The 57,323-nt window shown below is 68.1% G+C and carries 52 protein-coding genes (1 of these 52 cut by a window edge); 31 read left to right on the top strand and 21 right to left on the bottom strand.

Going from position 1 to position 57,323, the window contains the following annotated elements; all coding sequences use genetic code 11:
* Window positions 1–212 precede the first annotated feature (212 nt).
* The 7 genes from ACL9RL_RS01025 to ACL9RL_RS00995 all read left to right on the top strand — a co-directional run bounded on the left by ACL9RL_RS01025 (window position 213) and on the right by ACL9RL_RS00995 (window position 11,705).
* Window positions 213–1,871 carry an ABC transporter substrate-binding protein gene (locus tag ACL9RL_RS01025; protein WP_422778351.1) on the top strand — a complete coding sequence of 553 codons (1,659 nt, stop codon included), beginning with the start codon at window positions 213–215 and terminating at the stop codon, window positions 1,869–1,871.
* A 188-nt stretch (window positions 1,872–2,059) separates the two neighbouring features.
* Window positions 2,060–2,935: an ABC transporter ATP-binding protein gene (locus ACL9RL_RS01020; RefSeq protein WP_422778350.1), complete on the top strand. Its 876-nt coding sequence runs from the start codon at window positions 2,060–2,062 to the stop codon at window positions 2,933–2,935.
* Window positions 2,932–3,741, top strand: coding sequence for an ABC transporter ATP-binding protein (locus ACL9RL_RS01015; protein WP_422778349.1), 810 nt, complete (start codon window positions 2,932–2,934; stop codon window positions 3,739–3,741). Before ACL9RL_RS01020 ends, ACL9RL_RS01015 begins: the two co-directional genes overlap by 4 nt.
* Before the next feature lie 3 nt (window positions 3,742–3,744).
* Window positions 3,745–4,728: an ABC transporter permease gene (locus tag ACL9RL_RS01010; RefSeq protein WP_422778348.1), complete on the top strand. Its 984-nt coding sequence runs from the start codon at window positions 3,745–3,747 to the stop codon at window positions 4,726–4,728.
* A 4-nt stretch (window positions 4,729–4,732) separates the two neighbouring features.
* Window positions 4,733–5,725, top strand: coding sequence for an ABC transporter permease (locus ACL9RL_RS01005; protein ID WP_422778347.1), 993 nt, complete (start codon window positions 4,733–4,735; stop codon window positions 5,723–5,725).
* Between the two features lie 169 nt (window positions 5,726–5,894).
* Window positions 5,895–9,227, top strand: coding sequence for a discoidin domain-containing protein (locus tag ACL9RL_RS01000; RefSeq protein WP_422778346.1), 3,333 nt, complete (start codon window positions 5,895–5,897; stop codon window positions 9,225–9,227).
* Window positions 9,228–9,422: 195 nt separating this feature from the next.
* On the top strand, window positions 9,423–11,705 hold the full coding sequence (locus tag ACL9RL_RS00995; RefSeq protein WP_422778345.1) for a glycoside hydrolase family 3 N-terminal domain-containing protein: 2,283 nt from the start codon (window positions 9,423–9,425) through the stop codon (window positions 11,703–11,705).
* Between the two features lie 180 nt (window positions 11,706–11,885).
* On the opposite strand, the gene ACL9RL_RS00990 is transcribed toward ACL9RL_RS00995, so the two are convergent.
* The gene (locus ACL9RL_RS00990; protein WP_422778344.1) at window positions 11,886–12,122 is read right to left on the bottom strand and encodes a hexameric tyrosine-coordinated heme protein; all 237 of its coding nucleotides are present in this window, start codon (window positions 12,120–12,122) and stop codon (window positions 11,886–11,888) included.
* 87 nt (window positions 12,123–12,209) lie between these two features.
* Here ACL9RL_RS00990 and ACL9RL_RS00985 point away from each other — a divergent pair, with 87 nt between their 5' ends.
* Complete coding sequence (locus tag ACL9RL_RS00985) at window positions 12,210–12,704, top strand: MarR family winged helix-turn-helix transcriptional regulator (RefSeq protein WP_422778343.1); 495 nt, start codon at window positions 12,210–12,212, stop codon at window positions 12,702–12,704.
* Between the two features lie 273 nt (window positions 12,705–12,977).
* Here the strand turns inward: ACL9RL_RS00985 and ACL9RL_RS00980 are convergent, their stop codons facing one another.
* The 3 genes from ACL9RL_RS00980 to ACL9RL_RS00970 form a co-directional block, all read right to left on the bottom strand.
* Window positions 12,978–13,658: a tetratricopeptide repeat protein gene (locus ACL9RL_RS00980; protein ID WP_422778342.1), complete on the bottom strand. Its 681-nt coding sequence runs from the start codon at window positions 13,656–13,658 to the stop codon at window positions 12,978–12,980.
* Window positions 13,659–13,888: 230 nt separating this feature from the next.
* Window positions 13,889–15,052 carry an epoxide hydrolase family protein gene (locus tag ACL9RL_RS00975; protein ID WP_422778341.1) on the bottom strand — a complete coding sequence of 388 codons (1,164 nt, stop codon included), beginning with the start codon at window positions 15,050–15,052 and terminating at the stop codon, window positions 13,889–13,891.
* A gap of 11 nt (window positions 15,053–15,063) precedes the next feature.
* Window positions 15,064–15,825, bottom strand: coding sequence for a TetR/AcrR family transcriptional regulator (locus tag ACL9RL_RS00970; RefSeq protein ID WP_422778340.1), 762 nt, complete (start codon window positions 15,823–15,825; stop codon window positions 15,064–15,066).
* 167 nt (window positions 15,826–15,992) lie between these two features.
* Between ACL9RL_RS00970 and ACL9RL_RS00965 the strand changes: the two genes are divergently transcribed.
* Entirely contained in the window at window positions 15,993–16,865 is an 873-nt protein-coding gene (locus tag ACL9RL_RS00965; protein ID WP_422778339.1) for a lysostaphin resistance A-like protein, read from the top strand.
* Entirely contained in the window at window positions 16,862–17,701 is an 840-nt protein-coding gene (locus ACL9RL_RS00960; protein ID WP_422778338.1) for a lysostaphin resistance A-like protein, read from the top strand. Before ACL9RL_RS00965 ends, ACL9RL_RS00960 begins: the two co-directional genes overlap by 4 nt.
* On the opposite strand, the gene ACL9RL_RS00955 is transcribed toward ACL9RL_RS00960, so the two are convergent.
* Both ACL9RL_RS00955 and ACL9RL_RS00950 read right to left on the bottom strand, forming a co-directional pair.
* On the bottom strand, window positions 17,668–18,432 hold the full coding sequence (locus ACL9RL_RS00955; RefSeq protein WP_422778337.1) for a DUF1214 domain-containing protein: 765 nt from the start codon (window positions 18,430–18,432) through the stop codon (window positions 17,668–17,670). The two genes, ACL9RL_RS00960 and ACL9RL_RS00955, sit on opposite strands and share 34 nt — an antisense overlap.
* Window positions 18,429–19,184 carry a DUF1254 domain-containing protein gene (locus tag ACL9RL_RS00950; RefSeq protein WP_422778336.1) on the bottom strand — a complete coding sequence of 252 codons (756 nt, stop codon included), beginning with the start codon at window positions 19,182–19,184 and terminating at the stop codon, window positions 18,429–18,431. The genes ACL9RL_RS00955 and ACL9RL_RS00950 overlap by 4 nt, the downstream gene beginning before the upstream one ends.
* A 219-nt stretch (window positions 19,185–19,403) precedes the next feature.
* On the opposite strand from ACL9RL_RS00950, the gene ACL9RL_RS00945 reads away from it, so the two are divergent.
* On the top strand, window positions 19,404–19,685 hold the full coding sequence (locus ACL9RL_RS00945; RefSeq protein ID WP_422778335.1) for a hypothetical protein: 282 nt from the start codon (window positions 19,404–19,406) through the stop codon (window positions 19,683–19,685).
* A gap of 256 nt (window positions 19,686–19,941) precedes the next feature.
* A complete protein-coding gene (locus ACL9RL_RS00940) occupies window positions 19,942–20,949 on the top strand; it encodes a hypothetical protein (protein ID WP_422778334.1) in 1,008 nt (335 codons plus the stop codon).
* Between the two features lie 98 nt (window positions 20,950–21,047).
* On the opposite strand, the gene ACL9RL_RS00935 is transcribed toward ACL9RL_RS00940, so the two are convergent.
* Window positions 21,048–21,686, bottom strand: coding sequence for an HdeD family acid-resistance protein (locus ACL9RL_RS00935; RefSeq protein ID WP_422778333.1), 639 nt, complete (start codon window positions 21,684–21,686; stop codon window positions 21,048–21,050).
* A 365-nt stretch (window positions 21,687–22,051) separates the two neighbouring features.
* Here ACL9RL_RS00935 and ACL9RL_RS00930 point away from each other — a divergent pair, with 365 nt between their 5' ends.
* From ACL9RL_RS00930 to ACL9RL_RS00920, 3 genes are all read left to right on the top strand, one after another.
* Window positions 22,052–23,641, top strand: a complete 1,590-nt coding sequence (locus tag ACL9RL_RS00930; protein WP_422778332.1) for a LuxR C-terminal-related transcriptional regulator — start codon at window positions 22,052–22,054, stop codon at window positions 23,639–23,641.
* Window positions 23,642–23,792: 151 nt separating this feature from the next.
* Window positions 23,793–25,628: a SulP family inorganic anion transporter gene (locus ACL9RL_RS00925; protein WP_422778331.1), complete on the top strand. Its 1,836-nt coding sequence runs from the start codon at window positions 23,793–23,795 to the stop codon at window positions 25,626–25,628.
* The gene (locus ACL9RL_RS00920; protein ID WP_422778330.1) at window positions 25,625–26,434 is read left to right on the top strand and encodes a tyrosine-protein phosphatase; all 810 of its coding nucleotides are present in this window, start codon (window positions 25,625–25,627) and stop codon (window positions 26,432–26,434) included. The genes ACL9RL_RS00925 and ACL9RL_RS00920 overlap by 4 nt, the downstream gene beginning before the upstream one ends.
* 224 nt (window positions 26,435–26,658) lie before the next feature.
* Here the strand turns inward: ACL9RL_RS00920 and ACL9RL_RS00915 are convergent, their stop codons facing one another.
* Both ACL9RL_RS00915 and ACL9RL_RS00910 read right to left on the bottom strand, forming a co-directional pair.
* On the bottom strand, window positions 26,659–27,957 hold the full coding sequence (locus ACL9RL_RS00915; protein WP_422778329.1) for an ABC transporter permease: 1,299 nt from the start codon (window positions 27,955–27,957) through the stop codon (window positions 26,659–26,661).
* On the bottom strand, window positions 27,954–28,649 hold the full coding sequence (locus ACL9RL_RS00910) for an ABC transporter ATP-binding protein (protein ID WP_422778328.1): 696 nt from the start codon (window positions 28,647–28,649) through the stop codon (window positions 27,954–27,956). Before ACL9RL_RS00910 ends, ACL9RL_RS00915 begins: the two co-directional genes overlap by 4 nt.
* 211 nt (window positions 28,650–28,860) lie before the next feature.
* Here ACL9RL_RS00910 and ACL9RL_RS00905 point away from each other — a divergent pair, with 211 nt between their 5' ends.
* Together ACL9RL_RS00905 and ACL9RL_RS00900 are read left to right on the top strand one after the other, a co-directional pair.
* A complete protein-coding gene (locus tag ACL9RL_RS00905; protein ID WP_422778327.1) occupies window positions 28,861–30,165 on the top strand; it encodes a sensor histidine kinase in 1,305 nt (434 codons plus the stop codon).
* Window positions 30,162–30,839, top strand: coding sequence for a response regulator (locus ACL9RL_RS00900; protein ID WP_422778326.1), 678 nt, complete (start codon window positions 30,162–30,164; stop codon window positions 30,837–30,839). Before ACL9RL_RS00905 ends, ACL9RL_RS00900 begins: the two co-directional genes overlap by 4 nt.
* A gap of 97 nt (window positions 30,840–30,936) precedes the next feature.
* Here ACL9RL_RS00900 and ACL9RL_RS00895 read toward each other — a convergent pair whose 3' ends face one another.
* Window positions 30,937–31,524 carry a TetR/AcrR family transcriptional regulator gene (locus tag ACL9RL_RS00895; protein WP_422778325.1) on the bottom strand — a complete coding sequence of 196 codons (588 nt, stop codon included), beginning with the start codon at window positions 31,522–31,524 and terminating at the stop codon, window positions 30,937–30,939.
* Between the two features lie 114 nt (window positions 31,525–31,638).
* Between ACL9RL_RS00895 and ACL9RL_RS00890 the strand changes: the two genes are divergently transcribed.
* A complete protein-coding gene (locus tag ACL9RL_RS00890; RefSeq protein WP_422778324.1) occupies window positions 31,639–32,382 on the top strand; it encodes an SDR family NAD(P)-dependent oxidoreductase in 744 nt (247 codons plus the stop codon).
* A 93-nt stretch (window positions 32,383–32,475) separates the two neighbouring features.
* A complete protein-coding gene (locus tag ACL9RL_RS00885) occupies window positions 32,476–33,165 on the top strand; it encodes a Pr6Pr family membrane protein (RefSeq protein ID WP_422778323.1) in 690 nt (229 codons plus the stop codon).
* Window positions 33,166–33,174: 9 nt separating this feature from the next.
* Here the strand turns inward: ACL9RL_RS00885 and ACL9RL_RS00880 are convergent, their stop codons facing one another.
* Entirely contained in the window at window positions 33,175–34,011 is an 837-nt protein-coding gene (locus ACL9RL_RS00880; protein ID WP_422778322.1) for a MerR family transcriptional regulator, read from the bottom strand.
* Window positions 34,012–34,138: 127 nt separating this feature from the next.
* On the opposite strand from ACL9RL_RS00880, the gene ACL9RL_RS00875 reads away from it, so the two are divergent.
* Together ACL9RL_RS00875 and ACL9RL_RS00870 are read left to right on the top strand one after the other, a co-directional pair.
* On the top strand, window positions 34,139–34,555 hold the full coding sequence (locus ACL9RL_RS00875; RefSeq protein ID WP_422778321.1) for a YybH family protein: 417 nt from the start codon (window positions 34,139–34,141) through the stop codon (window positions 34,553–34,555).
* A gap of 31 nt (window positions 34,556–34,586) precedes the next feature.
* Window positions 34,587–35,540: an alpha/beta hydrolase gene (locus ACL9RL_RS00870; RefSeq protein WP_422778320.1), complete on the top strand. Its 954-nt coding sequence runs from the start codon at window positions 34,587–34,589 to the stop codon at window positions 35,538–35,540.
* Window positions 35,541–35,567: 27 nt separating this feature from the next.
* On the opposite strand, the gene ACL9RL_RS00865 is transcribed toward ACL9RL_RS00870, so the two are convergent.
* Window positions 35,568–36,221, bottom strand: coding sequence for a sugar O-acetyltransferase (locus tag ACL9RL_RS00865; RefSeq protein ID WP_422778319.1), 654 nt, complete (start codon window positions 36,219–36,221; stop codon window positions 35,568–35,570).
* Between the two features lie 119 nt (window positions 36,222–36,340).
* Here ACL9RL_RS00865 and ACL9RL_RS00860 point away from each other — a divergent pair, with 119 nt between their 5' ends.
* Entirely contained in the window at window positions 36,341–36,637 is a 297-nt protein-coding gene (locus ACL9RL_RS00860; protein ID WP_422778318.1) for a pyrimidine/purine nucleoside phosphorylase, read from the top strand.
* 459 nt (window positions 36,638–37,096) lie between these two features.
* Here ACL9RL_RS00860 and ACL9RL_RS00855 read toward each other — a convergent pair whose 3' ends face one another.
* From ACL9RL_RS00855 to ACL9RL_RS00845, 3 genes are all read right to left on the bottom strand, one after another.
* Window positions 37,097–37,960: a helix-turn-helix domain-containing protein gene (locus tag ACL9RL_RS00855; protein WP_422778317.1), complete on the bottom strand. Its 864-nt coding sequence runs from the start codon at window positions 37,958–37,960 to the stop codon at window positions 37,097–37,099.
* A 27-nt stretch (window positions 37,961–37,987) separates the two neighbouring features.
* Window positions 37,988–38,824 (bottom strand): SDR family oxidoreductase, encoded by an 837-nt coding sequence (locus ACL9RL_RS00850; protein WP_422778316.1) that lies wholly within the window; start codon window positions 38,822–38,824, stop codon window positions 37,988–37,990.
* A 280-nt stretch (window positions 38,825–39,104) separates the two neighbouring features.
* Window positions 39,105–39,896, bottom strand: coding sequence for an SDR family NAD(P)-dependent oxidoreductase (locus ACL9RL_RS00845; protein WP_422778315.1), 792 nt, complete (start codon window positions 39,894–39,896; stop codon window positions 39,105–39,107).
* A 168-nt stretch (window positions 39,897–40,064) separates the two neighbouring features.
* On the opposite strand from ACL9RL_RS00845, the gene ACL9RL_RS00840 reads away from it, so the two are divergent.
* The gene (locus ACL9RL_RS00840; RefSeq protein WP_422778314.1) at window positions 40,065–42,047 is read left to right on the top strand and encodes an AfsR/SARP family transcriptional regulator; all 1,983 of its coding nucleotides are present in this window, start codon (window positions 40,065–40,067) and stop codon (window positions 42,045–42,047) included.
* On the opposite strand, the gene ACL9RL_RS00835 is transcribed toward ACL9RL_RS00840, so the two are convergent.
* A complete protein-coding gene (locus ACL9RL_RS00835; RefSeq protein ID WP_422778313.1) occupies window positions 42,044–42,382 on the bottom strand; it encodes a hypothetical protein in 339 nt (112 codons plus the stop codon). The two genes, ACL9RL_RS00840 and ACL9RL_RS00835, sit on opposite strands and share 4 nt — an antisense overlap.
* 289 nt (window positions 42,383–42,671) lie before the next feature.
* Here ACL9RL_RS00835 and ACL9RL_RS00830 point away from each other — a divergent pair, with 289 nt between their 5' ends.
* From ACL9RL_RS00830 to ACL9RL_RS00805, 6 genes are all read left to right on the top strand, one after another.
* Complete coding sequence (locus ACL9RL_RS00830; protein ID WP_422778312.1) at window positions 42,672–43,319, top strand: dihydrofolate reductase family protein; 648 nt, start codon at window positions 42,672–42,674, stop codon at window positions 43,317–43,319.
* Window positions 43,320–43,423: 104 nt separating this feature from the next.
* Window positions 43,424–44,362, top strand: coding sequence for a DUF4190 domain-containing protein (locus ACL9RL_RS00825; RefSeq protein WP_422778311.1), 939 nt, complete (start codon window positions 43,424–43,426; stop codon window positions 44,360–44,362).
* 360 nt (window positions 44,363–44,722) lie between these two features.
* Window positions 44,723–45,505 carry a beta-phosphoglucomutase family hydrolase gene (locus tag ACL9RL_RS00820; RefSeq protein ID WP_422778310.1) on the top strand — a complete coding sequence of 261 codons (783 nt, stop codon included), beginning with the start codon at window positions 44,723–44,725 and terminating at the stop codon, window positions 45,503–45,505.
* Window positions 45,506–45,616: 111 nt separating this feature from the next.
* Window positions 45,617–48,136: a glycoside hydrolase family 65 protein gene (locus tag ACL9RL_RS00815; RefSeq protein ID WP_422778309.1), complete on the top strand. Its 2,520-nt coding sequence runs from the start codon at window positions 45,617–45,619 to the stop codon at window positions 48,134–48,136.
* 86 nt (window positions 48,137–48,222) lie between these two features.
* Complete coding sequence (locus ACL9RL_RS00810; RefSeq protein WP_422778308.1) at window positions 48,223–48,498, top strand: hypothetical protein; 276 nt, start codon at window positions 48,223–48,225, stop codon at window positions 48,496–48,498.
* The gene (locus ACL9RL_RS00805) at window positions 48,495–48,842 is read left to right on the top strand and encodes a hypothetical protein (protein ID WP_422778307.1); all 348 of its coding nucleotides are present in this window, start codon (window positions 48,495–48,497) and stop codon (window positions 48,840–48,842) included. Before ACL9RL_RS00810 ends, ACL9RL_RS00805 begins: the two co-directional genes overlap by 4 nt.
* Window positions 48,843–48,916: 74 nt before the next feature.
* Here the strand turns inward: ACL9RL_RS00805 and ACL9RL_RS00800 are convergent, their stop codons facing one another.
* Together ACL9RL_RS00800 and ACL9RL_RS00795 are read right to left on the bottom strand one after the other, a co-directional pair.
* A complete protein-coding gene (locus ACL9RL_RS00800) occupies window positions 48,917–49,813 on the bottom strand; it encodes a DUF1684 domain-containing protein (protein ID WP_422778306.1) in 897 nt (298 codons plus the stop codon).
* A 185-nt stretch (window positions 49,814–49,998) separates the two neighbouring features.
* Window positions 49,999–50,586, bottom strand: coding sequence for a TetR/AcrR family transcriptional regulator (locus tag ACL9RL_RS00795; protein WP_422778305.1), 588 nt, complete (start codon window positions 50,584–50,586; stop codon window positions 49,999–50,001).
* Between the two features lie 101 nt (window positions 50,587–50,687).
* Here ACL9RL_RS00795 and ACL9RL_RS00790 point away from each other — a divergent pair, with 101 nt between their 5' ends.
* Window positions 50,688–51,737 carry an aldo/keto reductase gene (locus ACL9RL_RS00790; RefSeq protein WP_422778304.1) on the top strand — a complete coding sequence of 350 codons (1,050 nt, stop codon included), beginning with the start codon at window positions 50,688–50,690 and terminating at the stop codon, window positions 51,735–51,737.
* A 167-nt stretch (window positions 51,738–51,904) separates the two neighbouring features.
* Window positions 51,905–53,266, top strand: a complete 1,362-nt coding sequence (locus ACL9RL_RS00785) for a DUF222 domain-containing protein (protein ID WP_422778303.1) — start codon at window positions 51,905–51,907, stop codon at window positions 53,264–53,266.
* A 252-nt stretch (window positions 53,267–53,518) separates the two neighbouring features.
* On the opposite strand, the gene ACL9RL_RS00780 is transcribed toward ACL9RL_RS00785, so the two are convergent.
* From ACL9RL_RS00780 to ACL9RL_RS00770, 3 genes are all read right to left on the bottom strand, one after another.
* Window positions 53,519–56,410, bottom strand: a complete 2,892-nt coding sequence (locus ACL9RL_RS00780) for an MMPL family transporter (RefSeq protein WP_422778302.1) — start codon at window positions 56,408–56,410, stop codon at window positions 53,519–53,521.
* A 99-nt stretch (window positions 56,411–56,509) separates the two neighbouring features.
* On the bottom strand, window positions 56,510–57,157 hold the full coding sequence (locus tag ACL9RL_RS00775) for a TetR/AcrR family transcriptional regulator (RefSeq protein ID WP_422778301.1): 648 nt from the start codon (window positions 57,155–57,157) through the stop codon (window positions 56,510–56,512).
* An 89-nt stretch (window positions 57,158–57,246) separates the two neighbouring features.
* A protein-coding gene (locus ACL9RL_RS00770) for a FadR/GntR family transcriptional regulator (RefSeq protein WP_422778300.1) crosses the window boundary here: on the bottom strand, window positions 57,247–57,323 show its 3' portion. Its footprint extends 784 nt past the window's final position; only the last 77 of its 861 coding nucleotides appear in the window; its start codon lies beyond the right edge, outside the window; its stop codon occupies window positions 57,247–57,249.

Here is a 57,323-nt window from a genome sequence, read left to right as displayed (position 1 = left end):
AGGTCCTTGAGCACGAGGCTACAGCAGCCGAACGCTCTGCAATGGGGCTCTCGGATCACTCGCCGCGCCGTGGTTCACCTGGGCGGATCACCGCGGTCCCTCCTCCCGGAGACCCGCACCAGCAGTGTGTTCTGCGTCACGGCAGCGTCGTGGCGTCATCATCCAAACGCGCCACGATCCCGATCGTGACGCCACCCATCAAAGGAGATGTGATGAGGCTCAAATCCTCGTTGGTAGCCATCGGACTCGCGTCCGCGCTCTTGCTCACCGGCTGCTCGGCCGGCGGCAACTCAGGCGACTCGTCCAAGGACGGCGCCGCCCTCACCATCGCGAAGCCGGACGGCGCGATCGCAACCGAGTCGAACAACCCGTGGGTCGGCGACTCGTCCGGTCTGAAGCTCGGCTACATCAACGCGATCCTCGAGCCCCTCGCCATCGTCAACCTCATCGACCCGTCCGGAGAGGCCAAGCCGTGGCTCGCCTCGAAGATCACCTGGGCCGATGACTACAAGTCGGTCGAACTCGAAGCCCGCGACGGCGTCAAGTGGAACGACGGCAAGGACTTCACCGCCGGCGACATCGAGTTCACCTTCAAGCTCTTCGTCTCGCACCCCGAGCTGGACACCGCTGCACTCGGCATCACCGACGTGAAGCGCGACGACAAGACCGTCACGATCAGCTTCAAGAACTCGATGTACGTCAAGCAGGACAAGGTCCTCCACAAGCAGATCGTGCCGGAGCACATCTGGAAGGACGTCAAGGACCCCGCGACGGACACGAACCTCAAGCCCGTCGGCACCGGCCCGTACACGCTCACCTCGTTCAGCACGCAGAGCGTCGAGCTCTCGGCCCGCGACGACTACTGGGGCGGCAAGCCGGCCGTGCCGACGCTCTACTACGTCTCCTACAACGACAACACCGCGCTCACCACGGCTCTCGCCAACGGCGACGCCGACTGGGCCCAGGCCTTCATCCCGAACGTGAAGTCCGCGTTCCTCGACAAGGACCCCGAGCACAACGTCTACTGGGCCGCCGCCGGCCTCGGCATCGACGCGATGTTCGTCAACACGACCTCGAAGCCGTTCAACGACCCCGCGTTCCGCGAGGCAGTGAACCTCGTGGTCGACCGCAACAAGCACCAGCAGATCGCCCGTGAAGGCGGCGTGCCGGAGCTGAAGTCGGTCACCGGCCTCCCGACCCCGGTCGGCGACTCGTACATCGCGTCCGAGTTCAAGGGCAAGGACTACAAGGTCGACGTGGACGCTGCCAAGGCGGTCCTCACGAAGGCCGGCTACACCTGGAGCGGCGACTCGCTCGTCGACCCGTCCGGCGAGAAGGTCACCTTCAAGCTGGCCGTCCCGCAGGGTTGGAACGACTACGTCACGGGCATCAGCCTGATCTCCGACTCCGTCAAGGCGATCGGCGTCGATGCGGCTGTCGACACCCCGGACTCCGACACCTGGTGGGCCGACAAGGGCAACGGCAACTTCCAGGCGATCCTGCACTGGACCGACACCGGCGCGACGCCGTACGACCTGTACAGCGACATCATGGACGGTCGTTGGCTGAAGCCGATCGGTGAGACCGCCGACTTCAACTTCGGACGCTTCGACAGCCCGGAGGCGACCGCTGCTCTTGAGGAGTACGCGAACGCGACCGACGACGACACCCGCACGAAGGCCCTCGACGCCGTTCAGAAGATCTTCGTCGACCAGGTCCCGGCCATCGGCATCGGCACGCGTCCGTTCATCGGTTCGTACAACACGCGCAACTACGTCGGCTGGCCCGGCGAGAAGGACCCGTACGTGCCTGCCGACCCGACGCAGCCGACGGCTGTCGAGATCCTCACGAAGCTGAAGCCCGCGAAGTAACCAGCGCGCTCGGTCGTGTCACGGCAGCTCCACACGAGCTGCACCGGATCCACCAGCAACACCAGCAACATCAGCACCACAGCAGCACCACCCGCCGGGTGGGCCGGCAGTCGCGTTCCGCGGCTCCCGGCTCACCCGGCGCCTCTGCCCTCCAGCATCTCGTCCCCCACAGAATTCAGGTACACGCAGTGACCAACGACGCCCTGCTGACAGTCTCGGACTTCAGCGTCGTGTACGACGTCGATCGGCCAGTCGAAGCCGTCCGCAACGTTTCCCTCACCCTCCAGCGCGGCGAGATCCTCGGTCTCGCCGGCGAATCCGGATGTGGCAAGACCACGCTCGCCTACGGGTTGCAGCGTCTCCTCAAGCCCCCGGCCATCATCACGAGCGGCTCGTCGATCTTCCACGACGCTGACGGCGAGGACATCGACATCAACGCCCTCGACGAGGAGGCCATGCGCGCCTTCCGCTGGGACAAGGTGTCGATGGTCTTCCAGGGCGCGATGAACGCCCTCAACCCCGTCATCAACATCGGCAAGCAGCTGGGCGACGTGTTCACGACGCACCGCCCTGAGCTCTCCCGCGCGGAGCGCACGAAGGAATCCGGCGATCTGCTGGAGATCGTCGGCGTCGGCCGCGACCGACTCAAGTCGTACCCGCACGAACTCTCCGGCGGCATGCGCCAGCGGGTCATGATCGCGATGGCGCTCGCCCTCAAGCCGCAGCTCATGATCATGGACGAGCCGACCACGGCCCTCGACGTCCTCGTGCAGCGCGACATCCTGCAGCAGATCTCCGAGCTGCGGAAGACGTTCGGCTTCTCCGTCGTCTTCATCACCCACGACCTCCCGCTGCTGCTCGAGATCTCCGACCGCATCGCCGTGATGCGCGAGGGTCGGATCGTCGAACTCGACACGGCGGAGAACATCTACACGAACGCCACACACGACTACACGAAGCGTTTGCTGTCCTCGTTCCCCAGCCTCACCGGAGAGCGCGGCGAATTCGTGCGCGGCTCCCAGGGCGATGCAGCCCCGACCACGGCAGGAGCCGACCACTCGTGACTTCGCTCGAATTCAAACACGTCACCAAGAAGTACCGCGTCCGCGGGGCGGGTGAACTGCTCGCACTCAACGACGTGAGCTTCAAGGTCACCTCGGGGCAGACCATCGCCCTCGTCGGCCAGAGCGGCAGTGGCAAGTCCACGATCGCGAAGATCCTGACGCAGTTGGAGCGGGCGACGTCCGGGGAGATCCTCCTCGACGGCAAGCCGATCCCCCGCCGCGGCCGGGCACTGCGCCGCTACCGCCAGCAGGTGCGCATGGTCTTCCAGGACCCGTTCGCCTCCCTCAACCCGTACCACACCATCCGGTACCACATCGAGCGTCCGCTGCGTCTCGACAACGTCGTACCGGCAGCAGAGGTCGAGGACGAGGTCCGTCGACTGCTGGAGCGTGTGCGCCTCGACCCGGACGAGGCCCTCGACCGCCGCCCGCACGAGCTGTCCGGCGGGCAGCGTCAGCGCGTCGCCATCGCCCGTGCGCTCGCTTCACGGCCCTCGCTCCTCATCGCCGACGAACCCGTTTCGATGCTCGACGTCTCCATCCGTCTCGGTGTGCTCAACCTGCTCGCCGACCTGCAGCGCGAATCCAACCTCGGCGTCCTCTACATCACGCACGACCTCGCGACCGCCCGCCACTTCAGCGACGAGATCATGGTGCTCCACCACGGTGTCGTCGTCGAGCGCGGCCCGGCCGACGACGTCATCCTCAACCCGCAGCACGAGTACACCCGTGCTCTGCGCGACGCCTCCCCCGACCCGGACAAGCACTTCTCGGTGCCCGGATCCACGACCAACGGAAGGAGCTGACCCGTGAGGTTCTTTGCTCGCCGCGCCGTGTTCTACGCGTTCACAGCGTGGGCCGCCATCACCATCAACTTCTTCCTGCCCCGCCTGCTGAAGGGCGACCCGGTCAGCGCCTACCTCCTGAAGAACCAGGGCAAGATCAGCCCGGAGGCCATCGATTCGCTGCGCACCCTGTTCGGGCTCGACTCGAACAAGACGCTCCTGCAGCAGTACATCGACTACTGGGGCCTGCTGTTCTCCGGCGACCTCGGCCGCTCCTTCTCCCGCGGCCTCGCCCCGGTGACCGAGGTCATCGCCTCCGCCCTCCCCTGGACCGTCGGCCTCGTCGGCATCGCGACCATCCTGTCGTTCGTGATCGGCACCTCGCTCGGCGCGTACATCGGCTGGCGCCGGGGCAGCAAGGCCGACTTCATCGTCCCGATCTCGACGTTCTTCTCCACCGTCCCGTACTTCTGGATGGGACTCATCGCCATCGCGATCTTCTCCACGACGCTCGGCTGGTTCCCCGCCTCCCACGCCTACGGGAAGGGGTCGCAGCCGAACTTCAGCCTGGACTTCATCGGCCAGGTGATCGCCCACGGGACACTGCCGGCGCTCACGATCGTGATCGCATCGCTCGGAGGCTGGATCCTCGGCATGCGCAACATGATGGTCACGGTCCTCGACGAGGACTACGTGACGGTCGCCCAGGCGAAGGGACTCACCTCTCGCCGGGTGCTCTGGAACTATGCGGCGAGGAACGCGATGCTGCCGCAGCTCTCCAGCTTCGCGCTCTCGCTCGGCTTCATCGTCGGCGGAACGCTCGTGATGGAGCTCGTCTTCTCCTACCCGGGTGTCGGCAAGCTGCTCCTGGACGCAACCAACGCCAAGGATTACCCGCTCATGCAGGGCATCTTCCTGGTCATCACCCTGACCGTTCTCGTCGCGAACATCCTCGCCGATGTCGCATACGCCGTGCTCGACCCCCGCGCCCGGCAGATGGAGTCCTGATTCCATGTCTGTGCCAAACACCACCGCACTCAACTCGACGATCGCGTCGACCAAGCCCCGCGGGGGCACGGTCCTCTCGAAGATCGGGCAGTCGTTCGCGATGTTCCGCAGCGGCAAGTCGATCACCGGGCTGTCGATCCTCGGCTTCTTCGTCCTCGTCGCCGTCTTCGGCGACTTCCTCGCCCCGTACGGTCCGCTCGACAAGGACTTCACGGCGCTGCGGCAGCCGCCGTCGCTCACGCACCTGCTCGGGACGACGCACATGGGTGAGGACGTGCTCAGCCAGCTGATCTACGGCACACGCGGTGTGCTCCTGGTCGGCATGCTCTCCGGTGTCATCGCGACCGTGATCGCCGTGCTCGTCGGTGTGACCGCCGGCTATGTGACGGGCTGGAAGAGCGAGTCGCTGTCCGCCATCACGAACGTGTTCCTCGTCATCCCGGGCCTCCCGCTGATGATCATCGTGGCGTCGCAGTACGAGAACCCGAGCCTGTTCCTCATCTCGGCCGTCCTCGCGATCACCGGTTGGGCGTGGGGCGCGCGCGTGCTCCGTGCGCAGACCATGTCGTTGCGCAACCGCGACTTCGTGCAGGCGGCCCGCGCCAACGGCGAACCGATCTACCGGGTCATCACCGTGGAGATGCTGCCCAACCTGCTCGCGATCATCGCATCGAGCTTCGTGGGCACCGTCACGGCGGCCGTCCTCGGCCTGACGACGCTCGCGTTCATCGGCGTCATCCCCATCACCAACCTCAACTGGGGCACCATCCTGTTCTGGGCGCAGCAGAACGGCGCGTTCCCGGACTTCTGGTGGTGGTACGTGCCGGCCGGCCTCTGCATCGCGCTGCTCGGCGTCGCGCTGTCGCTCATCAACTTCGGCATCGACGAGTACGTCAACCCCCGCCTGCGCTCCGCCGGTGAGCGGGCCCGCGCCATGCGCAAGAAGGGCATCAAGATGTCCAGCAGCGTGACCGCGGTGCGTCCGCCGAAGCCCTGACCCGAATTCCACCAGCTTCACCGCTCGCAACACAGCACGGCCTCCATACGACGACCTCGTATGGAGGCCGTGTGCACATCGGGAGCATTCACCCCGCGCTCCCGCGTTCCCTTCCGCAATCCGCCGTGCCCGCTCGTCGGATTCTTTTTCGACCCTTGGAGTTGTCGCAATGAAGAGACCGTTCCTCAGGATCGGTGCAGCGTCCGCGCTCGCACTCGCCCTGGTGATTCCCACGTCGTTACCCGCCCTGGCCGATCCGGCCGCAGATGCCGTCCTCATCGCCCCGACCGCCGTCCAGGTCGCATCGGGCGAGAACACCAAACAGTTCCTGACCGATGGCGACACGACCGGTGCGCTGTGGGCGAGCCCCACTGGTGCCGCGAACGAGCAGCAGTGGATCCAGTACGACCTGGGCGACGCCTACACACTGGATTCCCTCGACGTCTACTGGGAGGGCGCATCGTCCACCCGCTACCTCGTGGTCGGCTGGGACGCCGCCGACGCGCAGTGGACGCAGCTGAAGACCGTCACGAACACGCAGAACGGCAACCGCAAGGACACCGTTACCGGCCTCGCGAAGGGCGACCGGTCGTTCCGGTACGTCGGCCTCGCCATCGAGAAGCTCATGAACTCCGACTGGGGCGCCAAGATCTACGAGCTCCAGGTGTTCGGCCACGATCCGATCGCAGCAGATGAGGCGGCGCCGACGAAGACGCCGCTGGAATACGCGGGGAAGCCGGCCGTCCCTGCCGGCGCCGTGAACCTGTCCCGGCTGCCCTCCGCCACCGTGACGGCGAGCTCGGCATCGTTGCCGGCCGCCAACGCGATCGACGGCGATCCGGCGACCCGCTGGCAGGCGCAGAACTCCGACACGAACGAGTCGATCACGATCGACCTCGGCGGCACCGCGAGCGTCCAGGCGATCACGCTCGACCCGGAGTCCGCGTACGCGAGCAAGTTCACCGTGCAGACCTCGGTCAACGGCTGGAACGACTGGACCACCTTCGCAACCGTCACCGAGGCGCTCAGCGAGCACACCATCGTGATGCCGGAGAACGGCCCGGCCACTGCACGCTACGTGCGCCTGCAGGTCGACGCCCGCGGCGGCATCGCGCTCTACGGCACCTCGTACTACGAATTCGCGCTGTGGGGCGATGGGGCGAGCTTCGTCCCGGCCGCTCCGGCGAAGGGCGAGGGCCAGGACGTCGGCACGCTCCTCTCCTACGGCAAGCCCGTCATCGTGGAGGACAACAATTGGGAGACCACCGGCCAGGCGGACAACAAGCCGTCCAACATCACCGATGACGACCTCAACACCCGCTGGGCGACGAACCCGTCGCTCACGTGGCAGAACCGCGGCAGCTGGAACGGGCACTCGTGGGTCGTCATCGACCTCGGCGCGGAGGTGGACGCCATCAACCAGGTGTCGATGCGCTGGAACCCGGCGCACGCGAGCGGGTACGGCCTGTACGTCGCAGGCGGCGACACGATGCCGAACCCCGCGCAACTGACCGAGTGGACTGAGGCCTATAAGACGGCCTCAGGCAAGGGCAAGCGCGACACCGTGAATCTGCCGGACTCGTCGGTCACAGACGGCGCACGCTGGCTCCTGTTCGACCTGACCGCCGAGGGCCCTGCCGGGGACGGCAACCGCTACGGCTACTCCCTGTGGGAGGTGCGCGTCTTCGGCGACGCCGGCGCGGACTTCCCGATCAACACCCGCCCGGCCGACCCTAACAAGGACGCGTCGGACCCCGACTTCGACAACCTCGTCACCGTCTGGGAGGACACCTTCGACGGCCCGGCCGGTCAGCTCCCGAGCTCCGACAACTGGACCATCGACCCGGCGCCCGCCGGCCAGAACAACGCAGAGCTCCAGGCGTACACGTCGAGCACCGACAACATCGCGCTCGACGGCAACGGCAACCTGGTGATCCAGGCCATCAAGAACGCCGACGGCACGTACACCTCCGGGCGCATCAACTCGTCCAGGAAGGCGCACGCGCAGTTCGGCCGCATCGAGGCCCGCGCCCAGGTCCCGGCCGGGCAGGGCCTGTGGCCGGCGTTCTGGATGATGGGTGAGAACTTCCTCGACGGCACGACCTGGCCGACCAACGGCGAGATCGACATCATGGAGGTGCTCGGCCACGAACCGGACACGCTGCACAACACGATCCACGGCCCCGGCTACTCGGGGATGAACGGCGTCGGCGGATCGTTCAAGCCGAAGGACGCCGATGGCAACCCCATCGATCTGTCGGCCGGATTCCACACGTACGGCGTGGACTGGGACAGCACGGGCCTGCGCTTCTGGCTCGACGACCCCGGCTACGTCACCCGCACGATCAAGACCGCCGACATCGAGGACCAGCTCGGCTTCTCGTGGGTCTACGACCAGCCGTTCTTTATGATCCTGAACCTCGCGGTCGGCGGCGACTGGCCGGGCAGCCCGAACGCGAACACGCAGTTCCCGGCCCGCATGGTGGTCGACACGATCCGCGTCTCGCAGAGCGCAGGGTCCGGTCAGCTGCGCACGAACGGCTTCTCGGCCGACCCGCGCGACACGACCACGACGATTGCCGTCACCGACTCGTTCAGCTACGGAGCAGCGGAGCAGGCCGCCATCACGGTCTCAACACCGACCGGTGCGAAGCCGACCGGGTACGTGAACGTCACGCTGAACGGCGAGACGACGGAGGTCCGGCTGAAGGACGGCAAGGCGCTCTTCCCGCTGCCCGTGCTGACGCCTGGGGCGTACACGCTCGGGGCGTCGTTCCACGATGCGAGCTTCGCGCTCAAGGACAGCTCTGGGTCCGCATCGTTCACGGTCGTCAAGGCAACGCCGGAGGTCGACATCGACCTCGGGCCGGCCACGATCGCCGGGATCGAACCGGTCGTCGCGGTGGTCCGGTTGCGTCTCGGCGGGATCGCCTTCCCGACGGGCGATGTGACGGTCGCGTTCGCGGACGGTGCTGGAGCCGGTGGAGCGCGGGCGAGCGCCGCGGGTGCTGACGCCGATGCCGATGCCGCTTCCGCTGCGGCGGTCGGCGGCGCCTCCACCGTGACGCTCACGGCTGACGACTACGGCGTCGCCGTGCTCCGGCTGCCTCCGCGGGCGACGACCGGCGACACGACTGCCACCATCACCTACGCGGGTGACGACAACGTCGAGGGCTTCACCACGACCGCGGTCCACTCCACCAGGGCCGCCGGCGAGCCGGGGACTCCCGGCAACCCTGGGACCAACGGTCCGGGCACGGGTTCAGGCCCTGGCTCAGGCAACGGTTCCGGCGGCGGCAACGGCGCAGGCTCAGGCTCAGACCCGGCGACGTCGGGGTCAGGCTCGTCCGGTTCCTCGACGGCCGGCGGCACGGCTTCCGGTCCGCTGTCCTCGACGGGGGCGATGGTGGGCCCAGGCCTGTTCGCCGCCGCCGTCCTGCTCGTCGGCGGGCTCGCGCTCGCCCTCGCGACGCGTCGACGCCGAGGCTCGATGCAGCCGTAATCCGGGCCGAGATCCGACCCGAAATCCGATTCGGCGTTCGGTGACGAACACGGGTGTTCACACCGGTTTTCGTCACCGAACGCCCCGATTCCAGGAATCACTGACAAGTCAGTAACGTAGAGGTGTTGTTCACGCCACCGATGCCGAACCTGGCCGGTGCATTTCGACACTTCAGCACCAACAAGGAGAACCACCGTGAGCAGTGCTCTGCCCTACCTCGACCCAACGCTGACCGTCCCGGAGCGCGTCTCCGACCTGCTCGGACGGATGAGCGCCGAGGAGAAAGTCGGGCAGATGCTGCAGCTCGACGCCCGTGACGACCTCGACGACCACGTGCTCGGCAAGCACGTCGGCTCCATCCTCCACTCCTCACCGGAGCGGGTCATCCGGGCGCACGAACTCACCGCGCAGACGCGCCTCGGCATCCCGCTGCTCGTCGGCGAGGACTGCATCCACGGGCACTCCTTCTGGGAGGGCGCCACGATCTTCCCGACCCAGCTCGGCATGGCCGCGTCCTGGGACGCCGAACTGGTCGAGCAGGTCGCCCGCGTGACGGCCGTCGAGGTCGCGGCCACCGGCATCCACTGGACCTTCTCCCCCGTCCTCTGCATCGCGCGCGACCTCCGCTGGGGACGCGTCGACGAGACGTTCGGCGAGGACCCGTTCCTCATCGGCGAACTCGCGTCGGCGATGGTCCGCGGCTACCAGGGCGACGGCCTCGACGACCCCACCGCGATCCTCGCGACGGCCAAGCACTTCGCCGGCTACTCCGAGACGCAGGGCGGACGCGATGCGAGCGAGGCCGACATCTCGCGCCGCAAGCTCCGCTCCTGGTTCCTGCCGCCCTTCGAACGCGTCGCCCGAGAGGGCTGCCGGACGTTTATGCTCGGCTACCAGTCGACCGACGGCATCCCGATCACGGTCAACGACTGGCTCCTCAACGACGTCCTCCGCGGCGAATGGGGCTACACGGGCACGCTCATCACCGACTGGGACAACGTCGGCCGTATGGTCTGGGAGCAGAAGGTGCAGCCCGACTACGCCCACGCGGCGGCGGCAGCGGTCAAGGCCGGCAACGACATGGTCATGACGACGCCCAAGTTCTACGAGGGCGCGCTCGAAGCCATCGAGACCGGCCTGCTCGTCGAGTCGGACCTCGATGCGGCGGTCGCCCGCATCCTGACCGTCAAGTTCGAGCTCGGGCTGTTCGAGGACCCGCGCCACCCGCAGATCGACCGCATCGACCTCGCGGTCGGCACCGACGAGCACACGGCCGTGAACCTCGCCGTCGCACGCAAGTCGATCGTGCTCCTGCAGAACGACGGCGTGCTGCCGCTCGCCGGCGGACTCGTCGCCGACGAGAGCGGTCGGGCGACGCCGGCCGCCGCACCGCGGAAGATCGCGGTGGTCGGGCCGCTCGCCGACGACGCGCAGACGCAGCTCGGTGACTGGGCGGGGTCCTCCGGCCAGGCCGGATGGCTCGACGGCCAGCCGCGCGACATGATCGTCACGGTGCTCGACGGCCTCACGGCGCACTCGCCCGAGGACTGGACGATCGAGTACACGCAGGGTGCGGACATCCTCACGGTCGTGCCGGACCCGGAGGGCGCGTTCTTCCCAGACGGCCAGCCGCGCTCCCCCATCGTGGTCGCGGCAGAGCCGGACGAGGCGCTCATCGCCGCCGCCGTCGCCAACGCGGAGTCCGCGGACTACGTCGTCGCCGTCGTCGGGGACCGCATCGAGCTGGTCGGTGAAGCACGCTCCACCGCGACCCTCGAACTCATCGGCAGCCAGATCGCCCTGCTCGACGCCCTCGCAGCGACGGGCAAGCCGCTCATCGTCGTGCTGCTCGCGTCGAAGCCGCTCGTCCTGCCGCCGTCGACGCACGACGCCGCCGCGATCCTGTGGGTGGCGAGCCCCGGGATGCAGGGTGGCCGTGCCATCGCCGAAGTCGCCCTTGGGCTCGTGGAGCCCTCAGGCCGACTGCCGATCTCGTTCGCCGTGCACGTCGGCCAGCAGCCCACCTACTACAACCAGATCCGCGGTCAGCACGGCAACCGCTACGCCGACCTCACGCAGCGCACGGCGTTCGCGTTCGGCGAGGGCCTGTCGTACACGACCGTCGAGTACTCCGATGCGCGTGCGCTCACGCCGTCCGTGACCGCGGCCGACCTCGTCGAAGCCGAGATCACCGTGACCAACACGGGATCACGACCGGCACTCGAGACCGTGCAGGTGTACATCAGCGACAGCATCACCTCGGTGAGCTGGGCGGACAAGGAGCTCAAGGCGTACCAGCAGGTGTCGTTGGAGCCCGGCGAGTCCAAGGTCGTGCGTCTGAGTGTGCCCGCTGCCGACTGCAGCATCGTCGATGGCGGTGGCAACCGCATCGTGGAGGCCGGTGCGTTCGAGATGCTCGTCGGGCCGTCCTCACGTGAGGAGGCGCTCGAGCGCATCCCGTTCGAGATCACCGCGTAGCGCGCCGCGCGCGCCCCGCGCCCCGCGCCCTACGCCCCGCGCCGCGCGCTCGCGGCGCTGCACCGCAGAAGGAGAACCGCGAGAGAGAAGGCTCCCGCTCACCAGAGCGTCCTTCCCTCGCGCGGTTCTCCTTCTCTCGTGCGGCGCACGCGCGGGGCTCGTGCGGCGCCAGTCCGGTGCTCAGGCGTCGTGACGCCAGTAGCCGTTGGCGCTCGCGACGGTCTGGAAGTGGACCGCGATGACGTGTGACGTCGCGATGAGGCTGTCGGCGTTCTCCGCGTAGCTCGGGCGCAGCGCCTCGCGCACCTCCGCCGACGGCTGAGTGAACTTCACCCCCAGCCGCGAGAGCTTGATCGCGAGCTGGAAGCCGTCCTCGGGCGTCTCGGTGAGCAGGGTGGGGAGCCAGGTTTCAGACATGCGCTTCGTTCCAATCGTAGTTTGATTGTGCACAACTAAGTTGCGTGCAATTGAATTGTACACACGGCAACGGGCTAGCATGATGCGATGACGTCGAAATCGAGTGATGCGCCGGCCTCCCAACACGCCCTCCTCGACGACCAGCTCTGCTTCCAGCTCTACGCTGCGTCGAAAGCCGTCTCCGGCGCCTACCGCGTCCTGCTCCAGGAACTCGGGTTGACGTATCCGCAGTACCTCACGATGCTCGCCATCTGGGAGCGGGAGGGGCGGACCGTCGCCGACCTGAGCGACGCGCTCGATCTGGACTCCGGCACCCTCTCCCCGCTCCTGCAGCGCCTCGAACGCGCCGGCCTCATCGTGAAGGCGCGGTCGACCCACGATGAACGGGTCGTGCAGATCTACACGACCGACGAGGGCAGGGCGATGGAGACCCGAGCAACACCCGTGCGGATCGCGGTCGAGACGTCGACGGGCCTCTCCGACGAGGCGTTCGCCGCGCTCCGCGAACAGCTCCACGACCTCCGGCGCACGGTCACCGGCCGAGCAGACGCGGTTCCGGCCGTGGACACGCAGGAGGACTGAGCCGCACACCTGCCGACGCGGAGTGTGCTGGACTGTCTGGATGGAACGCGCGGACGACTGGCTCCTCGACCGGGCACGCCCGGACGACGGGGCCGCGACGCCGGCAGGAACCGGGTGCGGCTGTACACGAACGAGGCGATGGCGGAGAACCTGGCCTTCTATCCTCGGCGCGGCTATCGGGAGACGCATCGTCGCACCGAAGACGGGTTTCGGCGGGTCTTCTTCGAGAAGCACCTCGAGTCCTGACGCTCGCCCGGCGGACGCGGGCGCTCCTCAGCCGAGCGGCCAGCCGCTGACGCCCAGAAGCAGCGCGACGGCGCCGACGACCACGGCCACGGCTGCCAAAACCCACCCCCAACGCTTCGATCCGCCGAGCAACAACGACGTCGCATTCACCGCAGCCGCAAGCGCGAGCAACCCGAGGCTCACCAGGAGGAGCACCCGCGCCAAGGCGGTCGTCTCCCCGGCGGACAGGGCCACGACGGACACCGCCGCCATCGCGATCAGGGAACCGAAGAACCAGCACCCCCAGAGCAACAAGACGGCGTCCGACCATCGCTCGGCGCCGGTCTGCTCCACCCGGAAGCCACCGGATCTGGCCGATATCCTGGCACCGAGCTGCTCGCGATGCGCGGCGACCGGCCCGTTGAACAGCTCGGTCACCGCCGATGGTAATGGTGCATCCTCAAGGGCGAGGAACGCGGCCGCGGTGCGCGGTGAGACCCAGGATGCGGCGAGGAGCCGGGCGAGACGGTCACGTTCGAGGGCGGTCGTCCAGCCGTCGATGCCGATCCCCCACCGCCCCGCCTGATCGGGGTTCCCGAGTTCACGGTAACGCTCAGCCAGCGCGCGACGGGCGAGGTCGTCCGACGGATCCCTGCGCACGGCCTCCTTCAAGACGCGGAGCGCGTCGGACCGCCGCCCGGCGTCCCAAGCCCGCTCGGACTCGGCCATCGTGGCCCCGCCACTCTCCCGAACTCCGTGACTCCCCCGACTTCCGCCGCTCTCCCGATCCACGCCACGATCCTCCACAACGCCCCGATCTCTCCGGTCGGCGGCGATGACGCCTGCGACCGACCGGAGACGATCTCCAGCGCGCGGAACCTGCCAGGATAGCGGCGACGCGACGATGTGGCCAGACCCCGTTGACGCCGCTTATCGGCGTGCGGCATCCGGCCGCACGTTCAGCTGCGCGACAACTCCACCGCCCGCCGCAGGTCGGCCGCATACGCTTCGGGCCGCTCCCAGGCGGCGAAGTGGCCGCCGTCGCTGTGCTCGATGAACTCGCGCACGTCGACGAAGAGCTCGGCGAAGCTCCTGGGAGCCGGGATGATGTCGTTCGCGAACGCCGAGACGACCGTCGGCGCGTCGATGTGCGCCGGGAGCACCGCCGGTTCGACGTAGGTGGAGAAGGAGGTGCCGATCGTGCCGCTGAACCAGTACGCAGACACCCAGGTCAGCAGCTCATCGGGCGAGAACGCGGGAACGTCGCGGCCAGCACCAGCGCCATCCGACCACGCCAGCAGCTTCTCCCCGACCCACGCCAGCAGCCCAGCCGGAGAATCCCCGAGCGATGCGATGAGCGTGCTCGGCCGGGTGGCCTGCTCCGCGATGAACCCGGCCTCGCCCTGCCGCCACTGCCCGACCCCGCGGAGGTACGCGGCGACATCGGCCGGAACGGTCGCGATGTCGACGGTCGCCGCGTGCGCCGGAGCGACGTTGGTGAGGTGCAACGCCGCGACACGGTCGGGGTGCTTCGCCGCCAGCACCTCGGCGACCATACCTCCGACATCACCGCCGGACACGACGTAGCGCTCGTAGCCGAGCTCGGCGAGCGCCGCCGCGACGACGTCGGCGATCCGCTCGACGGACATGGCCTCGCCGCCCGGGGCAGAGCCGGACGCAGAGCCGGACGCAGAGCCGGTCGCGGAGACGGGCACCGAGAACGGGAACCCGGGCAGCGCCGGGACGACGACGTGGACGTCACCGAGCAGCGGGAGCACCCGCTCGAAACGCAGGACGGAGTCCGGCCAGCCGTGCAGCAGCACGACCGCCGTCGCGGACGGATCGGCGCTCGGCTGGTGGATCGACCTGAGCGTGTCTCCTTCCGCGCCGGTCAGCACCCAGGGCAGTTCGCGGATGCGGGACTCGTGTGCGCGCCAGTCGTAGTCGTCGCCCCAGTGTTCGAGCAGGGCGTCGAGGGTGCGGCCGGGAATGCCCCGTGCGGGATCGTCCGCCCAGGGGTTGTTGATCCATCGCGTCCGTTGCACACGTTCGATGAGGTCGGCGACGGCCGCCTCGGTGATGGGAGCCGGCACCGGGGTGGGCAGCGCGGGTGGGGTGGTCATGTCGTTTCCGTTCAGGTGGGGTTGGAGGGGGTGATGGAGTTGGAGGGGGCGATGGAGGTGGAGGGAGCGGTCGGGTCGGACGGGTGCAGGAAGGTGGCGATGTAGTCGATCGCGCCGCCGAGCGATGCCCGAAGGGGCGCGATGCTCCGCTGGGCCTGCGTGAGCAGCATCCCGCCCTGGAAGGCGGCGAGGAGCACGTACGCGAGTCGCTCGGGTTCGGCGTCCGCCCGGAGTTCGCCCCGGTCGCGCATGGCGGCGAGCCCGTCGCGGAAGACGTCCGCCCAGCGGGAGAAGCCGGTCGAGATGTCGTCGCGCACGTCCAGATCGGACTTCAGCACGTCGCTCGCGAGGGAGCCGAAGCGGCACCCGGTCAGGCAGACCTCCTCGCGTTCGAGGTAGAAGTCGGCCCACTGGCGAAGGCGCGAGATGCTGTCGAGCAGGGCGAGTCCGTCGCCAGGCGCGCCCGGCACCCCGGGAGCGCCCCGCGCCCCGGCAGCAACCGTCCCGCCCTCGCCAGGCGACACCGGCGCCCGCCCGATGACGACCACCTGGTCGGCACGATGCGCGATGACGGCGCGCACGAGGCTCTCCTTGTCCGGGAAGTAGTGCCCCAGCTGGGAGCCACTGATGGCGGCCGCTGCGCGCACCTCCTCGTTCGTCGCACCCTGGAAGCCTTCGGCGTGCATGAGTTCTGCGGCAGCTTCGACGATCCGTTCGCGCGTCGCGCGCCCTTTCGCCGTGAGCCCGGCCACCCGGTCCGTCGTCTCGTTCATACGACGACCGTAGCTTAAGAATGGGCTACATAGCCCATTCTTAACAGCAAACTGTCATCTGCGCAGTCACCGTGACGCAGATCCCCTGCCAAACCGACGATTGTCGCTATTCTCGGGGTTGTCGGCGACCGCATGCCGAAGCTGACCTTCCGACGAACTGGAGCCTCATGACCGGCCAGCCCGCCCCCACACCGCCCACGCCGCCCGCACCCCGCGCGGCCCACGCATCGCTCTCCCCGTGGAAGCGGTTCTGGGAACGAGGCGGCTGGTGGAAGGCCGTCGTCCTCGCAGCCGTCTACTACGTCGTGTATCAGCTCGGCGGCCTCCTCTTCCTGCCCTTCACGGGTGGACTGGAAGCCGGCACCGCCCCCTACATCGTGATCACCACCGCGCTCCCCATCGCGCTCGGCGGAGTCCTGCTGGTGATCTTCGCACTGTCGATCGGATGGCTGGGCGAGCTGTTCGCCCTCCAACCCATCCGCGGCCGCGCCTGGATGTGGATCGCCGTCGCCGTCGTCCTGCTCTTCAACATCCTGCGATTCGCAACGATCGACTACGGAACGGCCGGATTCGATCGCGTGGCCGCGTGGCTCCTCGCCGGCCTGTTCATCGGATTCGCCGAGGAAGTCCTCACCCGTGGCTTCGTCGTGAACCTCATGCGAAAGGCCGGACACCCGGAGATCGCCGTCGCGACGGTATCTGCGGCGGTCTTCGCCGCGCTGCACTCCGGCAACCTCCTGACCGGTCAGTCGCTCTTCGCCACGCTCATCCAGCTCGTGTACACCTTCGCATTCGGCATCTGCATGTATCTCGCGCTGCGGGTCACCGGCAACCTGATCTGGCCGATCCTGCTCCACGCGAGCACCGACCCGAGCATCTTCCTGCAGACGACGTACCCCGCGGCGGGCGCGCTCACGGGCATCGCAGGGCTCGGCAACCTGCCCGTCATCGCCGTGGGCCTCGTGCTGCTCATCTTCATCCGCGGACGCGTCGCCGGATCGGGAGCTGAGGCATCCGGCACCATCCGAGTCGCTGCATGAGCCGTACCGTCACGACCCCGATCCGTGTGCCGCAACGCTTCTGGGTCGGCCTCGCAGCGGCCGCCGTGTACGTCGCGGGAGCCGCTGGGGTCGCGAACCTCCTCACCGGGGCCTTCCCGCAATCCGACCCGCTGGCCGACCTCGCGCTCGGACACTTCCCGGTCCTCATCCCGCTCATCGTCGCCGGTGTCCTCTTCGTGCGCTGGGCGGGATGGCGCGATCAGGTCTGGCGCGCTCCCGCCGCATTCGAGACCACGCCCCGCCGATGGTGGCTGCTCGCGATCCCCGTGCTCCTGCTCGCCCAATCCGTCACGGTCCTCGTCACGATGCCCGCCGATCGGTGGCAGCTCGGCGTGATCCTGCTCGTCGGAGCGGTGACGGCGCTCGTCGGCTTCGGCGAGGAGCTATTCTTCCGCGGCATCCTGCGCGCCTCCATCCGCGCCCACCACGGCGAGACGGTGACCCTCATCGCCACCTCGCTGCTGTTCGGCGCCGGACACAGCATCGGCAGCCTCATGAACGGTGTCCCGCCGGGCGTCATCGCGTTCCAGGTGGGCGTCACCGCGCTGGACGGCGCAGTGCTCTACGGCGCGTTCCTCGCCACCGGCAGGCTCTGGGTGCCGATCGTGCTGCACGCCCTCGACGACTTCGTGCTGCGCGTCGGCGGCGGCGTCCAGTCCGGTCCGAGTTCGGACGTCAGCCTCGGCCCCGTGAGCATCGCCATCGAGTGGACCCTGTGGGTCCTCGCGATCGCCCTCCTGGTCAGCTGCATCCGCCGCGACGTCCTCGCCAGACGCGCAGCTCACTCCGCGGAGCGGACGACCTCTGGCAGCTGATACCGCCCCTCGACGAGCGGGCGCTGCGGCACGTATCCGCGGAACGCGAGGCAGAACGCTCCGGCGGGTGCTGGAAGCCAATTCGCCTTCGCGTCGTCGTCGGCCGGCGCCTCGGAACCGAGGTGCAGCGTGAGGGTGCCGTCGACGATGCGCAACGCACCGGCATCGAGGTACGCCGTCCCGAGGTTGACGCGGCCGTTCGGCGGATCGGCCACCATGAAGATGTCGGCGTCGTACATCGTGATCGACCAGAAGCCGCCACGTGACGGGTCGACTGGCGGGAGCTCCTCCGCGTCGAAGGTGATCGTGTACTGGTGGTGCCCGTCGAGGACCGCGCCGTCCGCGTCGAGCCCTCTCGTCAGGTAGAGCGCTTCCTCGAAGTCGTTGACGAAGATGTAGATGACCGATGCGATGGCCCGTCCGTACCAGTCGCTCCCCCAACGTCCGCCGTTGGGCTGGCGACGCCACCCGTTGCCGGCGTCGAGCCCGGCCTGGATGTAGTCGGCGACCGCGTGGAGGTCCGCGAACGCAGACCAGGCGACCCGATCGAGCAGGCCCCGGAGCCGCTCGTGGGTCCGGTGCAACTCGACGAGCGCCCGTGCCTGGTCGGCCATCGCGGCATCGTCCGGCCCGAAGTGGGTGCAGGCATCGAGCATCGCACCGAGATCAGTCCAGAACGAGGCCGGGCGCACCCAGTCGGGCCGGCTCGCCGTTGGGTTCGCTGCGATCATCTCGGCAGTGACGCCCTCCGGGTAGATCGCGTGCGTCGCATACGTGTCGTACGCGAAGTCGAACTGCCCGTCCTGGTCTCCGACAGCGGGTACATGCCGATCTGGTTGAGCACGGCCCGCGCCCGAGCCTTGCCGTCCGCGTCCTGCGTGGCGAAACTGCGCGGCAGCACGGCTCCCACCTCCGTCGGCAACCGCAGGACGTCGACGAACCCCTCGGGAACGGAGTCCTCGGGCCCTGACGCTTCCCACGTCGGCCCGACGAGCAGATACTTCCCGCCGGGCGTGCCGGAGGCCGAACCGAGCTGATGGACGACGTTCGTCATCACGTCGACGATCTGGATGGTCCAGTAGTGGCCCTCCGGCACGTCCGTCGGGGTCTGCACCACAACGGCCTCCGAGCGCAGATCGCAGAATCCTGCGCCGTAGATCGTGTCCGCGTTCGGGGTGACGACCCAGCGTTGTGCGGGGCTCATGTAGTCGCCGAGTCCGCCGGTGTGGTTCTTCGGAGCAGCCGGCAGGATCCCGAGCATGGTGCCGCGGCGCCCGGCCATGATCTCCCACATGTTCGTCCGGCCGAAGGTGTCGACGCCCGGGTACGCCCAGAGGAAGACGATCCGTGCGAGTGCCTCAACGGTGTTGTCACTGCCCACCTGTGCGGGGGCTCCTGCCGCGTGCGGCAGGTCCGGATGCGCCGGGGTGAACGAGGCCGCCGCCTGCGCAGCGCTCAATCCGGTTCGCTTCGACTCGCCCATGTCCGCTCCGTCCCTCGCACCGCTCACCTCCCGACGGTGTCGCGACATCGCCGGGTTCGACAAGACGACTCTGCGCCGCTTGCTCGCCGACGAGATCACCTCGTTCGGGTGAACGGGGTTCCCTGCACGATCACCGTGACGTTCGTCAAGGGCTGACGACAGGGCGCCGGGCAGGCGTAGCGTGAGGATCCTTGGGAACATGCGAACGAGGAGGGCGCGGTGCGACGCTCAACACTGACCATCGACGGGCACTCCTACGAGCTCGCGCAGAGCACACAACTCGACGAATTGAAACGCAACGCCGAGGAGGCCGTGCAGGGCGGTGGGCGGTTCATCGACGTCACGGTCGTCGGCAACGTGGTGATCAGCATCCTCCTCTCCCCCGGCGTCCCCGTGTCGATCTCGTCGCTCGAAGTGGCCGACGACGACCGCGACGCGGATGACGGGGCCGAGCCGTTCAACACGACCGACTGGGAGATCGGCCGGTTCTTCGGCTCCTGATGCCCTTGGGCGACCCGCTGGGCCCTGCGGGGTTCGGGTTCTTGGACGTCGGCGGTGCGCGCGGGCGGCGGTTGCGTCAGACTGACACGTCCTCGACGCCCGGTTCCTAGCAACCCGACATTTGCTGGCTGGCGTCAGACGCCCCTCACGGGGTACGGCCAGGACCCGGACGATGCCGCCCGCCGACAGTGTGGCCTGGCACGTTCCGGTTCGTCGCGCCGTGTTCGCAACCCACCAGAACGGACAGACCCGAACAATGCCCCTCCGCCATGCGAAACCTCTCACCGGCAGCGCCCTGGGCGCCGCGGTCCTCGCCCTGTCCCTCGTCGCCGCCGCACCGGCGTCGGCCGTGGACGACTCGATCACGATCCCGGACCCAGCCCTCAAGACCTGCCTGAACCACATGCTCGGCCAGGATCCGGACGCGACCATCCGCGCGGGAGCGGTGAGCGACCCGGCGCTGGACCTCCAGGCCGACTGCGCCGGCCTCGGCATCACGGATCTGACCGGCATCGAGCACGTCACGGGTCTCGCGTCGCTGGACCTCGACGACAACGCGATCATCGATGTCGCACCGCTCGGAGCCCTCGGCCGGAACCTCGCCGAAGCCGGGTCGAGCCTCGACCGGATCAGCCTCGACGACAACCGTGTCGCGAACCTCGGCGCGCTCAAGGACCTCGTTGTGCAGCACTCCTTCTCTGCCGACGATCAGCGGGTCACCCTGCCGTCCGTGGACCGGCTCGTCGTGTTGGACAACCCGATCACGAATCGTGACGGCACGGTCATCGTTCCGACCTCCGACGACCCCGGATTCGCGTACAACGCCGAGCTCAACCGCTTCAAGTTCGTCACGAGCGGCACGAAGACCATCGCCTGGTCGGCACCGGTGACGCCCGGCACCCGGGACGACGATGCTTCCGCCTCCGGAACGCTCACGATCACCGTCGGCACGGAGAACGGTGCCGGGAACGGTGGCGGGAACAGCGGCGGGAACAGCGGCGGGACCAGCGGCGACGGATCACCGGCAGCACCCGCGGCACCGGCAGTCGTCGGCGCACCCGCACCCGCACCCGCAGCCGCAGCCGCTCCCGCGGTCGCACCGCCGGCCGCCTCCGCGACGGGCGGAACGCTCGCCGAGACCGGCCCGGAGGTCAGCGTGCCGGCGCTCGTCGCCGCGTGCGCGGTGGCCCTGGGCGTCGGCGCCCTCGCCATCGGCCGCAGCCGCGGCGATCGCCGTCCGCAGCGGCCGACGTCGGCCGCCTGAGACAAGGAGAACCGCACCAGAGAAGGTCCCGCTCGCGAGAGCGTCCTTCCCTGGTGCGGTTCTCCTTCTACGGCACGAAGTCAGGCAGGCGTCAGGGGTCAGGCCGCCGACTGCTTCGAGAACGACCGCACGGCCTGCACGATGCCGAGGACCACCATCGCGATGCCGGTCAGCCACCACAGGGTCGCGATGCCGGACAGCGGCGCGAGCAGCAGGGCGATGCCGGCGAGGATACTGATCACACCGGAGAAGATCCGCCAGCCGCGGCTCTCCGTCTGCTGGCCGACGACCGTGAGGACCGCGATGCCCTCCACGAGCCACAGCACACCGACCGTGACCGAGATCAGGACCGGGAGGAGGACCTCCACGGCGAGCAGGTTGCACGCGAGGAACACACCGCCGGCGATGAACAACGCGCCGAGCACGGCGGCGCCGACCCGACGCCATCCGCTGCGGTCGCGCTCCGAGATCGCCGAGACGATGTAGATGATGCCGATCACGAGTGTGTAGAGGGCGACGAGCAACGCGATGAGGCGCAGCGCGAACGCCCCGGTCGCGACCGGGTGGGCGAGCACGATGACGCCGAGGATCGCGGTCAGCACACCGCCGATGCCCAACAGGAATCTGGTGCCGCTTCCCGGGCGGTCGCCCTCCGGGAGGGCGGCGTTCTGCGACGCGTTCTGTGCTGCGTTCTGCGAGACGGATTCGCCCTCTGGGGCGGACACGTTTGCGGTCATGGGGTTCCTTCTGATGGGGGCTGGTGGGCGGCTTTCAGCCAATCACGCCGACAGGGCGATGCCCGGTCGCCTGCGGGGCGATATTTGCGTCGAAAAAGGGCGCCCCGAACGGACGTCCGGCGCTCATCGCCGCCGCACGATTGGTATAAATGAGACGGACCGGTCCCGCTTCGCAGCCTCCCGGACCGGTGCATGCGCGTCGGCGCCACCACATTGCCTGAGCACAGGAGAGACCCGTTATCCAGCGCGAATCGCACCAGTTCTCCAGCGGTGTCAGCACGGAGCTCGCCGACTACGTCGCGCGTGTCGAGCGTCTGCTGGACGCTGGCGACACGACCGGCGCGTTCGAACTGATCCAGCAGTCGTTGCCGGAAGCGTGGCATGGGTTCAGGCCGGAGCGACTGGCCGCGATCCTGGAGGCGATCGTCGATGCCGGCGTCCCGGACAACGGGCTCGCGAGCGGATTCCTGATGTTCGTCCGTGGCGGCGACGCCGGCCGCTTCGAGCAGCACGACAGGCGAACCGCAGCGCAGGACGGCGCGAGCGCACATGCAGGCGCGGGCGCGGGCGCGCCAGCGGACGCGCCCGCCGCCTCGGCACCGGCCTCCTCTGACGTCGGGACACCGCCGGACACCACGACCGAGATGCCGGCGGTGATGAAGCTCGCCCAGGCGATCGACCTGAGGATGCGCGGATCGGTCACGGAGGCGCTCGCCCTGCTCGACTCGATCGGTGCGGTCGCCCCCTTGCAGCCCGTCTTCGACGCACGCGGCGGCTGGGACCTCATGATCACGGTGCAGCACGGCATCACGGCGATCCTCGCCGGACAGTTCGACCGCGCGCTCACCATCTTCACGGGGGCGCGGTTCCAGGCATCGTTCGCGTCCCTCGTCTGCCTCTCGCGCGACGCGCTCGTGAAGAGTGCACTGCTCCACGCGGCGTTCGGAGACCAGCGTGAGGCGCGCATCGTCCTCGACCATGCCGCGTCGCTGCCGCGGAGCATCAGCTGGATCGAACCGCGCATCGATGTCACAGCGATGCTCGCCGAGTCGATGCTCGACACCACACCACCCGATCTCGCGTTGGAGACGGTGCACTCGCTGCCGCTCGCGGACGTCGGCGAGATGTGGCCGTTCTACGCCATCGCGCTGCATCGCGCGCACGTGCGCGCCGGGCGGGTGCAGGATCTGAGCGCCAGGATCGCCATGCTGGAGGGCATCCCGTTCCCGTACGTCCCAGGGAAGGGGTTCTCGGGAAGCGTCCTGCCGCTCATCCGCGCGAACCGGGCGCTCGAACAGGGCGATGCGCGCTCGGCCGCCTGGTTCGCGGCGGCGGCCGATCAGGAGTTCATCGGCACACGTCTGGTCCTCATGCGGATCGAGGCACGCGGCAATCGACCGCAACGTGCACTCCGCACGGCGGCCAGGACGGCGGACCACCTCGGCAGCGGTGCCATGCGACGCCTCGACCTGTGGCGATCCGCCAGCATCGTGGAGGCCCTGCTGGCCCTGGACCGTGAGGACGAGGCGCTGCTCGTCCTGCGTGCGAGCGCGAGCATCGCCGGCGGCCTGAGCGAGTCGGAGCGGGAGCTGTTCCCGGTCGAGGTGCGGCGGTTCGGTTCCGTCCATCTGCCGGCGGCATCGGCTTCACCCTCGGCTTCCGCCACCCCGGACCTTCCGGACCTTCCGGTCCTCCCAGCTCCTCCCGCTCCTCCCGCCTATCTGACGCCGCGCGAGCGGGAGGTCGTCGAGATGCTCGCGACGGACCTCAGCCGCGCCGACATCGCCGCAGCCCTGTACATCTCCATCAACACGCTCAAGAAGCACCTGCGCGTCGTCTACGACAAGCTCGACGTCACCCGTCGGGACGCCGCCGTCCTCCGGGCGAGGCACGAGGGTTGGATCGGACCGGCCGCGCCCGGGACCCAGCACCCGCGCTCGCATTCCGCATCCTGACGACACCGCTGCACCCGAGGGCTGGATGCGCGCACCCGCGTGCCGCCGGAGGGTACCCCCACGCGCCGAAACACTCGATTAACTGGTCCTCGACAGCCCCTGTGCGCCGCTTCGCCGCCGATAGCATGATCCCTTGGAGCGAAAGGACCGCATGGCGAAGCGAACACAGGCACTGATCCCGAGGTCGTTGCGCGGGTATCGACTCGCCTGGTTCGGGCCGGACGTCCTCGCTGGACTCACCCTCGCCGCGGTCGCGATCCCGGAGGTGATGGGGTACACCTCCATCACCCAGACGCCCATCGTCACCGGCCTGTACACGCTCCTGCTGCCGCTCGCCGCGTTCGCACTGCTCGGCTCCTCGCGCCTGCTCGTCGTCGGCGGCGACTCCGCCACAGCCGCCATCCTCGCCGCCGGCATCACCGCGGCCGCGATCCCCGGCGTCGACCCCGGCTCTCCCCGATGGGCGGCCCTGTGCGCGCTCGTGGCGCTCGTCACCGGTGTGCTGCTGGTGCTCGCGCGGCTGTTCCGGCTCGGCTTCCTCGGCGACTTCCTCTCCGCATCGGTCCTCATCGGCTTCCTTTCCGGCATCGGCATCAGCGTCGCGACGAACCAGATCCCCGACCTCATCGGTGTGGAGAAGGGCAGCGGGAACTGGTTCGAGAAGCAGTGGGCGTGGATCTCGCACCTCGGCGACACGTCCTTGCCGACGCTCGCGTACGGACTCGGCACGGTCGCCATCCTGCTCGTCTTCAAGTTCTTCGTGCCCAAGATCCCCGGTGCGATCGTCGCCGTCGTCGGCCTCCTCGTCGTCGCGACCGTGACCGATGCCGCCGGCGCCGGCGTCGCGGTCGTCGGTCAGGTCGAGGGCGGACTGCCGCAGTTCGGGCTGCCGGGCGGGGTCACGGTCCGCGAGGTCTTCGCGATCGGTTCCACCGCGCTCGCGTGCTTCTTCATCGTGATCGCGCAGAGCGCGGCGACCTCGCGCAGCTTCGCCATGAAGCACGGCGACCGCTCCGACGTGAACCGGGACATCCTCGGCCTCGCCGCCGCGAACCTCGCCGCGGGACTCAGCGGCACCTTCGTGGTGAACGGATCGCCGACCAAGACCCAGATCCTCGACAGCGCGAAGGGGCGCTCGCAGGTCGCGAACCTCGTCGTCGTCGCCGTCACGCTCGTGGTGGTCCTGTTCCTCACCGACCTCCTCGCCGAGCTGCCCATCGCGGTCCTCGCCGGTGTGGTGATGGTCGTCGGGGCCGGCCTCATCGACACCCGTGGACTGCGCCGCATCGCGAGCCGGCATCGGGGCGAGTACATCGTCGCGGTGATCACGATGCTCGCCGTGGTGGTCGTGGGGGTCACCGCCGGCATCATGGTCGCGATCGCGCTGTCGTTGCTCAACGTGATCGCCCGCCAGTACCGTGCGCCGGCCTACGTCCTGGACGTGCGCCCAGACGGCTACGGGTACCTCCCGGCCGAGCCCGGCGTGCAGACGAGGCCGGGGCTGCTCGTGTACCGCTTCAACAGCGAGCTCTTCTTCGCCAACGCCGCCGGATTCACCGACCGTCTCGAACGGACGGTCGACGGTGCCCCGGATCCGGTCCGCTGGGTCATCCTCGACTGCGCCGGCATCCCCGATGTCGACTACTCGGCCGGTGAGGACCTCGCCGGGCTTATGACCTCGCTCCACGCCCGCTCCATCCGGATGGCGCTCGCCCGCCCGGAGCCGGCCCTCCTCTCCGCGCTGCACCGCTACGAGCTGATGGATCGCATCGACCCGGAGCACGTCTACAGCGACCTCGATGTCGCGATCGCGGCGTTCGACGTCGCGGCGCGTTCGGAGGAGTCCGCAGCAGTGTCCGCCGGCGCCTCGGGTTCGGTCACCGCCTCGGACGCTGCCTCGATCCCTGCCTCGGTCACCGCCTCGATCGCCACGTCCGATCCCGCCCAGACCCCCACGTCCGCATCCACCTCGAAGGAGTCATCATGACCACGGAACCCCTCGACCGCCGCGTCGTCCTGCAGAGCGCGCCGAACCTCCGCGATCTCGGCGGCATCCCCGTCACCGGCGGCGCCGTTCGCCGAGGCGAGCTCTACCGGTCCGCGACCCTCGCGAAGCTTGCCGGTGACGATGTCGCCTCCTTCGCCGAACTCGACGTCACGACCGTGTACGACCTCCGCACGGCGGCGGAACGCGGTGGCGAGGGCGACCTGGACAACGTGCCGGACACCACGCGGGTCGTGTGGCTCGACGTCCTCGCCGACAACGCGCAGAACGCCGCGGCGACCGGCCTGCTGCTCGTGGATCCCGTCGCCTTCGCTGCGACCGTTGACCGGGAGGCCATCATCGGGCAGATGGAGGAGGCAAACCGCAACTTCGTGAGCCTGCCCTCCGCCATCGCCTCGTACCGTGCGTTCTTCCTCGACCTGATCGATGCGGACCGCACGGGGGCCGCGCTCTTCCACTGCACAACGGGCAAGGACCGCACCGGTTGGGCCGCGACGGCGTTCCTGCTGCTGCTCGGCGCGAGCGAGGCGGACATCCTCGCCGACTACCTGGAGACGAACGTCGATCTGGCGCCCATGACGGACCCCATCCTCGCGTTCGTGGCGAGCAAGGGTGTGGATCCGGAACTCATCCGACCGCTCCTCGGGGTGCGCGAGAGCTACCTGGAGGCGGCGCTCGACGAGCTGCGCACCCGCTTCGGCACGATCGAGGACTACGCGCGAGACGGGCTCGGCCTGACCGACGAGCAGCTCGCGGCGCTGCGCGAGCGGTTCACGCAGCCCGCCTGACGCCGCCGGCGACCCCTGGCAGAAGGAGAACCGCGCCACAGGGCCCGAACCCGCGCAGTCGCCAACCCGGTCCCTGAGCCTGTCGAAGGGCCCGAACCCGCGCAGTCGTCACTTCGACAAGCTCAGCGACCGGGTCTCGCTCAACGACCGATGCCGGTCCCTGCGGTGCGGTACTCCTGCTGCCGTGCGGTGCCCGCGGCACCCCGCAGCACCGCGCAGCGCCGCTACTCGTAGCGCAACGACTCCACGGGGTTCTGCCGCGCGGCCCTCGCCGCCGGCAGCGTCCCGGCTGCGAACGCGAGCAGCATCACAACGACGATCGTCGTGAGGATCGACACCGGGTTGAACGCGATGAGCGTCAGTCCTGGCAGATTCGAGAACACGGTCGTCGACAGTGCACCGCCGACGAGCGATCCGACGATCATCCCGAGGCCGGCACCGATCGCGCTCCCGAGGAACCCGATGAACAGCGCCTCGTAGCTGAACAGCCCGAACACCTTCCCGCTCGACATGCCCATCGCCTTCATGAGACCGATCTCGCGGGTCCGCTCCTGCACCGACATAAACAGCGTGTTGATGATCCCGAAGCTCGCGGCGAGCAACGCGATGACCGCGAAGGCGTTGAGGACGGTCACGATGGCGTCGATCACGGTCTTGAACGTGCCCAGCTGCTGCGCGACCGTCGTCGAGTTGAAGCCGGCGGTCGTCAGTCGCGACTGCAGCGAGGTGACCTCGCTCGCCGTGAGCTTCGGGTCGAACCGGACGGACGCCTGCGCGTAGCTCTCGCTCTGCGCCGCGGTCAGGCCCGTGCTCTGCGCCGTGTACAGCTGACTCATGAGCGCATCGTTCGGGACCGCGTTCGAGCCGGCCGTCCCGACGCCCTGCTCGGACACGCCGATCACGTCGGCATCGATGAGGTGGGTCGCCTTCGTCGCATCGGTCACCCTGATCGTGACCGTCTGCCCGAGCGATGCCGCGTCGGAGCTGAAGCCGAGCGGCTTGATCGCGTCGGACGGGAGCACGATCTGCGGGGTGCTCGACGAGTCCGGCTGGGCGCCGGTCGCGAGCTGCAGCTTCTGCCCCTGCACGAACGCGCCGATGCCGATCACGTACGCCGTCCCGTCGCCGTGGACGATGTAGTCGGCCTTGACCGTCTTCGTCGGTTTGACGCTGTCGATGCCCTGCACGGCGGCGAGCGCGTCGAGGTCGGTCGGGGTGATGAGGGCGACGGTCGTCTGCCCGCCTGGGCCGACGCCTCCCGTCGTGACCGTGTCCGGGTCGTACTTGCGCGGCCCATCGGTCGTCTTCGTGCCGGGGTCGACCGCTTTGGTGACCGTGAGGACGTCGGTCGCACCGATCGCGTGGACGGTCTGGTCGATGTACTGGTTGATCCCGGTGCCGAGGCCGTTCGTGATCGTGAGGGTGAACGCGCCGACGAAGATGGCGAGGATCGTCAGGATGGTTCTCGTCCGACTGCGGAAGGTGTTCGCGATGGCGCTGCCGAGGACGTCGACGGTTCTCATGCCGCACGCTCCAATTCGTTCACGATGAGGCCGTCTCTGACGTAGATGCGGCGGTCGCACCTGGCCGCGAGTTCCTCGTCGTGGGTGACGATGATGAGGGTGATGCCCTGATCACGGTTGAGGTCGAAGAGGATGTCCTCCACCACGGCGCCCGTCGCGGAGTCGAGGTTGCCCGTCGGCTCGTCGGCGAAGATCACGCGCGGCTGGTTCACGAGCGCCCGAGCGATGACCGAGCGCTGCTTCTGTCCTCCGGAGAGGTCGGTCGCCTTGTTCTTGGCCTTGTCCGACAGTTGGAGCTGTTCGAGCGCGGCCATCCCGCGGCGGCGGCGCTCTCTCGGGCCGACGCCGGCGATCTTGAGCGGCAGGATCACGTTGTCGAGCACCGAGGTGTTCGGGGTGAGGAAGAACTGCTGGAACACGAACCCGAACGTCTCGTTGCGGACGCGGTTGAGCTTCTGCCCGCGGAGCGTGGCCGTGTCCTGCCCGGCGAGCGCCACCATCCCCTCGCTCGGGCTGTCGAGGAGGGCGAGGACGTGCATCAGCGTCGACTTCCCGGAGCCGCTCTTGCCGACGATCGCGACGCTCTCCCCCTGATGGATGTCGAGCGATACGCCCTTGAGCGCATCGAAGCGGTTCTGTCCGCGCCCGTACGTCTTGTGGACGTTCTTGGCGGAGATGATGGGTGCTGCCATGGTGTCTCCTCGATGTGGTCCGTCGTGTGCACGATCGGATGCCGGCCGTCGCTTGGCCGTGTGACCAGCCTCCTCGCGCACGTCGCCCGGCGCGTCTGCCCTGCGTGGCATCTTCGGGTACTGCGGGTGCGGTATCCGCCGTACTCCGCAGAGGGGACGCGATGCATGGACCGATGCGGCAGACTGGGCCTACGACCCTGAGGAGGTGGGCATGAGCGTCATCGCCCGCATCCCGAACTGGGTGAAGGACGTCATCGCCTTCGTGTTCGTCGTCGCGGGCGGGCTCACTCCCTTCGGCAACCCGGGCCGGATGGCGTTCAGCGAGTACGGCGTCGCCGGGCTGATCGACGGCCTCGGCGGATTCGCCATCGCGATGTTCGTGATCCCGGCGCTCCTGTTGCCGTTGCGCCGCCGCTGGCCGCTCGCGATCTTCGTCGCGTGCGTCGGGTTCTTCGGCGTCGGTGTGATCCTCGGGTCGACGGGGCCGGGTGCGATCCTGGCGAGCGCCATCGCGATGTTCGGCCTCGCCGTCCGCCGGAACCGCCGGACGACGATCGTGGCCGCCGTCGCGACCGTCGTGTGCTCGAGTGTGCTGCTCGTCGTCGTCGGCGGTTCGTTCGCGGATTCGCACATCATCCAGGTGGCGGTGACGATCGGGTTCGCCGCTGCGGCCGGTGAGGGGACGCGGGCGAGGCACGCGTACATCGCCGCCATCACGGATCGTGCGGTGCGTGCGGAGGAGACCAGGGAGTCGGAGGCGAGGCGGCGGGTCGCGGAGGATCGGCTGCGCATCGCGCAGGACCTGCACGATGTCGTCGCCCATGAGATCGCCGTGATCAGTCTGAACGCGGGGGTCGCGTCGACGACGATGGAGTCGAAGCCGGAGACCGCGAAGGAGGCGCTCGTGACCATCCGCCGCGCCGCCCGGACGGTCCTGGGCGAGATCGGTGAGCTGCTGACCACGCTGCGACTCGATTCCGATGGTGGTTCTGATGGCGGTTCCGGTGCGGGTGCCGATGCGTCGTCGTCGCCGTTCTCGTTGCCGTCTGCGCCTGCTGCGCCGGCGGCTCCGGCTCCCGGGCTCGACCGTCTGGAGGCGCTCGTCGCACGGTTCGTGGACAACGGGCTCGACGTCACCACACGATTCGAGGGCGCCAAGGTCCAGCTGCCGGCGGCGACCGACGTGGTCGCCTACCGTGTCGTCCAGGAGGCGCTGACCAACGCGCACAAGCACGGTCAGGCCAGGCGGGCCCATCTGCGGGTGCGCTTCGAGCCTGAGCGGGTGGAGATCGTGGTGACGAATCCGGTGGCGCCGGCCGCGGTTGCTGCTGATGGCGCTGCCGCTGCGGCCGGCGCTGCCGACGGCGGGCTGGGCGGCCGCCCTGCGCCGTCCGGCCACGGGCTGCAGGGCATCCGTGAGCGCGTCCGATCGGTCAGGGGAACGGTCGAGGTCCGGCCGACGGACACGATGTTCTGGTTGCGTGTTGTGCTGCCTGCCGAGGGGCGGACGGGATGATCTCGCTCCTCATCGTCGACGACCAGTCCCTCATCCGCACGGCGCTCGTCGCGCTCCTGTCCGAGCAGACGGACATCGACGTCGTCGGTGTTGCGACCAACGGTCTCGAAGCCATCGCCGCGACCCGTGAGCTGCACCCGGACATCGTCCTGATGGACATCCGCATGCCGGAGATGGACGGCATCGCGGCGACCGCGAACATCGTCGCCGATCCGTCGGCGGCCGAGGTCCGGGTCCTCGTCCTGACGACGTTCGAGGACGATGAGAACGTCATCCGGGCGCTGCAGGCCGGGGCGAGCGGGTTCATCGGGAAGGGTGCAGAGCCCGAGGCGCTCGTACAGGCGATCCGGGCCGTGCACCAGGGCGAGAGCCTGCTCTCCCCGACGGCGACGCGTGCGCTCATCGACCGGTTCATCCGGCCGGGCGCAGCCGAGTGGTCGACATCGCCCACCCGGGTCGATCTGGCGCAGCTGACCCAGCGCGAGGCCGAGGTGCTCGCGCTCGTTGCGAAGGGCCGTTCGAACGCGGAGATCGCCGAGCATCTCGTCATCTCGCCGCTCACCGCGAAGACGCACGTCAACCGCATCATGACGAAGTTGCACGCCCACGATCGGGCGCAGCTCGTGATCGTCGCCTACGAGAGCGGCGTCATCCGCGCCGGCGACCCCGGCTGACCCCGGCCGTCCCTCTCTCTCGCGAGGGGAGGCGTATCGTCCCTCCCGGGCGCGCGCAACGACGGTATGCCTCCCCTCGCGAGAACGCATTCGTCACTCAGCGCACGGCGGCCAGCATCGCCGCGGCGGCAGCACGGGCCTGCGCAGCCCACGGCACCGACGGCTCGGTGTGCGCGCCGACCATCGCACCGTCGTAGACCATCGCGAGCTGGATGCTGACGGCGGCGGCGCTCGACGCATCGACTCCGCCGATCTGCTCGATGAGCGCGACGAACACCGACCTGATCCAGGTGCGATGCTGCAGGTTCACGAGGTGCGCGGGCGAGTCCCTGGGGCACTCTGCCTCCGCATTGATGAACGGGCACCCGTTGAAGCCCTCGGTCAGGAACCACTCGCCCAGGAGGTCGAAGATCATGAGGATCTTCTCGGTCGGGTCGGCCTCGGATGCGTCGAGCTGCTCGGTGAGGTACTCGCGCCAGGCGAGGCTCCGGCCCTCGACGTAGGCGCCGACGAGGTCGTCCTTGCTCCGGAAGTACGTGTACATGCTCGCCTTGGACACGTTCGCCGTCTCCGCGATCGTGTCGACGCCTGTGGCGTGGATGCCGTTCTGATAGAAGAGCTGATCGGCGGTTTTCAGGACGCGTTCGAGGGCGGGTCGCCGACGTGTGCGCGGGATGTCAGTCATCACGAACTCCTTGAACTGGTCTGTTCAGTTTACAGCGTTTCCCCAGGTGGGACGGCGGTCGGAGCTGGCAAGAGTATGCAAAGCTAAACAAACCTGTTCAGTTAAGGAGTCAGCATGACCAACCCACCAACAACCGCCCTCGTCACCGGCGCAACGAGCGGCATCGGACGCGCTACCGCGGTGCAACTCGCAGCGCAGGGCATCCACGTCGTCGTCGCCGGCCGGAATGCCGAGCGAGGCCACGAGGTCGTCGCGCAGATCCGTGCGGCGAACGGACGCGCCGACTTCCTCGAAGCCGACCTGCACAACGAGGAGACCGCCAAGCGCGCGGCGGCCGAGGCCGTTGTGCTCGCCGGCGGCCGCATCGACATCCTCGTCAACAGCGCAGGGATCTTCCCGTTCGGGCCGACCGCCGAGACGACCGAGGAGGTCTTCGACGCGGTGTTCGACACGAACGTCAAGGCGGCGTACTTCCTCGTGGCGGCGCTCGCACCGCTGATGGCGGAGCGCGGTGCAGGCGCGATCGTCAACATCACCACGATGGTCGCCGAGTTCGGCGCGAATGGCATGGCGCTCTACGGCGCGAGCAAGGCGGCCCTCGGGCTGCTGACCAAGTCGTGGGCGGCGGAGTTCGGGCCGAAGGGCGTTCGGGTGAACGCCGTCGGTCCCGGCCCGACGCGCACCGAGGGGACCGCCGTGATGGGCGATGCCCTCGACGCCCAGGCGACGCTCGGCCCGGCAGGCCGTCCGGGAACCGCCGATGAGATCGCCAACGCGATCGTGTTCCTCGCCACGGATGCGTCCTCGTTCATCCACGGCGCCATCCTGCCGGTCGACGGCGGGCGCATCGCCGTCTAGCCCATCCCGGGCCCGCACCCCGGGCCCACGCACCCCGCGAGGGGAGGCGATCCGTCGCTCCAGAGCATTCCGGGCGACGGATTGCCTCCCCTCGTGGACATTCAGCGCCTCGCGAACCGTCCGCACCACTACGGTGAGGTCATGCAGCGCTCCCTCATCGCCCCGGTCGCGTACCGGCTCCTGTTCGCAGCCCTCGGCCTCGTCGCCGTCTTCACGCAGCTGTTCGGCGTCACCGTCGCGAAGGGTTACGGGGTCGTGAACTTCTTCAGCTACTTCACGAATCTGGCGAACCTCATCATCGCCGTCGTCTTCATCGTGAGTGCGATCCGCCTGCTCCGGAACCACACGCCTTCGTTGGTCGACGTCGGCATCCGCGGCGGTGCTGTGGTCTACATCATGTTCGTCGGGCTCGTGTTCAACACCCTGCTGCGCGATGTCGACCTCGGCGACCTGATCCCCTGGGTCAACCTCATCGTCCACTTCCTCATCCCGATCGTCGCGCTCATCGACTGGATCCTGTGGCCGCCGCGTCGTGTCCTCCCGTTCCGGGTGACGTTCATCTGGATGATCTTCCCGGCCGTGTACGTCCTCTACTCCCTCGTCCGCGGTGCGATCACGGGCTTCTACCCGTACCCGTTCTTCAACCCGGGTGCGCAGGGCGGCTACGGCGGCGTCGCCGCGTACTGCGCGGTGATGCTCGTCGGCTTCTTCGTCCTCGCGCTCGTGGTCCGCTGGATCGGGAACGCCCGCAGTCCTGAGCGTCGCGCCCGTCTCGCCAACTGAGCCGGCCGCTCAGGTGCCGGCACTCCCCGTGTTGAAGATCGGCCACCCGATCTCGGTGCGCCACTGACGTTCATCGGCCGTTTCATGCGCACCGATCACGTAGTACTCACGGATGGGGCCGTCGATCCCGAGCGCGTGGTCGGCGACGTAGGTGGCGAGCGATCCGTACGCCCGATCGATCTCGCCCGTGTGCGGCCCGCGATGCTCCGCCACGGCGAGGTCGGCCTCCGGCACCACGAAGGGTTCGGCGCGACCGGTGGCGGAGAAGGCCCCGTCGCACGGGACGAACACCGTGACATCCCCGCGCGCCTGCGTGAACAGGCGGTTGGAGTAGATCGCACCGCCTGGACCGGTCGCGCTGATCTTCTGAGCGGCCAGCGACGCGTGCAGCTCGCCGAGCGCGCCCTGATACCAACCCGTGGCGTCCGCGAGGTCGATCGTCCCGCTGACCGCTGCGGAGGAGGTGGCGGGCATTCGACGATGCTGTATCGACGCTGCCGCGCCATCACGTGGCGGTTCGAGCAGGTCCCGCAGTGATGCCACCGCCTTCTGCGTGCGGGCGAGCGCTGTTTCGAGGCGTCGGCGGTGAGCAGCGATGAGTCGGTTGCGAGCGACCGGATCGCCAGTGACGATGATGGCGTGGATCTCGTCGAGTGGCATGTCGAGCGCACGGAATCGACGGATGATCTGGGCAACGGGAATCTGATCGGTGCCATACCGCCGATGTCCGGTGTCCGGGTCGACGCGGGCGGGCGCGAGCAGCCCGATTCGGTGGTAGTGGCGCAGGGTCTTGATGTTCAGGTGCGTTGCACGCGAGAAGTCCCCGATAGCCAGTGATGACGCCATACCCCAGTATGAAACCTCCCCTCGGGGGAGATACAAGGGTGGAGGCTCCTCTTGCATCTCCCGCAGGGGTACGCCGCAGGCTCTCTTCAGGTGGTCGACCAGACCCCGACCTGGAAGGAGACAGATCATGACGGAGACAGCGCAGGACAGGGAGGCGATCATCTCGATCGTCCGCGAGATGGCCGAGTCGATGACTGGTGCGCAAAGCACTCGGCACTGGGCATCGGACGTGTTGTGGTTCGACATCCCGCCCTTCGCATCGCGCGGTGTCGCGCCGGCATCGAAGTTGTTCGACGACACCTTCGCCACATTCGAGTCGTGTCGGGTCGACATCCTCGAACTGGATGCGACGGTCAACGGCGACATGGGCATCGTGTGCACGATCCAGAGCACCGACATCGTGTTGAAGGACGGTTCCGCGAAGCAGATCATCACCCGGCAGACCGACTGCTTCGAACGGCGAGGCGACGGCTGGGAACTCATCCACCAGCACGCATCCGTCCCGTCGGGCGGAGCGTGGGACGGAACGATCACGACCGTTTGACCCAGTGGAGTTGACTCAGTGGAGACAGACCATGAACTACGCACTTGATCCGGAACTGGCGCCTGCCATGGCCGCGCTGAAAGCCGCAGCGGCCGGGGCGCCACGACCCGCGCGCGGCGACTGGCGCACAGTCCGCGAATCGGCCTCAGCCGGGCTCGCCTACCTGGCCACCATCACGCCTGCGTCATCCGGGGTGACCACAACGAACTTCTCGACACGGACATTCGACGACGAGGGCGAGATCGGGCTCCGCTGGTACGAGACGACCGGCACTGCGACCGGTGGGGCAGTGGTCTATGCGCACGGCGGCGGAATGCTCGGCGGGAGCGTCGACCTCTACGACGAGATCGTTTCCTGGTACGTCGCGCAGACCGGCGTCCCATTCCTCTCCGTGGAACTCCGCCTCGCCCCGGAGGCGCCGACGAGCACGGCAATGGCCGAGGACGTGTTCAGCGCCGTGATGTGGCTTCGCGACCACTCGACCTCCCTCGGTGTGGATCCTGACCGGATCGCGGTGATGGGAGACAGCGGAGGCGGGGGCCCGACGGCCGGCGCGGCGATCCTGGCCCGCGACCGGAACGTGCCGCTTGCGAAGCAGATCCTCGTCTACCCGATGCTCGACGACCGCACCAGCACACCGGGGCGTATCCCGAGCGAGTTCCTCACCTGGAGTTACGACAACAACTACACCGGTTGGGTCACGCTGCTCGGCGAGGACATCGGCGGCGATTCGGTGTCGCCCGTCGCCGCACCGGCACGTCTGCTCGACGTCGAGGGTCTGGCACCCGCCTACATCGAGGTCGGTGATCTCGACATCTTCCGCGACGAGTGCATCGCCTATGCTGGGCGGCTCGCAGCAGCCGGGGTACCTGTCGAGCTCCACGTCCACCCCGGCGCACCACACGGCTTCGAACGTTTCGTGCCTGATTCCAGCGCGGCACGGCGAGCCATGGCCGATCGCGCGCGCGCCGTCTCATCCATCTGATGCCGTGTCGTGATGCTGTGACGCGCCTCAGGTGGTGGGGACGTCCAGGGTCGCCGGCTGCCGGAACGTGAACGATGCATCCTGCGGGCCGATGGGGCGCAGCACCCGGCACGGGGTGCCGGCGGCGACGACACGCGGCGGGACGCTCTTCGTCACCACACTGCCTGCGCCGATGACGGAGCCCTCGCCGATCGTCACTCCGGGCATGATCGACACGTTGCTGCCGATCCAGACGTCGTCCTCCACGATGACGGGCGCCGAGAACTGGGCGCCGCCGCGACGCGCCACCGGGTCGATCGGGTGGCCCGTCGTGGTGATCGTGACGTTGGGCGCGATCATCACGCGATCGCCGATCCGGATCTCCACATCGTCGACGAGCACCAGGTTGAAGTTGGCGTAGAAGTGGTCGCCGACGTGGGTGTTCGATCCGTAGGACGCCGAGAACGGCGACTCCACCCAGATGCCCTCACCGGCGCTGCCCAGGAGTTCACGCAACAGGCGTTCGCGTTCTTCGAGGTCTGACGGGCGGGTGTGGGAGAAGTCGAACAGCAGGTCCTTGCCACGCGTGCGCGCAGCGGCGAGCTCGTCCAGGCCGTCGCCGTAGTCGACGTACAGTTCCGAGGCCGCCATCTTCGCTCGGACGATCGCGAGCGGGGAGTTCGCGTCGGGCGTGGCAGTCACATCTGTCGTGGCGGTCGTATCTGGTGTGGCAGTCGTATCGGGAACGGCAGTCATGGCGACAACGCTATCGGTGGATTCGGTACTGTGGAGACTCCCCTGATCGAGCCTGGAGGGCTGCTGTGCTGACGAGCAACGACTACTTCGACGGTGCGGTGAAGTCGATCGGCTTCCCCATCGACTCCCCCGATGCCGCCACCGCGAGCGTCGGTGTGATGGCCCCGGGCGAGTACACCTTCGGCACGGGCAAGGCCGAGGAGATGACCGTCGTCACGGGTGTGCTCACGGTCCTCCTCCCCGCAACGACCGAGTGGCAGCGATTCGGCGCCGGCACCCGCTTCCACGTGCCGGGCGAGAGCAGCTTCCAGCTGCGCGTCGAGGAGCCGACGGCGTACCTCTGCCGCTACCTCGACGCCTGACGCCATCGAGTCGACGGCGCCGGCCGGTTGAGGGTGCACGGCGCAGAGCGCAGAGCTCGGGACCACGTACCCGGAACGCTGCACGGAAATGGACGGGGTGGTTCGCCGCTACAGCACGGCCAACCACCCCTCTGCCCGGTCCCCGAACGGATCGGACAGTAGGAACACCCGGCGCCAGAGGTGACGGATCACCAGGCGCCGATGGTGTGCTCCACGATGAGAGAGTCGGTCGCCCACCAATAATGACGCAACTCCGCGAAATTCGCTCGCGCCGCGCGCGAATCGTCTGCACCGCAGCAGGAGAACCGCGCCGCAGAAGGCCGTTCAGCGCAACATCGTCCTTCTGCGGCGCGGATCTCCTTCTCCCGGGATGAGGCACGACTCGCCGCCGACCGGCGCCGGCCGGCCCGGACACGTCCAACGCACCGCGGCCCGACACCCCCGAGCACGCGGGACCGATCAGCCCTGCGTGTGATCCGCGACCGATGTCGGCCGGGTGACGCGCAGGAACTCGAGCAGTTCCGCATCGCGTGACCCCTCCACCGCGGTGTACACGAGGACGTGCAGATCGGCGCCGGGGACGGTCATCGTGTCGCAGTCGAGCACGATGTCGCCGAGTTCGTGCGAGACGAGCTTCCGGACGGACTCGTGCCGTGCAACCGCCCCTCGGCTCCAGATGTCGGCGAACTCGTCGCTGGTCATCAGCTCGTCGATCAGCGCGGCGAGCTTCCGGTCTCGCGGGTAGCGGCCGGTCGCCGCACGCAGGTCGGCGACGAGATCGGCCTTGTCCTGCTGCGGGTTCCCGACCGTGCGGATGGGAGAGGCGCCGAAGCCGCTCGGCGCGTCGCCGCGCAGGAACGTCATCCGGATGAGGTTCGGCCGCTCCCCCGCCCGGGACGGCGAGACCCCCATGAGCGCACCCCACAGCGGCGACCACGAGATCAAGGTCCAGTCGGCCGAGAACACGGCGATCGCGATGTCCCCCAGCCGCACAAGCAACCGCTGCACGCCGGCGGGGATGTAGTCAGAGATCGTGTCCTCTGTCGGCGGCTCCTGGTCGGCGAGGCGGAAGAGGTGGTCGCGCTCGTCCTTCGAGAGCAGGAGCGCCCTGGTGAGCGATCCGAGCACGGATCGCGACGGCCGGGCGCGCCCCTGCTCCATCCGGGTCACGTAGTCGACCGACACGTCGGCGAGCGCCGCGAGCTCCTCGCGCCGCAGCCCTGGCGTGCGCCGGTCCCGGCCGGTCACCATGCCGACATCGGCCGGCGAGAGCCGCTCCCGCCACGTGCGCAGTGCCGTCCCGAACGCATTCAGCTGGTGCACGATGCGCGGCCTCCCTCCCTGCGAATCTCAGGCCGGGTGTTCGGTCGAGAGAGACAAATCATGCCACTCGACGGCGCTTTCGCGCAGCTGGGCGGCCCTGGCTTCGAACGCGGCGAGCGCGTCGCTGCCGGCCGCCCATCGTGCCGGCGGGGTGTCGAGTGCCGCCAGCTGGATGATCGCATCGGCGAATCGTTCCGGGCTGCCCGGCTGATCGTGGTTCCGTCCGGCGACGAATTCACGACGCGCGGCATCGAGGGGACGGTAGTCGTCGATCTGCAGATCGGTCATCCCGATCGAGCTCGGGTCGAGGAAGTCGGTGCTGAACTGACCGGGGTGCACCGAGGTCACGTGGATGCCGAACGGCGCCAGTTCCTTGCTGAGCCCTTCGGACCAGCCGGCGACGGCGAATTTCGTCGCGCCGTACACGGACCACCAGTCGACCCCGACGATCCCGAGCGATGACGAGATGTTGAGGATGCGGCCGGCTCGTTGGGCGCGCATCGCCGGTAGGACGGCCCGGGTCACGTTGAAGGTTCCGAACACGTTGGTCTGGAACTGCCGTTCGATGAGCGTCGGCGACAGCTCCTCGAATGCGCCGACCTGACCGTAACCGGCGTTGTTGACGAGGATGTCGATGCGTCCGAATCGCGCCAGCCCCTCCTCGACGACGCCACCGGCGGCATCGGGATCGGTCACGTCCAAGCGGAGCGCGAGCAGCCGCTCCGGATCGGCCGGCAGCCCATCAACGACGTGCCGGGGCTCCCGCGCTGTTGCGATCACCTGGTCCCCCGCAGCGAGTGCCGCCCGTGCGATCTCCCGCCCGAATCCGCGTCCGGCGCCCGTGATCAACCATGTCTTCGTCATCATCATCCCTCTCGGCGTCGCCCGTGTCGGCGGCGCGAGATCAAGTGTGCGACCGGTGCACGCGAACTCTGTGGGACGGTTTGTGCCACCCTGGCGCCGCCGCCTCGCGGTCCGCCCCGCACCGCCCTGCCCCTCCCCACAGAAGGCAAACCGCGCCACAGAAGGACCCAGTCCGCGAAAGCGTCCTTCTGCGGTGCGGTTCTCCTTCTCTCGGGTCCGCTCGGCCAGCGTGAACTCGACACGGAACCCTCCAGCGTCGTCACGCAAGCCGCCGCCTCACTCACAACACGGTCGTCAGCACACCTCCGTCGACGCGCACGGCCGTCCCGTTCGTCGCGGATGCCGCGGGACTGGCCAGGAACGTGACCATGTTCGCGATCTCAGCCGGCTCGATGAACCGCTCGAGCAGGGAGGTGCGGTTGGTCGCGATGATGGCCTGCTTCATCGCCTCGGTGGAGATGCCCTGCTGGAGTGCGATCGCTTCGACGGTGCTGGCGACGCCATCCGAATACGTCGGGCCCCCGAGCACCGAGTTCACCGTGACGGCCGTCCCTCTGGTGAGCTTGGCCAGGCCGTTCCCGACCGCGAGCATCGCCGTCTTCGACGCCCCGTAGTGGATCATCTCGGCCGGGACGTCGACTCCGGATTCGCTGCTCACGAACACGATCCGACCCCACCCGCGCTCCAACATCGCCGGCATCAGTTGCCGGGCGAGGCGGACGCCGCTCAGCACGTTGACCTCGAAGTACCGCCGCCAGTCGTCGTCCGAGATGGCGTCGAACGCCTTCATCTCGAACAGCCCGACGTTGTTGACGAGGATGTCCACGTCACCGAGCACTTCGCCCAAGCGCTCCACGTCCGCCGCCACGGTGAAGTCCGCGGCCGCCCCGGCGACGACCGCGCCAGGCACCTCGTGCTGCAACGCGTCGACGGCTGCGGCCAGCGTCACCGGATCCCGCCCGTTGAGCGTCACAGCAACGCCTTCCCCGGCAAGCGCCTTCGCGATCGCGTACCCGATTCCCTGGCTGGAACCGCTGATGAACGCGTTCTTCCCGGTGAGTCTCAAGTCCATGGTGTTCTCCTTCTTCTGCTTCTGGCTCTTCTGGCTCGAATGCCTCTTCCGCCCGCACGTGCAACCCGCACAGGCCGACCGCCGCCACTCGCGGCGCCCTCGATACGACGATGCCGCAGCCCGATCAGCGCTCGATCAGCGGGCAGGACCGCGACCTAGACTGAGCGGGTGAGTACGCCACTGATCCGTGTCCTCGGCACGATCGGGGCAGACATCGATGGCGTGCCCGTGCAGCTGACGAAGGCTCGCCATCGAGAAATCCTGGGGATCCTCGTCTCAGCCCGCGGAGCGACGATGGGGACGTCGGCGCTCATCGACGAGCTGTGGGAGGACGCCCCGGACGGCGCCGTCGGGTCCCTGCGGACCTTCATCGGCGAGTTGCGGAAACTCCTCGAACCGGCGCGGGCGGCGCACACACCGCCGACGATCATCGTGACCATCGGCAACGGGTACGCATTGCGCGTTCCGCCGGACGCCGTCGACCTATGGCGTGCCGAGGACGCCATCCGCATCGCCGATGCGGCGAGTGCGAAGGACCGCGAGGCGCTCCTGACCGCCGCACTGGACGAGTGGCGCGGCGCAGCGTTCGAGGAGTTCGGCACACGGGCGTGGGCGCAGCGGGAGACGGCGCGGATCGCGGAACTCCGCTCGGGTGCGGTCGAGCTCCTCGCAGAGACGCGTCTGCAGCTCGGGCGCGCGCAAGACGTCATCGCCCTCCTCGATGCGCACGTCGGCGCGCACCCGTGGCGGGAGCGCGGCTGGCGTCTGCTCGCGCTCGCCCTGTATCGATCGGAGCGGCAGGCTGACGCCCTCGCCGTGCTCGCCAGCGCGCGTACGGCCCTCGTCGATGCCCTCGGTCTGGACCCGGGCAGGCAGCTCGCCGCGCTGGAACGCGACATCCTGCGGCATGATCCCTCGCTGATGCTCCCCGGCGACGAGGCGGGCCGCGACGAGGCGAGCGGCGACGACGCAACCGACGGCACGTCCATCCTCATCCGCACCGCAGCCCTGTCCGCCCGCACGGGCACGCGACCGCAGATCGAGAGCGTCGCAGCGCTCCTGCCGGTGCTCGCGGCGTCCGGCTCGGTCCGGGTCGCCGCGGAACAGCGGATGGCTGCGATCGCCGCCGCGGAGGAACTGGGCGACCCGGAGCTGACCGCGCGCGTCATCGGCGGATTCGACGTGCCCGGTGTCTGGACCCGCTCGGACGACCCGGCACAGGCATCGTCCCTCGTCGCGGCGGCCGAGCGGACGGTCGCCGCGCTGCCGGGCGGCGCATCGGATCGGGTGCGCGCACGCCTCCTCGCGACGATCGCCATGGAGACCAGGGGAACGGCAGGCCGAGCGTCCGAGGCGACGGAGGCGGAACGCATCGCCAGACGCCTCGGCGATCCAGCGCTGCTCTGCTTCGCCCTCAGCGCCCGCTTCCAGCAGACCTTCGAGACCACCGGGCTGGCTGCGATGCGTGCGCGGATCGGCGGGGAGATCATCGCGGTGGCGGTCGATGCGGAACTGCCGACGTTCGAGATCGAGGGACGACTCGTGCGGATGCAGGCGCTGTGCGCGCTCGACGACATCGCGGCGGCTTCGGCGGAGGCGGACCTCGTGGACGACCTCGCCCGCCGCTTCGACCGTGGCCTCGCGACCGTCTTCACCGGCTGGTTCCGGCACACCTTCACGGGCGGACCGATGCCGGCGGCAGGACCGGAGATGGCGGGTTTCCGAATCGGCCTGGACGACCTGGCCCGCCTGACGAGCGCCGTTCGTGCCGGCAGCGATCTTCCCGATGGCGATTTCGGACCGTACGAGCGTTGGGTGCGACCGCTCCTCCTCGCCCGGAGCGGCAGAGCGAGCGAAGCCCAGGCCGCACTGGATCACGTCCCCGATCCACCCCGGGACCTCCTGTCGGAAGCCGTGTGGTCCATCGTCGGCCTCGCAGCGATCGACGTCGGACATCGGGACGCCGCACGACGTTCAACCCTCGCACTCCTGCTGGCCGCCGGCGAGCGAGCGGCGGGCAGCGGCGTCATCGACCTCGGTCCGATCGCGCCGCTCCTCGCCGATCTCGCAGCCGTCGCGGACACCGGCGGCGACACGATGTTCGTCGCCCTCCGCCCCGGTTCCTCCGACACGAAACAGCTCGGTTGCTAGTCGGTGAACAGGCTCGCCACGATGATGAGTTGCGCGAGGATCGCAGCGAGGTTCGCGCACAGGAGCACGGCCGATGCCCGGCCGGTACCTCGGGCGGCGATCACGAGGCTGGTGATTCCGAGCGGCACGAACAACATCGCACCGATCGCCAACGAGATGCCATAGCTCAGCAACCGGTAACTGTACGACGAGCCTGTGAGCATCGCCCCCATGGCTAGCGCGAGTAGCAGCGTCAGCGCGGCTCCGCCGAAGTATGCCCACCCGCCGATCGGCACTCCGCCAGGATCCGGTGTCTCCCCTGGCCCGGCTGAGGTCTCCCCGATGACGTCATCCATCCCTCCAGCGTAGTCAGGCGAGCCGCTTCACTCCCAGCACTGTCGCCGGCGCCCGTGCGGCTGCACCCATGGCGTCACCTCCTTCCGGGGTGCACCGCAGAAGGAGATCCGCCCCGCAGAAGGACCAAGTCCGCGAAAGCGTCCTTCTCCGGTGCGGATGTCCTTTCCTCAGGTGGACGAGAGGCGTGCACACGCGCGCCGGGGCCCAGTTCCCAGCATCTTCCGGTTGACGAACCGCCCGTCATGGCAGAAGAGTCGGAGTCAGCAGCATCGAGAAGGAGAAGCCACCATGACCCGAGTCCGCGTCGACCTGAACATCTCACTGGACGGATACGCCTCCACGGCCGATCAGACCCCTGAGAATCCGATGGGCGAGGATTGGGGCAGGCTCACCGCGGCGTACGTCGCGACCCGCACGTTCCGCACGCACGTCCTGGGTCAGACGGATGGCGAGGGCACAACGGGTGTCGACGACGCCTACGCGACCGCGTACTTCGAGGGCATCGGTTCCGAGGTGATGGGCGCCGGCATGTTCGGGTTCCACTCCTTCCCGGACGACCCTGAATGGCAGGGCTGGTGGGACGACGAGCCGCCGTTCGGCACCCCTGTCTACGTCCTCACGCACACCGCGCCTCGACCGTCGATGCCGATGAAGGGCGGAACGACGTTCCACTTCCGCGACGCCCCGATCGAGGACGTCCTCGCTGAGGCGATCGAGGCCGCGAACGGCTTGGACGTGCGTGTCGGCGGCGGTACGAGCACCGCGAGCGCGTTCCTGCGCGCCGGCCTCGTCGACCAGTTGCACGTCGCGATCGCCCCGATCCTGCTCGGACGCGGCGACCTCCTCTGGGACGGTCTGCGCGGTCTGGAGCTCACGCACACGGTGACGACCGAGGTCGCCGAGAGCGGCACGATCCACGTCACCTTCACGCGGTAGGTCCGGTCGACTCGTTAGATGGATTCGCGCACCGGACTCGGCGCCAAGGCACAGATCTGGGGCGGACTTCGCACGACGTCGGCCCCTGCATTGGGGGCATCAAGGTGGTTGCCCGACTGTTACCTCACTGCCACACTTGCGACGTGACTACACCAGAACCGCTGGGGAGCAGCTCTCAGCCGCCCCACCCTGCATACGCTCAGCCACCAGCCACCTCCTACGCACAGCCCGGAGCGAGCACCGAATCGCCGCTTCAGCAGCCATTCGGCCAGGAACCCAGCGAGGGCCCGAAGCCAGTCCGCAACGTGCTGGCACTCATCTCGCTCATCGTCGCAGTCGTTGGTTTCATCTTCGCGTGCATTCCTGGTGCACTGATCCTCGGCTGGATCTTGCTGCCGATCGCATTCATCCTGTCTCTCGTGTCCTTGTTCTTGAAGGGAACGGGCAAGGGGCTGGGCATCGCTGGACTCATCGTGTCCGTCATCGGCACGATCGTCGGAATCATCGTGTTCTTCGCGGTCGTCTCCGCCTCGTTCACCGATGCGTTCGGAAGCGGCGCCACCACCGTCGACAGCTCATCAGCACCCGAACAGACCACGGACGCCGCGGCAGCCGACGCGGTTGCTGGAGAAGGTACGCGCGAGAATCCGGTTGCGATCGGCTCGTCGATTTCCAGCGATGACTGGACAGTCGTCATCAACTCCTTCACCACCGATGGCAATGCAGTGGTTGCCGAGGCGAACAGCTTCAACACCCCCGCCCCAGCAGGTTCGCATTACGAGATCGTCAATTACACCGTGACCTACACCGGAAAAGACTCCGCTGTCACTGCGCTCGTATCCGTCGATGCTGTGACGAGTGCCGGCAATGTCATCAACAGTTTCGATTCCATCGTGTCGCTCGGAGACAGCTTCGGCTTCGACGAACTGTTCACGGGCGCTTCCGCAACCGGGTCCGCAGCGTTCCTGGTTCCAGATGGCGAAACGGTGCTCTTGCGCGTTCGCCCAGGGGTCATGGCCGACGCGATCTTCGTGAAGCCGTAACGCCCCCAATCAGCAGGCCCCTGGCGGGATTCGCCGGGGGCCTGCTGCGTTCGCTCCGCCTTCACACGGCACATACTTCACCGCTCGAAATGGAGGCGACATGAGCGGGGCTGATGAACGCCGCGACACTGCGGTCGTCCCGCGCCAGGCCCGACGACTCCGTCGGCTAGATCTCGAGCGCGCCCTGCAGGTCGGACGCCCCGCCGCACATCATCCGATCCGGTCCGCCGCGAACCTGTTGCGCGGGCACCCCAACGGGTAGGGTGATACGTCTGACCAGGCAGAATCCTGACTCCCCTGCGCCTCGCCGTCCGAGGTCGTGAAGCCCACCCGCACACTCGCTGACAGAAGGGACTGCCCGTGGGATCAACTGCGCCCGACGCGTCTGTCGACCGTTCGACGTCCAAGCCGCCGCTGAGCGACATCCGCGCATTCCTGTTCGACCTCGATGGGGTGCTCACGCCGACCGCGGAGGTGCACATCCGGGCGTGGTCGCGTATGTTCACGCCGTTCCTCGCGGCCCGCGGATCGGACTACACGGAGCGGGACTACTTCGACTACGTGGATGGGAAGCCGCGTTTCGACGGTGTCCGATCGCTGCTCGCCTCCCGGGGCATCGTGCTGCCGGAGGGGACGCCTGAGGACGGCCCGGAGGTCGAGACCGTGTTCGGGCTCGGCAATCGCAAAAACGCCGATTTCAGTGCAGAGCTGGCGGAGAACGGGACGGCTGCATACGCGGGGTCCGCCGCGTTCGTGGCTGCCGCGATCCGCGCAGGAGTCGCCGTGGCCGTGGTCTCCAGTTCCGCGAACGCCAAGCCGGTGCTCGCCGCCGCCGGGATCCTGGACCTGTTCCCGGTGGTCGTCGATGCGAACATCGCCCGGTCCCTCTCCCTCGCCGGCAAGCCGGCGCCGGACACGTACGTGTACGCGGCCGAGCAGCTGGGCCTCACCCCGGCGGAATGCGCCGTGTTCGAGGACGCCACCTCCGGGGTGCAGGCTGGGGCCGATGGGGCGTTCGGACTCGTCATCGGCGTTGACCGTGGCGCCGGCGCGGACGTGCTCCGTCAGTACGGGGCAGACGATGTCGTCGAGGACCTCGCCGACCTCATCCCACGGCTTCCGCAGCCCGACCGCACCCCCTGATAACGCCCCCACTGACACCGCACCCCTCACACCGCACCCTTCACACCGCACCCTGACACCCAGTCCGCGCCGTCACACCGACGCCGGCCGAATCCCGATGGACGCACACGCATGAACTCAGTCGATTCCGACCCGCTCGACCGCAGCCGCTATCCGCTCGACGAGTGGGCGCTCGTCGAGCACGGCTACACCGCCGACGGCCAGGGCGCCGCGGAGACGAACTTCGCCGTCGGCAACGGCTACCTCGGTCTGCGCGGCAATTTCGAGGAGAGCCGCGGCGAGGTCTCCTACGGCACCTACCTCAACGGGTTCCACGAAACGTGGCCGATCCGGCACGCTGAGGATGCGTTCGGGTTCGCCACCGTCGGCCAGACGATCGTCAACGCCCCCGACGCGAAGGTCATCCGCCTCTATGTCGATGACGAGCCGCTCGTGCTCGCAGAGGCGGACATCCTCCGCCACACCCGCCGACTCGATTTCGGTGACGGCTACCTCCACCGCGAGACCGAGTGGCGCACCCCGTCCGGCAAGCGGGTGCTCGTACGCTCGCGTCGGCTCGTGTCCTTCACGGACCGGCACCTGGCGGTCATCGAGTACGAGGTGACGATGCTCGATGCCGACGCCTCCGTGCTGTTGTCGAGCCAGATCCTGAACCGTCAGGACGCGGAGGACGAGTACCAGCCGCCACGGTCGGCGCACGAGCCGGCGTTCGACCCGAGGCGGGCGGACGCGTTCCAGACCCGTGTCCTCATCCCCCGGTTCGCGAGGACGGAGGGCGGCCGGTCGCTGCTCGGCTACCAGACCGCGAGCTCCGGCATGACGATCTGCGTCGGCGCGGAGCACACGATCGACACGGAGAACATCTGGGACGAGTCCTCGCACATCTCCGACGACGTCGCCAAGCACGTGTTCCGCATCCAGGCGAAGGCCGGTCGTCCGGTGCGCCTGACGAAGATGGTGACCTACCACTCCTCGCAGGCCGTCCCCGTGCGGGAGCTCGCCGACCGATGCGATCGGACGCTCGATCGCGCGTCGGATCTCGGCGTGTCGGCCGTGTTCGCAGCGCAGCGTTCGTGGATGGACGATTTCTGGGCGCGCAGCGATGTCGAGATCCCCGGGCAGCCCGCCATCCAGCAGGCCGTGCGGTGGAACCTCTTTATGCTCGCGCAGTCCACCGCTCGCACCGACGGCAACGGTATCGCCGCGAAGGGCGTCACCGGGTCAGGGTACGGCGGCCACTACTTCTGGGACATGGAGATCTACGTCCTCCCGTTCCTGACGTACACGGCGCCGCAGGTCGCCAGGAACGCGCTCCGCTTCCGGTACAACATGCTCGATGCCGCACGCGCGCGGGCTGCCGAGCTGAACCAGCGCGGCGCACTCTTCCCCTGGCGCACGATCAACGGGCAGGAGTCGAGCGCGTACTACGCGGCCGGCACCGCGCAGTACCACATCGACGCCGACATCACGCATGCGCTCATGCAGTACGTGCGCGCCACCGGTGACGACGAATTCCTGACGCGCGGTGCGATCGACATCCTCATCGAGACCGCCCGTCTGTGGGAGGACCTCGGCTACTGGCGTTCCAATGGCGACCAGAAGTTCCACATCGACGGCGTCACCGGACCGGATGAGTACACGGCCGTGGTCGACGACAACCTCTATACGAACGTGATGGCGCGCGCGAACCTCCGCTCGGCTGCCGCTGTCTGCCGCGAGCTCGCGTTGCGCGATCCGGACGAGTACCGCAAGACGGTCGCCAGGACGGGACTGCTCGAGGACGAGATCGACAGTTGGGAGCGCGCGGCGGAGGCGATGGAGATCCCGTTCGATCCGCACCGGGGCATCCACGCCCAGGACGCGCAGTTCCTCGACAAGGAGCTGTGGGATCTCGAGAACACGCCGCCGTCGAAGCGTCCGTTGCTCCTGCACTACCACCCGCTCGTCATCTACCGGTTCCAGGTGTTGAAGCAGGCCGATGTCGTGCTGGCGTTGTTCCTGCAGGGGCAGGACTTCTCGGTGGCCGACAAGCGCAACGACTTCGAGTACTACGACGCCCTCACCACAGGAGACTCCACGCTTTCCGCCGTGGTGCAGTCGATCATCGCCGCGGAGGTCGGCTACAGCGAGCTCGCGCTCAAGTACTTCCTCACGGCACTGTTCGTCGATCTGGCGAACCTCCACAACAACACGGCCGATGGGGTGCACGTCGCGTCCACGGGTGGTGTCTGGGCGACGCTCGTCAACGGATTCGGCGGTATGCGCGATCACGACGGGCAGCTGACCTTCGATCCTCGTCTCCCCGATGCGTGGCAGCGGTTGACGTTCCGGATCACGGTGGGCGGATCCCGCGCACGTGTCGATCTCGAAGCGAACCGGATCGGCTTCACCGTCGAGACCGGTGACGGATTCCTCGTGTCGGTCCGCGGCGAGACCATCCGCCTCCTCCCCGGGTCGCCGGTGTCCGTGCCGCTCACGAACCAGGGTCCGCACCTGTCGGATCCGGCCCCCACCACGAGCGACATCGAGGGGACGTCCCGCGCGGACGGCTCCATCATCACCGCGACCCTGCCGATCCTCTCCCTCGATCGGGGCGGGGACGACGACACGTCGACGCACGTGGTGTTGTGAGGCGCTGACCGAGCATTCTCTGACGAACGCACCACTAAACGCTACTTGTGTGATACAAAAGACTTGATTCTGTGTGACACTCGTGCATGGCGATTCACTGGGCTCACAGCGCGGACAAGCATGGCATTGATCGCGCAGATGCGCTCAACGCGATTGAGCAGTACCTGCACTGGATTCGGGAGTTCGACGAACCGCGCGTGACAGGCGGGCGGCGACCCGATTTGTTCATTGGACCGACGAGAGACCGCCGGATGCTGCTGGAGGTCATCGTGGAGCTTCGGCCGCCGACAGAAATCCTCGTGTTTCACGTCATGGAGGCCAGACGCAAGATGCTTGAGATCGCGGAGAGGGAAACCACATGAGTGACATGAGCAAGGAAGAACAGGCGCGATTCGCGCAGCTGTCGGACTGGGCCGAATCCGACGCAGTGTTCGACGGCATGACACACGCAACGGTTCAGCACGGCGACGGCGATTCTCCCGGGCGGGCGTTGCTCGCCGCGGCGCTGGGGTCTGAGTCTGCCGTCGATCGGGCGCTCGGCCGTCCTACGCTGGATCAAGGGCGACCTTCTGGCGTTTCTCCCGTGAGGCACGTGCGCTTACCGGTGGAGCTTGACGAAGCACTCAAAGCACGCGCAGCCGCAGAGCACGCAAAGCCATCGGAGATCGTCCGCGCGGCGCTCGTTGCGTACTTGAAGGCGTCATAGTCGACCAGATTCCGAACTATTCATCCACCACAGCTCGCACACCAATCGCGCGGCGGTCTACGGCGGAGGCGAGCTCAGAGGATCGGCACGCCTGCTGCGTCGACGGCGTTTCGCTCGCCGGCGCGGACCGGGATGGGGAGGGTGTTCTCAGCCGGTGGCAGCGGGCAGTTCCACGCGTGGCTGAATGAGCACGGGAGCAGTTCCGCCTGATTGAAGTCCAGGTCGACGGTTGCGGCTCCGGTGTTCTGCACGCGGACGCTGCGGCCGGAGGCGTAGGACTCGTCGCCGTTCGTGGCATCGCGGAAGTGGACGAGGAGCTGGTCCTCCCCCGCGGGTCCCGGCGTCGCCAGCAGGTGGTGTTCGGCGCCGTCGTGTGTGAAGGTGAGCTCTGCGACGACCGGCACCGCGACGGGGTTCGGGTCGCGGTGGTGGGTGATCGCGACGGTTCGCCCGGCGGCGACGGGACGCACGGAAGCCGTCACGATCCAGTCGGTGTCCCTCGGGTACGCGGCGATGTCGTGGAACCGCTTCGCCCAGTCCGAGTCGGAGCGCCAGACCTGCAACGCGAACTTCGTGCGGTCGTAGCTGAAGATGACGCCCTCTGCGCCGTCGGGGAACTCGGCGATGGTCGGTCCGGACCCCGCGTCGGCGTACAGCACCGCTTCACCGTCGACGAGCACGCCGCCGATGCGCACCCCTTCCGAGGCGTCTGCGCGCACGAGCAAGCCGGCTCCGCCGTCGGGAAGCGGCGACCAGCGGCCGGGCGCGCCATCGATCCGCTGGTCCGGGTCGGTCACGAACTCGCCGGCGAGGAAGGCTGCCGGCCCTCGACGCGACGTCACCTGGTCGCGGCGTTCCGCACGGCGGGCGGCGAGCGCCTCTGCGGCGGTCGAGACTGCATCGCCCGCCTGTGCATCGATCGAGTCTGCATCGATCGAGTCTGCGGCGGTGCGGTGGTCGAGATTCGTCATGCGACGAGGCTATGCGCTTCCGCCCCGGTGCACTCCGCGCGCTGCAATCCGACGAAACATCGTTCGCAATTCCGGAACGTCGGAGCCGTTTGCGACCCTTCGAGGCCGAATATCGCTGCTTCGGGCGCGATCAGCCCGAGAGTTCCGGAATTGCGGACAGAGACGGGTGGGTCGGGCGCTGCCGCCTAGTACGACTCGCGAGGCGACTCCCGCAGACCCTCGAAGACGATGGCCGTGAGTCGTCGCCCCTGCGCGATGCCCGCATCGGTCGGCGCGACCCGCCAGAGGAACGACATCAGCATGATGATGTCGGCGGGGTCGTGGCCGGGCGCGATCGACCCTTCGACGATGCATGCGTCGACCAGCTTGGCGACGGCGGCGGTCGCTGGCGCCCAGGACGAGTCGACGACGTCCTGCGCAGCGGCACTGTGGAGCGCGTCGCCGAGGCCGTGTTTGATCCTGATGTAGCCGGCGAGCGTTTCGAACCAGGTGATGAAGGCCTCGTGAGCCGAAGCCGATGCTGTGAGGACCTCATCGACCATCAGGGTGAGCCGCTCGATGTCGTGTTGATATGCCGCCAGGATCAGGTCTTCCCGCGACGGGAAGTGGCGATAGAGCGTGCCGGGGCCGACGCCGGCCCGCTTCGCGACGTCGTTCAAGGGAACGAGGGGGTTCTCGGCGAAGAGTTCGTGAGCGGCGTCGATGATGGCCGCACGATTCCTCGCGGCCGCTTGCCGTTGCGTGCCATAGGTGGCCGGAGTCGCTTCAGTCATGAGTCGATCATGCCCTTGATTGACATGCGGAGAATCCTCCGCTAGTTTCGGATCAGTTGCGGAGAACTCTCCGCATGTTCAGGATAGCAGGAGGCAACCCCATGGACTACGTGAAGCTCGGCACCACCGGACTCGACGTCTCCCCCATCGCGATCGGTGCGATGACCTACGGCGAACCCGACCGGGGGCACCCCGTCTGGTCGAAGACCGAAGAGCAGTCGCGCCCGCTCATCAAGCACGCGCTCGACACGGGCATCAACTTCTTCGACACCGCGAACATGTACTCGAACGGCTCCAGCGAGGAGATCCTCGGCCGCGCGTTGCGGGACTTCGCCGATCGCGACGCGGTCGTCATCGCCACCAAGCTGCGCCACCCCATGCGGCCGGGCCCCAACGGCCGTGGACTGTCGCGGAAGTCGATCATGACCGAGATCGACCACTCGCTCAGGCGCCTGGGCACCGACTACATCGACCTGTACCAGGTGCATCGGAACGATCACGCGACCCCCTTGGAGGAGACGCTCGAAGCACTGCACGACCTCGTGAAGGCCGGCAAGGTCCGCTATCTCGGGGCATCATCGATGCACGCATGGGAGTTCGCGAAAGCCCTTCACCTGCAGCGGCAGAACGGGTGGGCGCGGTTCGTCTCGATGCAGGACCACTACAACCTCCTCGCTCGCGAAGAGGAACGCGAGATGATCCCGTTGGCCCTCGACGAGGGCGTCGGCACGATCATTTGGAGTCCACTGGCCCGCGGGCGCCTGGCCCGCGCATGGGACGATGCGAAGTCGACCGGCCGCTCCGAGTCGGACGGCGCCTTCGCCGACATGCTGTACACCGAGGCGGACGAGGTCGCGAACCGCGCCATCATCGATTCCGTCGGTCGAGTCGCAGAGGCCCACGAGACCAGCCGGGCCGCGATCGCGCTCGCTTGGCTGCGGCACCAGCCCGTCGTCACGGCGCCGCTTGTCGGAGCGGGCACCACGGCGCAGATCGACGATGCGGTCGCGTCACTCGACGTGACGCTCACCGCCGACGAGATCCGGTCCTTGGAGGGTCCATACACGCCGCGGTACGACTTCCAGGGTGTTTCCGATGAGGCCGAGCTGGAGGCGATCCGTGCTCGGATCCCCGGCATGTCACTCAGTTGAGCTGCTTCGACATCCGGTCACTGAACGTCTAGCCCGGTCGCTGAACGTCTCAGCCCGGTCGCTGAGCTTGTCGAAGCGCACTCCCTCACACAACGACCCCATCACGAGTTCTCCACAGATTCTTCGAATCTCTGTTCTATTGTGCATCCCCTTGGTATTCTTGATGAGTGGACATTCCTTCGAGGTTCGATCAGGTCGCGGCGCTCATCACGAGCATCGGCGACCAGATCGTCGCGGAGCAGCACGGCATCGCGGCGGCGGAGGCCAGGATCGCCAAACTGTATGCCGATGCCGCCAGCGTCTCCGATTTCACTGCGCAGACCGTGATGCCGGTCGGCACCCCTGCGGGCCGGGCGAGAGAACTCGCCCGGCTCTCGTTGCAGGCAGAGCTCTCGGCCATGACCCGCATTCCCGAGCGCACCATCCAGCAACGGATCAGCGAGTCGGAGGTACTCGTCCGTCAACTCCCCCAGACGCTCGCCGCGTTGACGGCCGGTAGCATCTCCGTCGGTCACGCGCGGGTCATCGTGGATCAGGTCGCTGATGTGCTCCCTGTGGACCGGTCGGAGTTCGAGCACAGAGTCCTGCCGATCGCAAAGACCCGGACAGCCGCTCAGCTCAAGCAGCGCGCTCGGATCCTGCGTGAGAAGCTCCATCCCGCCACGATTGCCACGAGGCACCACACTGCGAAGCAGGAGCGCCACGTCACACTCGTCCCCGCAGCCGATGGCATGTCCTGGCTGTCGATCCTCACAACGGCACCCATCGCGGCAGCCGCATACGGAAGACTCGCCGCACTCGCCACAGGCACCAGGCGGCACGGCGACCCGCGTACTCGGGCCCAGCTCATGACCGACCACGCCCAGAGCCTGCTGCTGTTCGGTGTCACCACGACAACCACCGACGCAACATCTCATAACGTTGCACCTGGTGGTGATGTGCTCCCATCTACGCTGCTCGACCCAGCATCAGCCCCGACCCCGGCGCCGACCCCGGCACCGACCCCGGAGCAGATCATCGACGACATCGTGCCCACCGTCCACGTGACCGTCCCGGTCCTGACTCTGCTCGGTGTGGAAGACCACCCGGGATCGCTTGAGGGCTACGGACCCATCGATCCAGAAACCGCGGTGCGTCTGACCGTCAACGCGAAGTCGTTCATCAGAATCCTCACCCACCCCGAGACCGGTTCGATCCTCTCCGTCGGTCGAGACAGATACACCCCACCCGTCGACCTCAAACGAGCGCTCGCCATCCGAGACACCCACTGCAGAGCACCCGGTTGCAGCAGACTTGCACGAGGTTGCGACCTCGATCACACGATCCCGTGGTCAGAGGGCGGGGAGACGTCCGCAGCGAATCTCGCTCATCTCTGCTCGAAGCACCATCACCTCAAGCACGACACGAACTGGTCGCTCAGACGCGGCACGGGCGACGTACTGCATTGGATCAGTCCGAGCGGACGCGAGTTCACAACTGAACCCGATCCGCCCGACTGGTATCCGCTGCAACCGGTCGACAGCGACTAGTCACTCGGCCGGAACCATCGGCGGCCACCGCTGCGCGGGCCCTTCGACAAGCTCAGGGACCGGGCGCAGACGTTGCGCGATGTGGGCCCTTCGACAAGCTCAGGGACCGGGGGGTACACGTTGCGCGGAGGCGTCGACGCCCATTGCAGAACCGAAACACCCGGTCACTGAGCTTGTCGAAGTGCCCGCAGCCTGACCACAGGCCCTGCCCTTCGACACGCTCAGCGACCGAGGATCTGCGCGGCGACCTCCCTAGCGCGGGGCGCGCACGATCACGACTCCGCCGACGGGCGGCTCGACGACGGCGGAACCGTTGTCGGCGTCGACGGCGATGACGTACGAACCGACCGCGACCCGCTGCACCCCACCCGTCGCAGGGTGGACGATGACGTCGAGGCCGGCCTCGACCCGCGACACCTGCTGCTGCTCGCGCACCGGATCCGTCGTCAGCAGGTGCGTCGGCTGCTCGCGCACCGCAGCCGCCTCACGACGGGTGAGCTCCGTCGCGACGTGCGCGCCCTGCGGCACACCATCGACCAAGTGCTGCGGCAGACCATCGACCGCGCCCTGCGGCACACCATCGACCACGCCCTGCCGAACACCATCAACGGAGTGCTGCTGCTCGTCGTGCCCGATACCGGCCGTGTGATGCGCCGGGTGGCTGCGCTCGAGCGCCGCGCCCTCCACGTCCACGTTCGGCAGGATGCGATCGAGCCACTTCGGGATCCACCACGCGGACTTCCCGAGCAGGTGCATCACCGCCGGGATGAGCAGCATCCGCACGATGAACGCATCCACGAGCACACCGAACGCGAGCCCGAAACCGATGGATCGGATCATCGCCGAGTGGGAGAAGATGAACCCGCCGAAGACGGAGATCATGATGATCGCCGCCGCCACAACGACCGTACGCCCGGCGTGGAGGCCCCGCTGCACCGCCAGACGTGCAGGCGCACCGTGGGCGAACGCCTCACGCATGCCGGACACCAGGAACAGCTGGTAGTCCATCGCGAGTCCGAACAGGATGCCGATCAGGATCGTCGGCAGGAAGCTCAGGATGGGTCCCGGATCGTGCACACCGAACACCGGGCCGAGCCAACCCCACTGGAAGATCGCGGTGATGCCACCGAAGGTCGCGGCGAGCGACAGCATAAAGCCGAGGGTCGCCGTGATCGGCACGAGGATCGACCGGAACACGAGGATCATGATGATGAGCGACAGCCCGACGACGAGCGCCAGATAGAGCGGCAGGGCATCCGCGAGCTGCTGCGAGACGTCGATGTTGCCGCTCGCACTGCCGGCGACGCCGAGCTTCACATCACCGGACAGCGGCGACAGATCGCGGAGATCGCGGACGAGCTGCTCCGTCGAGACGCTCGTCGGCCCCTCCTTCGGGATCACCTGGAAGGCGAGCACCGTGTGGTCGTCGGACGCACCGACCGGTGCGACGGCCGCGACATCCCGCTGGTCGGAGATCTTCTGTCCGATCCGAACCTGCTCTGACAGCACCTCGTCGTCGGTCGCGGTGTGCGGCAGGGTCGCGATGACGAGCAACGGCCCGTTGACACCGGCGCCGAACTCGTCCTCGATGAGCGTGTACGACTTGTACTGGGTCGAATCGACCGCCTCGGAACTGCCGTCCGGCAGACCGAGTCGCATGTCGAGAGCCGGCAGCGCCACGACGCCGAGGACGACGAGGCCGGCGATGAGCGTACCGACCGCACGACCGGTGCCCATCGGCTTCGTGGGCGAGTTGTCCGGGCGGGCGGTGCCGATGGTGGCACGCGCCTTCTTGCTGAGGATGCGGTGCCCGAGCAGCGACAGCATCGCCGGGGTGAGGGTCACCGCGAGCAGGATCGCAACCGCGACGCAGATCGCGCCGACCGTGCCCATCATGCCGAGGAAGCCGATGCCGGTCACGTTGAGCGCGAGCAGGGCCACCAGGACCGTGGAGCCCGCGAACACGACGGCGTTGCCGGAGGTGCCGTTGGCGAGGCCGATGGAGTCGTGCAGTTCGACACCGTCGAGCAACTGTTTCCGGTGCCGGTTGAGGATGAAGAGCGAATAGTCGATGCCGACCGCGAGGCCAAGCATCACGCCGAGCACGGGTGTGATGGAGAGCATGTCGACGACGCCGGACAGCGCGAGCGACGCCGTGACACCGACGCCGACGCCCACGATCGCCGAGACGAGCGGGAGCGATGCCGCGATGACCGTGCCGAGCATCACGAGGAGCGTGATCGCCGCGATGATGAGACCGATCGCCTCACCGACGCCGAAGACCTGCGGGATGCTCTGCGCGAGTTCGTTGGAGAACTCGACCTCGACTCCGCTCGGGACGTCCTTCGTCACCTGGTCGATGACGGACTGCTTCGTATCCGGCGTCACCTCCTGTTGCGCATCGGTGAACACGACGTTCGCGACGGCGGTGGAGCCGTTGCTCGACACCGTGCGGATGCCGGAGGAGAGATCGAGGAGCTGCGAGGAGAGATTCAGCTTCGTGCTCTGCTCGTTCAGCTTCGTGAGGTTGTCGGTGATCGTCTGCTGCTGGGTCGCGAGTGCCGCCTGCTGCTGGGTGATCGTCGCCTGCTGCGCGTCGAACTGCGCCTGCACGGCCGCCGGGAGGGTGCCGCCGGCCTGCTGCTTCGCCTGCGCGAGGGCCGTGTCGAGCTGGGTCTGCGCATCGGCGAGCTGCTGCTTGCCCGCATCCAGCTGCGTCTGACCGTCCGTCAGCTGGGTCCGGCCATCGGTGATCTGCTGTTTGCCGTCCGAGACCTTCTGCGCCTGCTCGGCGATGGTCTGCTGCGTGTCGAAGGGATTGACGGTCGTGTCGACGCCCTTGAGCTTCGCCGTCTCGTCCAGCAGGGTGCCGATCGCCGTCTTCTGGCTGTCGGTGAAGGCGTCGCCGTCCTTCGTGTGGAACACCATCGCACCGGTGCCGCCGCTTGCGCTCGGGAACGATTTCGCGAGCTGGTCCGTGACCTTGGCCGTCGGTGTGCCCGGGATGGTGACGGCACTCGACAGGGTGCCCCCGAACGCGAGGAAGGCGCCGACGGCGATGCCGAGGATCACGATCCAGGAGATGAGGACGGCCCACGCGCGACGCGCGGAGAATCGTCCGAGGCGATACAGCAGTTCAGCCAAGGGGGTCTCTCTTCTACGGGGAGGTTCAGGGGTGACGGGGGTGCTCAGGGTGACTGGGTGCTCAGGGGTGACGGGGTGCAGGACGAAAAGGATGCAAGATCAGTGCGCGGGACCGTACCCCGTGCGGACGCTCGCGATGAGGCGTTCCAGCAGGGCGGTCCAGAGGGCACGGGCATCGTCGTCCGTGGTGGCGTCGGTGGCCGCGATCCAGTGGTGCGCGATCACCTCGACGCCGTGCATCAGGGAGGAGACGAGGAGCGCTGCTTCGAGCTCGTCGACATCCGTGTTGCGGGGGGCCAGTTCGAGCGCCAGTTCCTGGGTGGTGCGGGAGAACGTCGCCTGGAAGAGCTGTTGGGGGCGCGAATCCTCGACCGTGAATCCGCCGAGTGCATTCCAGAGGAAGGAGATGATGCCGGGGACGTCGGTGGCGCGGATCGCCGCTGCGACGTCTTCGAACATCGAGAGCCGCGTGCCCGGTCCTGCCGGTCGGCTGTTCACGGCGGCGCGGAAGCTCTCGATCACCACGGCGAGTTCCTCCGTGCAGGACGTGGTGACGAGGTCGTCGATCGAGGAGAAGTGGTTGAACACCGTGCGACGGGACACGTCGGCGCGTTCGGCGATGAGGTCCACGTTGACGCCAGAGATGCCGTCCTCCGCGATGATCGTGCGTGCCGCATCGAGGATCGCGCGGTGGTGCCGTGCGCGAAGTGCTGCGCGGCGATCTTCGGCTGGGGCGGCTGTGGACACGTCGGTACACTATGTGCACCGATGCACTCAGTGCAACTTCCCGGCGAGGGTCTCAGGAACCTCTCGGGGTTCGAGGTGAAGCCGGTCGGTCAGCCCGCCACTTCCTCCTCCGAACCCGTGCGCGACAGCCCGCCGATGACATCGCGGACGTCACGCAGGTGCCGTT

Source organism: Plantibacter sp. Mn2098 (assembly GCF_049319745.1).
Taxonomy (GTDB): domain Bacteria; phylum Actinomycetota; class Actinomycetes; order Actinomycetales; family Microbacteriaceae; genus Plantibacter.
The sequence above is the reverse complement of the archived record's forward strand: the minus strand, read 5'-3'. Positions and strand labels throughout refer to the sequence as shown.

Coding starts and splice junctions, on each gene's coding strand:
- ACL9RL_RS00790 (WP_422778304.1), top strand. CDS start 50,688: ATGGACTACGTGAAGCTCGGCACCACCGGACTCGACGTCTCCCCCATC.
- ACL9RL_RS00900 (WP_422778326.1), top strand. CDS start 30,162: ATGATCTCGCTCCTCATCGTCGACGACCAGTCCCTCATCCGCACGGCG.
- ACL9RL_RS00890 (WP_422778324.1), top strand. CDS start 31,639: ATGACCAACCCACCAACAACCGCCCTCGTCACCGGCGCAACGAGCGGC.
- ACL9RL_RS00895 (WP_422778325.1), bottom strand. CDS start 31,524: ATGACTGACATCCCGCGCACACGTCGGCGACCCGCCCTCGAACGCGTC.
- ACL9RL_RS00880 (WP_422778322.1), bottom strand. CDS start 34,011: ATGGCGTCATCACTGGCTATCGGGGACTTCTCGCGTGCAACGCACCTG.
- ACL9RL_RS00810 (WP_422778308.1), top strand. CDS start 48,223: ATGGCGATTCACTGGGCTCACAGCGCGGACAAGCATGGCATTGATCGC.
- ACL9RL_RS00980 (WP_422778342.1), bottom strand. CDS start 13,658: ATGGCCGAGTCCGAGCGGGCTTGGGACGCCGGGCGGCGGTCCGACGCG.
- ACL9RL_RS00960 (WP_422778338.1), top strand. CDS start 16,862: ATGAGCCGTACCGTCACGACCCCGATCCGTGTGCCGCAACGCTTCTGG.
- ACL9RL_RS00850 (WP_422778316.1), bottom strand. CDS start 38,824: ATGACGAAGACATGGTTGATCACGGGCGCCGGACGCGGATTCGGGCGG.
- ACL9RL_RS00965 (WP_422778339.1), top strand. CDS start 15,993: ATGACCGGCCAGCCCGCCCCCACACCGCCCACGCCGCCCGCACCCCGC.
- ACL9RL_RS00795 (WP_422778305.1), bottom strand. CDS start 50,586: ATGACTGAAGCGACTCCGGCCACCTATGGCACGCAACGGCAAGCGGCC.
- ACL9RL_RS00875 (WP_422778321.1), top strand. CDS start 34,139: ATGACGGAGACAGCGCAGGACAGGGAGGCGATCATCTCGATCGTCCGC.
- ACL9RL_RS00805 (WP_422778307.1), top strand. CDS start 48,495: ATGAGTGACATGAGCAAGGAAGAACAGGCGCGATTCGCGCAGCTGTCG.
- ACL9RL_RS00870 (WP_422778320.1), top strand. CDS start 34,587: ATGAACTACGCACTTGATCCGGAACTGGCGCCTGCCATGGCCGCGCTG.
- ACL9RL_RS00835 (WP_422778313.1), bottom strand. CDS start 42,382: ATGGATGACGTCATCGGGGAGACCTCAGCCGGGCCAGGGGAGACACCG.
- ACL9RL_RS00845 (WP_422778315.1), bottom strand. CDS start 39,896: ATGGACTTGAGACTCACCGGGAAGAACGCGTTCATCAGCGGTTCCAGC.
- ACL9RL_RS01025 (WP_422778351.1), top strand. CDS start 213: ATGAGGCTCAAATCCTCGTTGGTAGCCATCGGACTCGCGTCCGCGCTC.
- ACL9RL_RS00830 (WP_422778312.1), top strand. CDS start 42,672: ATGACCCGAGTCCGCGTCGACCTGAACATCTCACTGGACGGATACGCC.
- ACL9RL_RS00910 (WP_422778328.1), bottom strand. CDS start 28,649: ATGGCAGCACCCATCATCTCCGCCAAGAACGTCCACAAGACGTACGGG.
- ACL9RL_RS00905 (WP_422778327.1), top strand. CDS start 28,861: ATGAGCGTCATCGCCCGCATCCCGAACTGGGTGAAGGACGTCATCGCC.
- ACL9RL_RS00925 (WP_422778331.1), top strand. CDS start 23,793: ATGGCGAAGCGAACACAGGCACTGATCCCGAGGTCGTTGCGCGGGTAT.
- ACL9RL_RS01000 (WP_422778346.1), top strand. CDS start 5,895: ATGAAGAGACCGTTCCTCAGGATCGGTGCAGCGTCCGCGCTCGCACTC.
- ACL9RL_RS00975 (WP_422778341.1), bottom strand. CDS start 15,052: ATGACCACCCCACCCGCGCTGCCCACCCCGGTGCCGGCTCCCATCACC.
- ACL9RL_RS00940 (WP_422778334.1), top strand. CDS start 19,942: ATGCCCCTCCGCCATGCGAAACCTCTCACCGGCAGCGCCCTGGGCGCC.
- ACL9RL_RS00990 (WP_422778344.1), bottom strand. CDS start 12,122: ATGTCTGAAACCTGGCTCCCCACCCTGCTCACCGAGACGCCCGAGGAC.
- ACL9RL_RS00915 (WP_422778329.1), bottom strand. CDS start 27,957: ATGAGAACCGTCGACGTCCTCGGCAGCGCCATCGCGAACACCTTCCGC.
- ACL9RL_RS01005 (WP_422778347.1), top strand. CDS start 4,733: ATGTCTGTGCCAAACACCACCGCACTCAACTCGACGATCGCGTCGACC.
- ACL9RL_RS00955 (WP_422778337.1), bottom strand. CDS start 18,432: ATGATCGCAGCGAACCCAACGGCGAGCCGGCCCGACTGGGTGCGCCCG.
- ACL9RL_RS00985 (WP_422778343.1), top strand. CDS start 12,210: ATGACGTCGAAATCGAGTGATGCGCCGGCCTCCCAACACGCCCTCCTC.
- ACL9RL_RS00935 (WP_422778333.1), bottom strand. CDS start 21,686: ATGACCGCAAACGTGTCCGCCCCAGAGGGCGAATCCGTCTCGCAGAAC.
- ACL9RL_RS00800 (WP_422778306.1), bottom strand. CDS start 49,813: ATGACGAATCTCGACCACCGCACCGCCGCAGACTCGATCGATGCAGAC.
- ACL9RL_RS00970 (WP_422778340.1), bottom strand. CDS start 15,825: ATGAACGAGACGACGGACCGGGTGGCCGGGCTCACGGCGAAAGGGCGC.
- ACL9RL_RS00920 (WP_422778330.1), top strand. CDS start 25,625: ATGACCACGGAACCCCTCGACCGCCGCGTCGTCCTGCAGAGCGCGCCG.
- ACL9RL_RS00815 (WP_422778309.1), top strand. CDS start 45,617: ATGAACTCAGTCGATTCCGACCCGCTCGACCGCAGCCGCTATCCGCTC.
- ACL9RL_RS00950 (WP_422778336.1), bottom strand. CDS start 19,184: ATGGGCGAGTCGAAGCGAACCGGATTGAGCGCTGCGCAGGCGGCGGCC.